General features: G+C 47.7%; 49 protein-coding genes and 1 riboswitch (2 of these 50 cut by a window edge). Of the genes, 34 read left to right on the plus strand and 15 right to left on the minus strand.

Annotated features, from left to right (window positions below; genetic code table 11):
• On the minus strand, positions 1–928 hold the 5' portion of the coding sequence (locus HF569_RS03620) for a class I SAM-dependent methyltransferase (RefSeq protein ID WP_168901355.1). The gene continues 275 nt to the left of window position 1, outside the view; the window shows 928 of its 1,203 coding nt (coding positions 1–928); its start codon is at positions 926–928; its stop codon lies off the left edge, out of view.
• Between the two features lie 209 nt (positions 929–1,137).
• Between HF569_RS03620 and HF569_RS03625 the strand changes: the two genes are divergently transcribed.
• From HF569_RS03625 to HF569_RS03700, 16 genes are all read left to right on the plus strand, one after another.
• On the plus strand, positions 1,138–2,031 hold the full coding sequence (locus HF569_RS03625) for a hypothetical protein (protein ID WP_168901356.1): 894 nt from the start codon (positions 1,138–1,140) through the stop codon (positions 2,029–2,031).
• Positions 2,032–2,588: 557 nt separating this feature from the next.
• Positions 2,589–3,752, plus strand: a complete 1,164-nt coding sequence (locus tag HF569_RS03630; protein WP_232842550.1) for an ROK family protein — start codon at positions 2,589–2,591, stop codon at positions 3,750–3,752.
• Positions 3,753–4,261: 509 nt separating this feature from the next.
• A complete protein-coding gene (locus HF569_RS03635; RefSeq protein ID WP_168849885.1) occupies positions 4,262–5,356 on the plus strand; it encodes an AI-2E family transporter in 1,095 nt (364 codons plus the stop codon).
• A gap of 169 nt (positions 5,357–5,525) precedes the next feature.
• Positions 5,526–6,218, plus strand: coding sequence for a 2,3-diphosphoglycerate-dependent phosphoglycerate mutase (locus HF569_RS03640; protein ID WP_168901358.1), 693 nt, complete (start codon positions 5,526–5,528; stop codon positions 6,216–6,218).
• Positions 6,219–6,335: 117 nt separating this feature from the next.
• Positions 6,336–6,587 carry a hypothetical protein gene (locus HF569_RS03645; protein WP_057732296.1) on the plus strand — a complete coding sequence of 84 codons (252 nt, stop codon included), beginning with the start codon at positions 6,336–6,338 and terminating at the stop codon, positions 6,585–6,587.
• Positions 6,571–6,843 carry a DUF3781 domain-containing protein gene (locus HF569_RS03650; protein WP_168901359.1) on the plus strand — a complete coding sequence of 91 codons (273 nt, stop codon included), beginning with the start codon at positions 6,571–6,573 and terminating at the stop codon, positions 6,841–6,843. The genes HF569_RS03645 and HF569_RS03650 overlap by 17 nt, the downstream gene beginning before the upstream one ends.
• 176 nt (positions 6,844–7,019) lie before the next feature.
• On the plus strand, positions 7,020–8,771 hold the full coding sequence (locus HF569_RS03655; protein WP_168901360.1) for a DUF4209 domain-containing protein: 1,752 nt from the start codon (positions 7,020–7,022) through the stop codon (positions 8,769–8,771).
• A 137-nt stretch (positions 8,772–8,908) separates the two neighbouring features.
• Positions 8,909–9,052, plus strand: a complete 144-nt coding sequence (locus HF569_RS03660; protein ID WP_232842551.1) for a hypothetical protein — start codon at positions 8,909–8,911, stop codon at positions 9,050–9,052.
• Positions 9,053–9,652: 600 nt separating this feature from the next.
• Positions 9,653–11,884 (plus strand): MucBP domain-containing protein, encoded by a 2,232-nt coding sequence (locus HF569_RS03665; protein WP_168901361.1) that lies wholly within the window; start codon positions 9,653–9,655, stop codon positions 11,882–11,884.
• A gap of 280 nt (positions 11,885–12,164) precedes the next feature.
• Positions 12,165–12,548 (plus strand): MerR family transcriptional regulator, encoded by a 384-nt coding sequence (locus HF569_RS03670; RefSeq protein WP_168901362.1) that lies wholly within the window; start codon positions 12,165–12,167, stop codon positions 12,546–12,548.
• Positions 12,545–13,498 (plus strand): NAD-dependent epimerase/dehydratase family protein, encoded by a 954-nt coding sequence (locus tag HF569_RS03675; RefSeq protein WP_168901363.1) that lies wholly within the window; start codon positions 12,545–12,547, stop codon positions 13,496–13,498. The genes HF569_RS03670 and HF569_RS03675 overlap by 4 nt, the downstream gene beginning before the upstream one ends.
• A gap of 310 nt (positions 13,499–13,808) precedes the next feature.
• A riboswitch (FMN riboswitch) is annotated at positions 13,809–13,944 on the plus strand.
• Between the two features lie 142 nt (positions 13,945–14,086).
• Complete coding sequence (gene ribD, locus HF569_RS03680) at positions 14,087–15,151, plus strand: bifunctional diaminohydroxyphosphoribosylaminopyrimidine deaminase/5-amino-6-(5-phosphoribosylamino)uracil reductase RibD (protein WP_232842552.1); 1,065 nt, start codon at positions 14,087–14,089, stop codon at positions 15,149–15,151.
• A 2-nt stretch (positions 15,152–15,153) separates the two neighbouring features.
• Positions 15,154–15,756, plus strand: a complete 603-nt coding sequence (locus tag HF569_RS03685; RefSeq protein ID WP_168901365.1) for a riboflavin synthase — start codon at positions 15,154–15,156, stop codon at positions 15,754–15,756.
• 1 nt (position 15,757) lies between these two features.
• A complete protein-coding gene (ribA, locus tag HF569_RS03690; protein ID WP_168901366.1) occupies positions 15,758–16,990 on the plus strand; it encodes a GTP cyclohydrolase II in 1,233 nt (410 codons plus the stop codon).
• Entirely contained in the window at positions 16,977–17,447 is a 471-nt protein-coding gene (ribH, locus tag HF569_RS03695; RefSeq protein ID WP_168901367.1) for a 6,7-dimethyl-8-ribityllumazine synthase, read from the plus strand. Before ribA ends, ribH begins: the two co-directional genes overlap by 14 nt.
• A gap of 438 nt (positions 17,448–17,885) precedes the next feature.
• A complete protein-coding gene (locus HF569_RS03700) occupies positions 17,886–18,764 on the plus strand; it encodes a DMT family transporter (protein WP_168901368.1) in 879 nt (292 codons plus the stop codon).
• Positions 18,765–19,000: 236 nt separating this feature from the next.
• On the opposite strand, the gene HF569_RS03705 is transcribed toward HF569_RS03700, so the two are convergent.
• Complete coding sequence (locus tag HF569_RS03705; protein WP_168901369.1) at positions 19,001–19,903, minus strand: LysR family transcriptional regulator; 903 nt, start codon at positions 19,901–19,903, stop codon at positions 19,001–19,003.
• A 292-nt stretch (positions 19,904–20,195) separates the two neighbouring features.
• Here HF569_RS03705 and HF569_RS03710 point away from each other — a divergent pair, with 292 nt between their 5' ends.
• The 3 genes from HF569_RS03710 to HF569_RS03720 all read left to right on the plus strand — a co-directional run bounded on the left by HF569_RS03710 (position 20,196) and on the right by HF569_RS03720 (position 22,821).
• Complete coding sequence (locus HF569_RS03710; RefSeq protein WP_168901370.1) at positions 20,196–21,287, plus strand: alcohol dehydrogenase family protein; 1,092 nt, start codon at positions 20,196–20,198, stop codon at positions 21,285–21,287.
• Positions 21,288–21,404: 117 nt separating this feature from the next.
• The gene (locus HF569_RS03715; RefSeq protein ID WP_168901371.1) at positions 21,405–22,451 is read left to right on the plus strand and encodes a proline racemase family protein; all 1,047 of its coding nucleotides are present in this window, start codon (positions 21,405–21,407) and stop codon (positions 22,449–22,451) included.
• 55 nt (positions 22,452–22,506) lie between these two features.
• On the plus strand, positions 22,507–22,821 hold the full coding sequence (locus HF569_RS03720; RefSeq protein WP_168901372.1) for an MFS transporter: 315 nt from the start codon (positions 22,507–22,509) through the stop codon (positions 22,819–22,821).
• Between the two features lie 291 nt (positions 22,822–23,112).
• Here the strand turns inward: HF569_RS03720 and HF569_RS03725 are convergent, their stop codons facing one another.
• The 5 genes from HF569_RS03725 to HF569_RS03745 all read right to left on the minus strand — a co-directional run bounded on the left by HF569_RS03725 (position 23,113) and on the right by HF569_RS03745 (position 29,230).
• Positions 23,113–24,153 (minus strand): zinc-binding dehydrogenase, encoded by a 1,041-nt coding sequence (locus HF569_RS03725; protein ID WP_168901373.1) that lies wholly within the window; start codon positions 24,151–24,153, stop codon positions 23,113–23,115.
• A gap of 169 nt (positions 24,154–24,322) precedes the next feature.
• Positions 24,323–25,639, minus strand: coding sequence for a TIGR03111 family XrtG-associated glycosyltransferase (locus tag HF569_RS03730; protein ID WP_168901374.1), 1,317 nt, complete (start codon positions 25,637–25,639; stop codon positions 24,323–24,325).
• Positions 25,636–26,262: an exosortase family protein XrtG gene (gene xrtG, locus HF569_RS03735; protein ID WP_168901375.1), complete on the minus strand. Its 627-nt coding sequence runs from the start codon at positions 26,260–26,262 to the stop codon at positions 25,636–25,638. The genes HF569_RS03730 and xrtG overlap by 4 nt, the downstream gene beginning before the upstream one ends.
• The gene (locus HF569_RS03740) at positions 26,262–27,494 is read right to left on the minus strand and encodes a Firmicu-CTERM sorting domain-containing protein (RefSeq protein WP_232842553.1); all 1,233 of its coding nucleotides are present in this window, start codon (positions 27,492–27,494) and stop codon (positions 26,262–26,264) included. The genes xrtG and HF569_RS03740 overlap by 1 nt, the downstream gene beginning before the upstream one ends.
• 134 nt (positions 27,495–27,628) lie before the next feature.
• Positions 27,629–29,230 carry a TIGR03766 family XrtG-associated glycosyltransferase gene (locus tag HF569_RS03745; protein ID WP_168901376.1) on the minus strand — a complete coding sequence of 534 codons (1,602 nt, stop codon included), beginning with the start codon at positions 29,228–29,230 and terminating at the stop codon, positions 27,629–27,631.
• 381 nt (positions 29,231–29,611) lie between these two features.
• Here HF569_RS03745 and HF569_RS03750 point away from each other — a divergent pair, with 381 nt between their 5' ends.
• Positions 29,612–30,775, plus strand: a complete 1,164-nt coding sequence (locus HF569_RS03750) for a DUF998 domain-containing protein (protein WP_168901377.1) — start codon at positions 29,612–29,614, stop codon at positions 30,773–30,775.
• A 40-nt stretch (positions 30,776–30,815) separates the two neighbouring features.
• On the opposite strand, the gene HF569_RS03755 is transcribed toward HF569_RS03750, so the two are convergent.
• The 4 genes from HF569_RS03755 to HF569_RS03770 form a co-directional block, all read right to left on the minus strand.
• Positions 30,816–31,352, minus strand: a complete 537-nt coding sequence (locus tag HF569_RS03755; RefSeq protein ID WP_168901378.1) for a hypothetical protein — start codon at positions 31,350–31,352, stop codon at positions 30,816–30,818.
• Between the two features lie 118 nt (positions 31,353–31,470).
• Positions 31,471–31,878 (minus strand): aggregation-promoting factor C-terminal-like domain-containing protein, encoded by a 408-nt coding sequence (locus tag HF569_RS03760; RefSeq protein WP_168901379.1) that lies wholly within the window; start codon positions 31,876–31,878, stop codon positions 31,471–31,473.
• 220 nt (positions 31,879–32,098) lie between these two features.
• The gene (locus HF569_RS03765; RefSeq protein ID WP_168901380.1) at positions 32,099–32,932 is read right to left on the minus strand and encodes an undecaprenyl-diphosphate phosphatase; all 834 of its coding nucleotides are present in this window, start codon (positions 32,930–32,932) and stop codon (positions 32,099–32,101) included.
• A gap of 219 nt (positions 32,933–33,151) precedes the next feature.
• Positions 33,152–34,063, minus strand: coding sequence for a hypothetical protein (locus HF569_RS03770; RefSeq protein WP_168901381.1), 912 nt, complete (start codon positions 34,061–34,063; stop codon positions 33,152–33,154).
• 249 nt (positions 34,064–34,312) lie between these two features.
• Here HF569_RS03770 and map point away from each other — a divergent pair, with 249 nt between their 5' ends.
• The 3 genes from map to HF569_RS03785 all read left to right on the plus strand — a co-directional run bounded on the left by map (position 34,313) and on the right by HF569_RS03785 (position 37,559).
• Entirely contained in the window at positions 34,313–35,101 is a 789-nt protein-coding gene (gene map / locus HF569_RS03775; RefSeq protein ID WP_168901382.1) for a type I methionyl aminopeptidase, read from the plus strand.
• A gap of 254 nt (positions 35,102–35,355) precedes the next feature.
• On the plus strand, positions 35,356–36,558 hold the full coding sequence (locus tag HF569_RS03780) for a multidrug effflux MFS transporter (protein WP_168901383.1): 1,203 nt from the start codon (positions 35,356–35,358) through the stop codon (positions 36,556–36,558).
• A gap of 254 nt (positions 36,559–36,812) precedes the next feature.
• Positions 36,813–37,559, plus strand: a complete 747-nt coding sequence (locus HF569_RS03785) for a matrixin family metalloprotease (protein ID WP_168901384.1) — start codon at positions 36,813–36,815, stop codon at positions 37,557–37,559.
• 121 nt (positions 37,560–37,680) lie between these two features.
• On the opposite strand, the gene HF569_RS03790 is transcribed toward HF569_RS03785, so the two are convergent.
• Positions 37,681–37,986 (minus strand): ArsR/SmtB family transcription factor, encoded by a 306-nt coding sequence (locus HF569_RS03790; RefSeq protein WP_168901414.1) that lies wholly within the window; start codon positions 37,984–37,986, stop codon positions 37,681–37,683.
• A 141-nt stretch (positions 37,987–38,127) separates the two neighbouring features.
• Here HF569_RS03790 and HF569_RS03795 point away from each other — a divergent pair, with 141 nt between their 5' ends.
• From HF569_RS03795 to uidA, 7 genes are all read left to right on the plus strand, one after another.
• The gene (locus HF569_RS03795; RefSeq protein WP_168901385.1) at positions 38,128–40,035 is read left to right on the plus strand and encodes a heavy metal translocating P-type ATPase; all 1,908 of its coding nucleotides are present in this window, start codon (positions 38,128–38,130) and stop codon (positions 40,033–40,035) included.
• Between the two features lie 268 nt (positions 40,036–40,303).
• The gene (locus HF569_RS03800; protein WP_168901386.1) at positions 40,304–41,761 is read left to right on the plus strand and encodes an NCS2 family permease; all 1,458 of its coding nucleotides are present in this window, start codon (positions 40,304–40,306) and stop codon (positions 41,759–41,761) included.
• Positions 41,762–41,832: 71 nt separating this feature from the next.
• Positions 41,833–42,417: a hypothetical protein gene (locus tag HF569_RS03805; protein WP_168901387.1), complete on the plus strand. Its 585-nt coding sequence runs from the start codon at positions 41,833–41,835 to the stop codon at positions 42,415–42,417.
• Positions 42,418–42,513: 96 nt separating this feature from the next.
• Entirely contained in the window at positions 42,514–42,702 is a 189-nt protein-coding gene (locus tag HF569_RS03810) for a hypothetical protein (protein WP_168901388.1), read from the plus strand.
• A 480-nt stretch (positions 42,703–43,182) separates the two neighbouring features.
• Complete coding sequence (locus HF569_RS03815) at positions 43,183–44,478, plus strand: MFS transporter (protein WP_168901389.1); 1,296 nt, start codon at positions 43,183–43,185, stop codon at positions 44,476–44,478.
• Between the two features lie 92 nt (positions 44,479–44,570).
• Positions 44,571–46,457: a DUF2264 domain-containing protein gene (locus HF569_RS03820; protein ID WP_168901390.1), complete on the plus strand. Its 1,887-nt coding sequence runs from the start codon at positions 44,571–44,573 to the stop codon at positions 46,455–46,457.
• Positions 46,458–46,481: 24 nt separating this feature from the next.
• Complete coding sequence (gene uidA, locus HF569_RS03825; protein ID WP_168901391.1) at positions 46,482–48,290, plus strand: beta-glucuronidase; 1,809 nt, start codon at positions 46,482–46,484, stop codon at positions 48,288–48,290.
• 702 nt (positions 48,291–48,992) lie between these two features.
• On the opposite strand, the gene HF569_RS03830 is transcribed toward uidA, so the two are convergent.
• Positions 48,993–49,988: a LacI family DNA-binding transcriptional regulator gene (locus HF569_RS03830; RefSeq protein WP_168901392.1), complete on the minus strand. Its 996-nt coding sequence runs from the start codon at positions 49,986–49,988 to the stop codon at positions 48,993–48,995.
• Between the two features lie 145 nt (positions 49,989–50,133).
• Here HF569_RS03830 and HF569_RS03835 point away from each other — a divergent pair, with 145 nt between their 5' ends.
• The 3 genes from HF569_RS03835 (at position 50,134) to HF569_RS03845 (ending at position 53,814) form a co-directional block, all read left to right on the plus strand.
• The gene (locus tag HF569_RS03835) at positions 50,134–52,665 is read left to right on the plus strand and encodes a glycoside hydrolase family 30 protein (protein ID WP_168901393.1); all 2,532 of its coding nucleotides are present in this window, start codon (positions 50,134–50,136) and stop codon (positions 52,663–52,665) included.
• 75 nt (positions 52,666–52,740) lie between these two features.
• On the plus strand, positions 52,741–53,238 hold the full coding sequence (locus HF569_RS03840) for an isochorismatase family protein (protein ID WP_168901394.1): 498 nt from the start codon (positions 52,741–52,743) through the stop codon (positions 53,236–53,238).
• Positions 53,239–53,334: 96 nt separating this feature from the next.
• Positions 53,335–53,814: a glutathione peroxidase gene (locus tag HF569_RS03845; protein ID WP_168901395.1), complete on the plus strand. Its 480-nt coding sequence runs from the start codon at positions 53,335–53,337 to the stop codon at positions 53,812–53,814.
• 520 nt (positions 53,815–54,334) lie between these two features.
• On the opposite strand, the gene HF569_RS03850 is transcribed toward HF569_RS03845, so the two are convergent.
• Both HF569_RS03850 and HF569_RS03855 read right to left on the minus strand, forming a co-directional pair.
• Entirely contained in the window at positions 54,335–55,165 is an 831-nt protein-coding gene (locus HF569_RS03850) for a DNA-binding domain-containing protein (protein ID WP_168901396.1), read from the minus strand.
• Positions 55,166–55,167: 2 nt separating this feature from the next.
• Positions 55,168–56,460, minus strand: a complete 1,293-nt coding sequence (locus HF569_RS03855; RefSeq protein ID WP_168901397.1) for a sensor histidine kinase — start codon at positions 56,458–56,460, stop codon at positions 55,168–55,170.
• 852 nt (positions 56,461–57,312) lie between these two features.
• Between HF569_RS03855 and argF the strand changes: the two genes are divergently transcribed.
• On the plus strand, positions 57,313–57,671 hold the 5' portion of the coding sequence (argF, locus tag HF569_RS03860) for an ornithine carbamoyltransferase (protein ID WP_168901398.1). 640 nt of this gene lie beyond the right edge of the window; 359 of the gene's 999 nt are visible here — the first part of the coding sequence; the start codon lies at positions 57,313–57,315; its stop codon lies off the right edge, out of view.

Raw genomic sequence — 57,671 nt, forward strand, 5'->3', positions numbered from 1 at the left:
CGATTTGTAAGCCGTTTTCGATGATGTGGGTCGTGTTTTCAATCAGACCAGGAACGTAGCCACCGGGGAAGATCCACTTGTTTAACCAACCATTGTTGGCGCCACCTTGTTGCCGGGTGATCCCGTGAATTAAGGCAACCCCATCGTTCATCAGGTACTTTTGAACGCAATCGAAGTATTGACCCAAGTTTTCTTGGCCCACGTGTTCAAACATTCCCACGGAGGTGATGTAATCCCACTGTTCGTTGCCGAGCTCACGGTAGTCTTCCAAGCGAACTTCGGCGACATCGGCTAAGCCTTCGTCTTGAATCCGTTGGTTGACGTAGTCGTATTGTTCTTGGCTTAAAGTAATTCCGGTCACGTGCAGGCCGTATTCTTTAGCAGCCGTCAACATCAGAGTACCCCAGCCACAACCGATGTCCAACAAGGTCTTACCGGGTTGTGGGTTGAGCTTCTTGATGATGTGGTGAACCTTGTTAACCTGTGCGGTGTACAAATCATCATCGGGTGATTCAAAGTAGGCACAGGAGTAAGTCATCGTGTCATCCAACCAGAGTTGATAGAAGTTATTTCCAATATCATAGTGGTTTTGAACGTCGGTCTTACTTTCTTTTTCAGTGTGTTTTTGCTTAGGCAGGAAGTGAATGAACTTCGAGTTGTGGAAGAAACTGTCGGCGTTTTCGTAAGCGGCCGTCAGTAAGTCCTCAATGCTGCCGTCAATCTCGATCTTGCCATCCATAATGGCTTCACCTAACGCGATGGACGCGTTACGGGAGATCTCTTTAACCGGGATGGCCTCGTGAATGGTGATGGTGACGTCAGGAGTGCCGGTCCCGTATACATCGCTGGTGCCGTCCCAGTAGTTAACGCGGACGGGGATGTTGAAGGTGTGGCTCAGGAACGTTTTGTAGAAAGTTTTTTCAAGCATGTCATGGGTCCTTTCCGGTTTCTTCAATACATCAGAAGAAACAAAATTACCATGCCATTATACGCCTATCACCCCCGAAAGCGTAAGGGGAAGCCTTGAATGTAAGCGCTTAATGTGTGCTTTCGCCGATTTGGTCCAGTAAAATCCACCGATTCGGAGAACAGGCATGGTATAATAAAGACATAATTAACCAGCGGAGGTCTTTCACTTTGAAAAAATGGGTATGGGTCGTGGCAACAATCGTTGTGGCACTGCTGATTGGCGGTTACGCGTATTCGAACCATCACGCAACTGCTAAAGAGTACCAAGCGGCAATGGCCAACGGGCGTACTGCCATTCAAGATAAACACTACACGCAAGCCGAGAGCTATTTCCAGAATGCCTTGAAGCGGCGCTTAAATGATAAGACAGCGCAACGCTACTTAACGCAAACGCAACGCTACGTAGCGGGTGAAAATGCACTGGAAGCTCGGCACTTTGCGACGGCGAAGACGCACTATGCCGCCGTTAAGAACACCGAGAATGGTTCCGCGGTGTTGGTCAAGCGCGCGAAGGATCGCTACAAGCAAGTGAAGGAGATCCAAGCCAACGTTAAACAATTTAAGGAAATTTTGAAGAAGGCGCAGGGTGAGAATCAGGCGTTGAATTATGGACAGTCGAATACCACCTTGGATGAGCTGTTCAATAACGAAAAGTTCCGTCAGATCTACTACAAGAACTTGTACGATCAAGCGTTGACCTTACGTAAGGCCAATAACGCCGGTCAGACGAATGAAACGAATGCGGCGGCGGATTCCTCGTCTTCCGCATCATCCACCAGCAGTAGTTCGGCGACGAATAGTTCGAGTGCGTCTTTGACTTCTTCCGAGAAGCAAGCCGCGAAGAACTATTCAGGGAGTAACGAGTACACGGTTACCCAGAGTCAAAAGGAGCTGGATGGTAAGACCATCACCGCCCAACAGATTGCGTCTGCACGAAAGACCATTGATGGTGCTGGCGGCAATGCGAGCGCGATGAGTGATCAAGATGTGCGGGTCGCCATGCAACAAGCCGCTAAGAAGAATGTTTCCTTGGCAAAATACACGAGTCAATATTTGAAATAAGCTAGCTAAGAGCGGTGCGGACGACAATGTCCGGGCCGTTTTTTAATTTGCGGATTAAATCATCCAAGCCTAGGTATTGTTCGGAAATTGCAAATCATGCTGAAATGGGAAAAAACATTGATGACCAAAAATTTTGTGGCTGATGGTCAATTTGGAAAGAAAACTTACCTTTTCCAACGGATGGGTTCCGAAATTTGACATGATGGTAAGTTAAGCGAACAAATAGTTTAAGAGGGTGTATAATATAATTAATTGGTCTACAAGTGTTTTAGTGGCCGCAAAGCTAGTGGTAGCAAGGAGTTACCGCCATTGAGACACGAAAAGTCCCCAAAAAATTCACAAGTCATTATTTACGCCAAATTGGTAAGCGTGTTTTACTATATATCTAGAATCAGAAATTCTACTAAGGGGGGTAGAGTAACGGCCCTTATCACAGACTAGGTGAGCACCAATCTTGGGGGATGGGGCGAGACCTAATACTGATTTGATTCCCAAATCACCACGAAGTCTTGACGAGGAGTCGTTACAAGAAAATTATGATTATCAACAAACATATCATGCGTACAACGAACGAGAAGCAAGTTCTTCAGCAGATTGTTAACGCTGGTCCGATTTCACGTAGTCAAATTTCCCGGAATCTTAGTTTAAATAAAGTGACGGTTTCTGATATCTACAGCCAGTTATTGCACGAAGGCCTGATCCGTGAGGTTGGTCATGGGGTCAGCACGCGTAATGGTGGTCGGAAACCAGTCATGGCATTGCTAAACGTGGGGTATGGCTATGTCGTCAGCATCAACATTTTACGTCAACGGTTCTCAATGATTACCAGTCGCTTAGATGGTCGGTCAGAAAATTATGCGAGTGTTTCTACGCGCGACGTGGATTTGACCACAGTGCTGGATATGATTGATGAGAAGATTGCGGCAACAGTGGCTGAGAATGACAACCGGCTATTAGGAATTGCATTTGGCCTGGATGGCACGATCTATGAGAATCAGATCTTAGGGGCCTCATTGAAGGGCTTTAAGAACTTTGATTTAGCCAAGTACTTTAGTGATAAATTCCAAGTTCCCGTGGTCTTGGAGAACTTGGCCAATGAATCGGCGATCTTCGAGCGGGACTTTGCGGGTGAAGGTCTGTATAAGAACCTGATTTCCGTAACGATTCGGGATCAGGTCTCCGCCGGGATTATCACCGAGGGTCACCTGTATCGCGGCCACAACGGTGAGGCTGGTAATATTGGAACCTGCCCACTGGCGGACCGTTATCAAGAAAAGAACGTCCAAACGGTTAACCAGTACGTCGCTGAAGGAACGGTACTGCAGCGGATCATGGCTTACCAAAAGCTTGATCGGGTGGACGTCAACCGTATTCGGCGGGATTACCTGGGACACCGGCCAGAACTGTTGTCGATTCTCGATGAGTTCTCCTACTATTTGGCAAAGGTTTTAGGTAATTTGTCCAATACTTTTGCGCCGGACGCGATTATCGTCAACGCGCCAATCCTCGAATTGTTACCAGAAATGATGGATAGCGTTAGAAAGTATGTCGATGACATGGCCATTCTGCGCAAGGCACCTCTGCTGTTGACGAAGAACGCGAAGGAAGCTTCCTTGAAGGGTGGCGCCTCAGCGATTATTCACAAGGCACTGGGCTTGGATGATTTACAATTAACGTTTAGTAATCAGCGGTCGGCAGTTTTAGAGGGCGTTGAATCTTAAAGAGAAGATGAAAGTCGTGTTGACTGGCATATCGCCAGTTGGCACGACTTTTTTTGAATAGGTAACGCGTGAGTTGTTGCTAGGCCCTGTCGAGAGTACTGCTTGCGGATGTTGAAAGCAGATTGCCGCTGTCTACGTAAGTGGTTGACGTTACCGTTTGTGCTTGAGGCATTCTGATTTGGCCGCGACTTGAGTTCTAGCAGAGTGTATAGCCGTGAGTGAGTCAACTTTGGGCTCAGCCGTGGGATTTTCCAAGTGTTTCTCTTGGAAAATGGCGTCTTTGAAACTCGCACCCCAGAGGTTCAAAGCGAGGCCAGAGACCGCCCCTAGGCTCTGGCCGTCCTCCCCACAGCGTTCCAGCCCAAAGTTGGCGAACGGTAAGGCGACGAGTCCGGTGAACTTAGTCTAGTTTAGTAGTGGTAAAGCGAACGCAGGTTAGGGAAGTAAACTGTTAGATAAACCGGGGGAATGCGGTATAATGAAAGCATGATGAAATGGAGGATTTATAATTGAGTTTATGGGAACGGTTTATCGCTAACGTTCGACTACGCCGTTTCACGGTGCTAGTTGTGCTGATCTTCATCCTGTGGCTGATTCGGGCCGAGATGAATATGATTTTACTCACATTTATTTTCACTTTCTTGATTTTACAGTTGGTCAAAGCAGTGCGTAAGGTGGTCAAGTTGCCACCGGCGTTGATTGTTTCGGCGGCCTATATTATTTTGATCGGGGCACTGTATTGGGCCATTACGACCTATTTACCGACGTTAATCACGTCGACGGTAAAGGGTGGGGAGACCCTCTTCAAGTTTTACCAGAGTCCCCAGACGGATAATAACGAGGTTATCCGGTGGATTTCGAATTACATCAAGAGTTCTGATATTGTCAACCAGCTTCAGAATGGCGCGAAAGTTGTGTTTAACTATGTTTCTACCATTGGGACGTTTGGCGTGACGCTGTTTATGTCGTTGATCCTGAGTTATTTCTTCACGATTGAGAGTAAGCAGATGGCGGCGTTCTCTAAGCATTTTCTGACGAGTACGTATGGCTGGCTTTTCCAGGATATTAACTTTTTCGCGACGAAATTTGTCAACACGTTCGGTGTGGTGCTGGAAGCCCAGTTCTTCATTGCGCTGTGTAATACGGTGATTACGACGATTGTGCTGGCGATTATGCAGATGCCACAGTTGCCGACGCTGGCCATCATGATCTTTATCCTGAGCCTGATTCCAGTGGCCGGTGTGATCGTCTCGATTGTGCCGCTGACCATTCTCGGATATTCGGTTGGAGGCGTGCGCTACATCGTCTACATTCTAGTGATGATTGTGGTGGTTCACGCACTGGAAGCTTATGTGTTGAATCCGAAATTCATGTCGAGCAGAACTGAATTGCCCATCTTTTACACGTTCGTGGTGTTGCTGGCCGGTGAACAATTATTTGGTGTCTGGGGCTTGATCGTGGGGGTACCGATCTTCACGTTCTTCCTGGATATCTTAGGCGTTCGGCCAGTGCATGGGCTGCATCCGCGGCCACAGGTCGACGTGCAGAAGATTCGTAAGTATCGCCGACAGCACGGAAAGAATCACGGTCACGACGAAAAATAAAAAGAGAAATGAAACGACCCACTACGGAAGATTGCCGTGGTGGGTTATTTGCTGGCTGAAATCTAATAAGTAAGCGGTGTCATGAAAAGAACGTCACAATAAAGCTGAAATTAGCCGCTAGATGGTGTAAAATAACAGGGTATTCTACCAAAGAAAGAGGTTATAAGTGATGGCAAAATTAGTATTGATTCGCCACGGCCAAAGTGAATGGAACTTAGCTAACAAGTTCACTGGTTGGGTTGACGTTGACTTGAGCGAAAAGGGTGTCGAAGAAGCCAAGGCAGCTGGTCAAAAGATCAAGGAATCTGGCATGAAGTTTGACTACGCCTACACGTCAGTCCTGAAGCGGGCAATCAAGACGTTACACTACGTTTTGGAAGAATCCGACCAACTTTGGATTCCAGAAACCAAGACTTGGCGTTTAAACGAACGTCACTACGGTGCTTTACAAGGTTTGAACAAGAAGGAAACCGCTGAAAAGTACGGCGATGACCAAGTCCACATCTGGCGTCGTTCTTACGATGTTTTGCCTCCACTTTTGGACGCAGACGCTGAAGGCTCAGCTGTTAAGGACCCACGTTACGCTAACTTGGACCCTAACATCGTACCCGGTGGTGAAAACTTGAAGGTTACCTTGGAACGGGTTATGCCATTCTGGGAAGACCAAATCGCACCTAAGTTGCTTGACGGTAAGAATGTTATCATTGCTGCCCACGGTAACTCATTACGTGCTTTAAGCAAATACATCGAACGGATCTCCGACGATGACATCATGAACCTCGAAATGGCAACCGGTGAACCAGTTGTCTACGATTTCGACGAAAAGTTAAACATGACCAACAAGACCAAGTTAGGTAAGTAATTACCTGATTGAGTCAGAGCCGCCTCGTTTGTGGGGGCGGCTTTTTCGTGGCCTGAAACTGACTGGCAGCATAGATAATTAGCAACTAAATCCTTTATAAGAGAAAAGAGATTGAATTTGGCAGACAAAGAAGTAACGCAACTTGAAAAGATGAAGATTATTGGCTTGTTCCGTAAAGAAGGTTTCACTGGCGAATATGACAGCTTCCAACGCGTCAGTGGCACCGATCGGGAATTCTTTGTGGTGATGAGCAATGAACAAGGCATCAAAGCACTATTCCGGGCTAGTTTGATGTTGAACGCCGTTGAGTTCCAGTATGTGCTGGATGATAAGCATACGTTTGTGACGGAGGATGCGGACGCTAGCTAGTTGGGAACTCCTAGACCAGATTAAAACGCAGGTCTGCTATACAGAACTGGTTTATCAGCGGGTGAATAAGAAGTTGGCTGTTGATCTGTCACAGGCTGAGGTAGAGGCATTAGTCATTGCCATGTTGGATGATGTCACCACTAGTATTGAGAAATTGGGAAAGAACTACTACGTGGCTAACTCAACGCGGCGAGTACAGTTAGCGATCAATTCGTTTAATTACCGGCTAATTACGGTGAACCTTGTAACTGAATAGAAGTGAAAATACTGCTAGCCATCTACTCGAAGGGACTAGCAGTATTTTTGTTAGAGTTGTGAAAGCTTCCCAAAGAATTAGTTTAAACTTTACTATATATTGTGCTCAATAGTAAAGTGAACTACAATAGGCGGCAAAATGCGAAGGTCTAATTTCATGATTAGAGAGGTGTAATGATGATGAAAGAGTATGATGAAAAATTGAGTCAAATTGAAGCGGATGAAGCAGGCGTATCTAATTTCAGTGAAAATATAAAACGGTTGAAGGATTGGGCTAAGGAAGAAGATAATCCAGAATTTGTTGAAAAATGTGACTATGAATTAAAAATTTTATCACTATCTGAACGGAGGCCATTGAGTGTAAACAGTAATCAAGCACTGTTAGTGGATTATGCTACAAATTTAGAATTAGATAGAAATGAAATTAGTGGAGAACAACTGGATTATTATAAAAAAAGGCTCGATGATACCAATGTTCCATTCTTAAGGTATTTATATGCCAACTTTTTATATGACTATGCAAAAAAAGGTTATGGGTTGAATAAATATAATGCTTCAAAATCACTTTTTAAGTGTATTAAAGTGTTGTTAGCAAATAGCGATGTATCTGCTCAAGAAGTAGAACTGCTACTTGGTAGGTATCTTCAGATTGCTATAAGAATGAAGAATCTAAATGAAGAAAAATGGTTGTTGTCGAAAATATGTCAAAGCATATATGAAGAAAGGATTAACGTTACTAAGCTAGTTATGTTTCTAGAAATCCTTTCAAAGGCTAAAGTACCTGTTCTAACATCAAGTGAACAGAATATGCGAATTGATACTGTAATAGAAAAGAAAATGTACAGTGAAAAAAATACAAAAAATTATCAAGGTTATAGAAATGCATGTAAAGCTAAATTACTTCTAATTAGGTTACGAAATCAGCTTGAAGAACTGCGAAATATACAAATTCTAATTGGTGATAGCTATGTTGACGAAGCCAATGAGGCAGAGCTAAACTCGGTGAAAGCTGCGAAGCTTGAATTGGCTATACAATATTTCAAAGAGATCGGTGAGCCTGGTAAAGTTTCGGAAAGTAAAGTGGCCCTAAAACTAGCATACAAAGAATATGATAAAGGTGGGGAAATTGCGACACTGCATGAAGATGTGAAATTTTCGACGGATGAACTAGAACAGATCGAAAAACAGGTGAAATTATTTACGGATTTAGAGATAAGTGACATGTTTAAAGCAATGGTTCTTAGCAAGATAATCATGCCAGACAAAGAGCAGATTATGAAGTCAGCTAAAGAGAATTTGAAAGATAATGTTCTGTTAAGCTTGATTCCGAAATCGGTAATTGGCTATGATAGAAAAATCGCGGTTTACACAACTGAAGAACAGCAGTTAGAGTATGAGTTTAATAAATATTATGAGATTAGCTTAAAACTTACTTCGCTAATATATTTGGATAGAATTTTTGAAGTAAAACAGGAAAATGGTGATTTCAACACAGAGTCTTGTATAGACTTTTTACGAGAAGGGCAACTGATTGATGCTAGGAATATCCCAATTATTGAAATTGGAATCAGCCGTTATTTTCAAAATGACTTTGTAAGTGCAATTCATATTTTAGCGCCACAGTTTGAATCGACATTAAGACGATTGTTTGAAAATGCTGGCTATCCAACTACGTCACTTGGAAGCCAACAGGTGCAAAACGAACAAACTTTCAATGCATTTTTAAATCGTTCAGATGTTAAGAAAGGTTTAGGAGAGAATGTTCATCAATTGATTAAATTTGTTATGGTTGACAAAATTGGTTTGAATTTAAGAAATAATATTGGGCATGGCTTAATGCCAATTGAGGCAATGGGTAAGGAAAATTGTTCGTTGATACTCTATCTTTTTTTAATCATATCTACGTATGGAATTAAGTATGCAAAATAAGAGTCGATCTTTATTAACATTAGTTAGGGCGAAACGTGGTTATCCAGGATGACATCGAATTGATTAATTTTACAATGACAATACGTATAGAGAAAAGAGATTGAATTTAGTCAGACAAAGAAGTAACACAGATTGAAATGATGAAGATTATTAGCTTGTTGCGTAAAGAAAGGTTCAAGGGGGAATACGGAACCTTCCAACGTGTCAGCGGCACCGATCGGAAATTCTTTGTGGTGATGAGCAATGAACAAGGCTTCAAGGCACTGTTCCGGTCGAGTTGATGTTGAACACCGTTGAGTTCCAGTATGTGTTGGATGATAAGCATACGTTTGTGATGGAACCAGCTGAATAAGGTCAGATTAAAAAAGCATAGTGGGTCTGTTCTAAATTGAACCCCCTGAGTTGGAGAAAGTCCAATTCAGGGGGGTCAATTCATTTTTTCATAAAACACAGCCTCCTTTACTATTAGCTAAAGAGTGAGGTTAGACTGAACGTCTTCAAAACTATTTTTCTGAAAATCAAGGCATTCATGGATGCGCGATTAGTTAGACCAACTATTTTTAAAAAGTTATACATCTTATACTGTGTAACACTTTCCTAAACTACTGATTTAATGATTCGTATGAAAACATTAAATCAATATGCTTCTCCAGAACACCGTAACAACGCCAATTATTCACAAATATGTATGATGCTATCCTGTAATAATTAAATATAAAAAGGCAAAAACATTTACGGGTATGGACTAGATTTTGGCTGGTTGATTAGCTATAATTGATCGTATAAAGGGCTTACATTGTTAGGCCCAACAATTATATGGCTGTTAAGTGGTAGACCATTCTTTGAATAGCAATAGCCGGTTTTGGAGGGGTGTTTTATTTATGTTTAATTCGATGAGTACCAAGGAACATTACAAGATGTACAAGAAGGGAAAAACATGGATTTTTGCTGGCATTGTGACAGCTTCCTTGGCTCTGAGCGTTGTCGGTGGTCAAACGGCTCATGCGGATACGGTGACGTCAGATTCTTCGGAAGAACAAGCGGTAACTTTGGACAAAGTGGCCACATCGGATAAACCGGTGGTATTAGGTGCATCGAAGACCAATGATTACGACGATAGCACTGAAAACAGTGTAGTTGCTCCAGATACAACCAAGCCGGTTGACAATAAGACCAATGATCACGGCGATAGCTCTGGAAACGATGTGATCGCTCCAGATACAACCAAGCCGGTTGATAATAAGACCAATGATCAAGACGATAGCTCTAAAAACGATGTGGTTGCTTCAGATACGGCCAAGCCAGTTGGCAGTAAGACCGATGAGACAGCACTGGTTGAAGATCCGGTAGGTGATACTGGCAAAAAAATCACCGGCGATTCAATTGATGATGGGTCCACAGAAGTAGCCAGTACCCCTAGTCGAAAGGGACTAGCTGCACCAACTGCCCGTGTGGCCGCGCCAGCAGCCCTAGCAATCAAGGCCGATGAATCGATTGATACTTGGATGCCCAACAAGGTGCTGCAAAGCTATGTGTTAGAAGTTTTTCAGGGTTCTTATAGCTATCAAAATCCGGATGTTGCGGCCTCGGGTAAAACATGGACAACTGCTGCGGATATTACGCAAAAGGACATGTTGCTGCTGAACTATTTATTCTTCAAGGGTACTTATATTGATGGTAAGCAGTCGTTCTCACTTAAAGGGTTGGAGTACGCAACCAACTTGACGCATCTGACCATTTCTAATCAGTTGAATTATGCTCCCTACATGATGAGAGGGGATATTACGGATGTGACACCATTACAAAGCTTGACGAAATTAACTCATTTAGAGGTCTTGGGTCAACGGTTGACAGATATTACGCCAATCGCGGGTCTGAAGAATGTGAAAACTCTTTCAATTGCGCAGGACTGTATCTCAGACTTCTCTTCGCTAAATGCCGCGCAGTATTCAGATTTGAGAATGCAAGGCCAATTCATTGAGAACAAGGTTATCTATATCCCTAAGACAGATAAATATGTCTTGGTTAGTCCTGTTAAAGCGCCACAAGGATTAACCTTTACATTGGCAGAGATTCCAAACGCAACTGGCCTTCCGATCACTGCACCATCACACCCTGAGTCCACCGTCCGTATTTTTTGGAATGGGGCTACCGATTATTCATTAGATGGCGACAAGATTTCTTTCACGGGGATTAAGGATCAAATTATGCCGGGGCAGACGGAAAATCCTTGGTCAAAGGATTATCCAAACTTGGTTCCGGAAGATTATACTTACTTTTTGGACGCTGTTTATACCACGACATTTAATGGCAACAAGATGACGGTTGTTCAAATGGTAACCCCATACATTAAGGCGGATAAGGCGGCCAACGTCACGGTAAAGTATGTTGATGAGAGTGGCAAACAGGTGGCCGATTCTGAAACTTTAACCGGGTTTATCGGCGAGGACTATACAGCGGTTGCCAAGACCGTCGATAATTTTGAGCTAACTAAGACGCCAGCCAATGCTACCGGAGTTTTCTCCGACACGGCTCAAACTGTGATCTTCGTCTACAAGAAGGTCGGCGGGACGGTCACACCGACGCCTAGTCAAACGGTGACGATGACGGTACATTACGAAACCTCTGATGGGACAAAAGTGGCACCAGACGTTGTGTTGAAGGGGCAAGCTGGAGATAGTTATACGTCGAGTCCTGTCACGGTTGATGGCTACGAATTAGTCACCACACCAACCAACGCCAACGGAACTTTTGGTAACGTGGATGGAACAATCACTTACATTTACACCAAGGTCGGTGGTGACGGTGATCTGGTTACTGATGATAATGGTGGCGATAAACCAAGTATCGACCAGCCCGATAAACCCACGACTAAACCGGATGGCGACAAGACCTTAACGACTGACCACGGTGGCCAAGCAGTCGAAGTCGCTGGCAACTTGAGTGTTAAACCAGTGGTCAATCACGCGGCCGACTTAACCAACACGGCCAATACCGATAAGACGACTCTGCCTCAAACGAATGAAGAAACGACTTCACCACTTTGGGGGTTAGTTGTTCTGGGATCGCTCCTCGGACTAGCTGGCCTTAAACGGCGAAAGCACAATAATTAAAAGGATATTTGATCGGGTCTGGTTCCATGGGGAATCGGACCCGTTTGTATTTAACCTGTTGAATTGAAAATGCTGTCAGGCCCAATAGGATGAGCTGACGGTATTTTTCGGTTCAGAGCATCAAGTACCATATCAAACGAATAACAGGAAATAAATGAATACGGCTAGATCAAGAGAGTTAACCATCCTTTTGACTACTCTTAAAAATCATTTGAATTTTCCCTTGCTATGGAGTGCACACCATAGGTTATGATGTAACCAGAAATGAGGGTGAATGTAAGTGAAAAGTAGTGATGTTGCTAAGAAATTTGATGTCTCGATTGATGCCCTTCGATACTGGGAAAAAGCAGGAATGATTCCCAAAGTTCCTCGAAACTCGCGCGGTTACCGCGATTACACGCAAAATGAAATTGAGTGGATTGATTTTGTAACTTGTATGCGTAGCTCAGGAGTTGGTATTTCAACGTTGGTTACGTACTATCAATTATTTAAAGATGGTGCCGAAACCAAGCAGCAGCGCCAACAGCTATTGGAAGGCCAACTGGTCGATATGGCACAGCGGATTAAGGATATGCAGAAAGCTTATGCCAGACTGGAAGAAAAATTGACGCACTACGATGACCATGTTGAAGGGGTCTTTACCAAACAGGAGGTTAAAAAATGAAAATTGTTGTTATTGGTGGTTACGGGCATATTGGCTCTTATCTAGTTCCTAAGTTGGTGAAATTGGGAAATGAGGTTATCGTCATCAGTCGGCATGAGCGCCAACCTTATGTGGACGACTGGGCTTGGCAAAGAGCGAAATTTGTCGGACTGGATAGAAATGATGCAGCAGCGTTCACGAAAAAGCTGATTGAATTGGATGCCGATGTTGTGATCGATTTAGTGAACTTCAAGTTTGAAAATACGCAGGAAATTGTAGCAGCCTTGAAAGAAACAAAACTTAGTCATTATCTGTTTTGTTCTTCCGTTTGGGCACATGGTCGGGCGCAAGTTTTACCAGTTGAGCCCAATGGCGTGAAAGCACCGTTGGACGATTACGGTAAGAACAAATATCAGAGTGAACGATACCTGAAAGAAGAGTATCGTCAGAATGGCTTCCCAGCAACGGTGATTATGCCGGGTCAAATTTCCGGTCCAGGTTGGGATATTATTAATCCAGAAGGCAATCAAAATAGCCAAGTCTTCCAAGATATTGCTGATGGCAAGCAGATTACACTGCCAAACTTTGGCATGGAGACCTTACATCATGTGCATGCCAGCGATGTGGCCCAACAGTTTGTGGATGCCGTTCAACATCGAAATCAGGCCTTAGGCGAAAGTTTCCATGCAGTGTCATCGAATTCAATTACGCTGTATGGTTATGCCCAGTTGATGTATCATTTCTTCCATCAAGAAGCGAAGATTGACTTTTTACCATGGCCTGATTGGGTTGCCAAACTAGATAGTCCGGTGGATAGTGATAAGACCTATTATCATATTGCCCGCAGCGGTCAGTATAGCATTGAGAATGCCCAGAAACTCATCGGGTATCACCCACAGTATTCGGTGGAAGAAACAATTGAGCTGAGTGTCCAAGGAGCTGTGAACCGTGGTGTTATTAGAGTAGATTAGAACCTTAGGCAGAGCCGGATGCAACACCACAATAAAAATCGACTTTTCAGGATGATATAAGTTCTGAAAGTCGATTTTATTGTGGTGTTCCGGTCTATTTTTCTACAAAGTTTGAATCAGCTTGCTGGATTTTTGTGGACATATCGGAAGGCGTTCATCTTCTCCTTGTTATTTAAATCTAGCATGAGCTGAAGACAGAGTTTCTGTCAGAACTGCATGGCTTACTGGTCTTCTTAAAAATAACAACTAATTTTTTGTAAGCTTGACAAATTAACAGTCTATCAGTAGACTTACTCATGAAAACTAAATACGATTTCTTCGGGGCAGGGTGAAATTCCCGATCGACGGTGACAGCCTTTAAGGCTGAAGTCCGTGACCCGCGTGTACGCGGCTGATCCAGTGTGAGTCTGGAACCGACTGTAAAGTCAGGATGGGAGAAGAAAAAAATTGCTGTGTTTCGGATGGAAACACTGAACAAGCCAATAGTGGCTGGTTTTAGTGTGCCTATTACGAAGTCTATTTAGCAAACTCAAAAACACCCGGTTATCGTTTCTTGATACCGGGTGTTTTTTTATGGAGGTGCCAAAATTGTCAAAGATTGACTATATGATGCTCGCTATCGAGCAAGCTAAACGGGGTGGGGTTGCGACCTATCAGAATCCCCAAGTTGGCGCCGTGTTGGTGAAAGATCACACGGTCATCGCCAGCGGGTACCACCATCATTTCGGCGGGGACCATGCGGAGGTTGACACGCTGAAAGATGTGCCACATGAAGTGTCAGCGGGGGCGACCCTGTACGTGACGCTGGAACCGTGTAGCCATTTTGGGAAGACGCCACCCTGCTCACACCTGATTGTTCGGGCGGGCATTCGTAAAGTGGTGATTGGCCAGCTGGATCCCAACCCGCTAGTTTCGGGCAAAGGGCGAGACTATTTACAAGCGCACGGGGTCACGGTCGAGGACCAAGCACGATCCGAAGCTAGCCAGCTAAATCCGCACTATAACTGGTTCTATCGGCAGCAGCGTCCCTGGGTTACCTTGAAATATGCGATGACCTTGGATGGCAAGATCAATGCCCATGCGAATCAGCGCAGTTTCATTTCCAACCAGGCGAGTTACCTCGATAGTCAGAATTTACGCGCGCATTTCCACGCGATCCTGATTGGCGAAAAGACGCTCACGACTGATGATCCGGCACTGACGGTACGGACGCAGGCGCTGACCTATCCGCCCGTCCGACTGGTCGTTTTGACCAATAGTCAGGTGGCGTTAAACACCCAGTTGACAGCGGCCAGCACGATTCAGACTTATCTGCTCTGTAAAAGTGCCAGTTCGGCGGACGCTGAGTTACGCTCACAAGCTAATTTGGACGTTCTGATTGATGATTGGACACCTGCCAAGATCGCCGAACTTTGCGTTGATCACGGTTGGCAATCGTTACTGGTAGAAGGCGGCAGCCACCTGCATGCGGCCTTCAGCCGTTCAGGCTTGGTCGATGAAATTGTGACGTATCTGGCGCCCACGGTATTCGGTGGCGACGCGCTGCCGGCCATCCACGATCACTTGGCGAGTTCACCACTCACTTTTGGATCGTTAAAGGTAACGCCATTAGCGGACAACATTAAGATTCAAGCACGTAGAAAGGAGTCCTAGTCATGTTTACGGGGATTATTCAGACACAAGGCCGGGTACAACATGTCACGCATCGCGGCGAAACATTGACGCTACAGATCAACGCGCCCCAACTGATAACGCCGACCTTTAAAATCGGCGATAGTGTGGCAGTTAATGGGGTCTGCCTGACCGCCACGCAGCTGACCACGACGACTTTTACAGTGGACGTCATGCCTGAGAGTGTGCGCAGAACTAACCTGGGCAGTTTAAAACCAGACCAAGCCGTCAATTTAGAACGGCCCTTGCAAGCTAATGGCTATGTGGATGGACACTTTGTCCTGGGACACATCGACTACCAGGGACGGTTAGTCAAGCAACAAGTCGATCAGAATGCCATGCGTCTCTGGTTTAGCCTAGCGCAGCCGTATCAGGCTCAGCTCGTGGAGAAAGGATCTGTCGCGGTGGATGGTGTCAGCTTGACCGTTGTTCAAGTCACAGCGGATACCTTTGAGGTGGATCTGATCCCACACACGCAGCAACAGACAACGCTAAGTCACTTAAAAGTTGATGATCCGGTCAACATTGAGACGGATATTTTAGGGAAATACCTGGCTCGTCAGCGCAGTCTTGAAAGGACGCGATAAGATGTCAATTGAAAGTAAAATCGAAACGGCCCTTGCCACGCTCAAACAGGGGGGACTCATCATTGTTGCCGACGATGAAAGTCGCGAAGCGGAAGGCGACATGGTGGGCTTGGCAGCTAAAGTGACGACTAAGACGGTCAACCGGATGATTACTTCGGCCCGCGGACTGCTTTGCCTGCCAGTAGATCAGACCATTGCCCAGCGACTGGACTTCCACCCGATGACGGCCAGTCACGATGCATTTGATACAGCTTTTACCGTTTCACTGGATCATCGGGAGACGAGTACCGGCATCTCCGCCGTTGATCGGGCCACAACCATTAGAAATGTGGCGAACAGCGAGAGTCAGGCGGCGGACTTTTACCATCCGGGGCACGTCTTTCCGCTGATTGCGCGTCCCGGTGGGGTTCTGGAGCGCCGAGGCCACACGGAGGCGGCCGTTGACCTTGCCAAATTAGCTGGTGTTAGTCCGGCCGCCTACATTTGTGAAGTGGTTAAGAAGAACGGAAAAATGGCGCGACGTAAGCAACTCAAGGCGTTGGCAGAAGGCTTACAAATGCCGATGATCACGGTGGAAGATATTGCCGCTTATCGCATTCGGCACACGGCGCCAGCGATGACCCAGCTCACACCGGTCAGTTTGCCAACGTCCCGCGGTAGCTTCAAGCTGACGGGGATGCAGTTCCCCGGTGACCAGCAATTGCAGCTGGCCCTCACTCAGGGGGATATTTCGAATGGAGAACCCGTCTTATTACGGCTACAGTCCGAATGCCTAACCGGTGAGGTCTTCGGGTCATTGCGTTGTGACTGCGGACCGCAGCTGCATGCGGCCATGACTAAAATTGACCAAGCGCAACGCGGCGTCCTACTTTATCTACGCCAAGAGGGCCGCGGCATTGGTCTCGCCAATAAATTACGGGCTTACCATCTGCAAGAGCAGGGCGTCGACACGTATGACGCGAACGTTCAGTTAGGCTTACAGCCGGATGCCCGCCAGTACGATCGCGCGGCGATGATGCTGCACCAACTGGGGATTACCCAAGTTCGCTTGATGACGAATAATCCAGATAAGATCGACCAGTTGGCTGAATATGGCATTGAGGTCGTCGAACGAGTACCGCTAGAGATTCCGGCTAATGCCCACGATCAGGGCTATTTGCAGACTAAACGAGATAAGTTTCATCATCAATTAACCTTAGCACCCGAAATGGAGGAAACACATGACAACTTTTAATGGAAATTACGATGGTAAGGGCTTAAAGATTGGGATAGTGGTCGCTCGCTTCAACGATTTCTTAACGTCGCGATTGGTGACTGGCGCCCAGGACATGCTGCTTCAGCACGGTGTCCGCGCCGATGATATTGACATCGTCTGGGTACCGGGTGCCTTTGAGATTCCCTTAATGGCACAAAAGCTGGCGAAATCAGGGCGCTATGACGGGCTGATCACCTTAGGCGCCGTCATTCGTGGCGAAACGGCCCACTTCGACTATATTTGTAGTGGTGTCACCCAAGGAGTCGCCCAAGTCGAACTGGAAACCGGAGTACCCACGATGTTTGGTGTGCTGACGACTGAAAACTTAGATCAGGCCATCAACCGGGCCGGCGTGAAATCCGGCAATAAAGGTGCAGACTGTGCCTTGGGCGTTTTAGAAATGGTGAGTTTGAATACACAACTCGATCAAATCTGATGGCTTGTTAATGCGTGTAAGCCGGATTGAGGCGTAAATGTTGATTGGGATTTGGTTGAAGTGACCCTTATTTGAAGAAAAGATGTCATCGAACGCTAGGTAAGGTTCGGTGACGTTCTTTGATTATAATGTGCTATAAATTGATGAATTAGCTCATATCATGAAATTGCTTATAAGAATTTAATGCTCTGACACTAGTGATACATGGGCTTGATGTGATCAATTGCCGCCTAAGCTAAATGACCACGTAGCGTTAAGCTAGAGCTGGGTTGATACGCGTTAAGGAACTGTGTTACGATTTACAAGATTATTTAAAAGGAGATGAGCAGTATGATCTACGCACCTTTATGTGAATGTGATGTTCCTACAACCCGCTAGTCAGCGGCGTTGTTTCCGCTGACGATTTCAGTATTTGAAAATCTAATGCGGAGGAAAATAATGAAGAATAAAAAATGGTTAGGTCCCTTGTTGCTCAGTTTGTCGGCTAGTATCTGGGGTGGCATGTTTGTGGTGGTTAAAATTGTCGTTCAGTATATCCCACCGGTAGAACTCGTTTGGTTGCGGTATTTGGTGGCCGTCGTGGTGCTGTTACTGGTTTCTTGGCTTAGAAAAGAGCGATGGTCGATTCACAAGTCGGATTTGGGACTGATCTTCTTGATTGGCCTCATCGGCAATACGATTTCAATCGTTGCTCAAGAAACTGGGACGTGGCTATCAACAGCGCAAACGGGCTCGGTCATCACCTCAGCTACGCCAACGTTTATGATCTTATTCGCTTGGTGGTTGTTACGAGAAAAGCTGACGAAGGTCAAGATAATCTCAGTCGTCATGGCAACGGTTGGTGTCATCTGTATTGTGGGGATTCATTTAACGGGCCGCCACGTCCTACTGGGGGTCTTGTCGCTGGTATTAGCGGCACTAACCTGGGCGTTAATGTCGGTTTTGATCAAGAAATTAGCGGGCAACTACAGTACGCTGCAAGTAACCATCATGTCGACATTGGTTGCGATCGGGTGTTTATCGCCCATCATGGTAGTCAACCGGCAAGTTCTATTGGGAATTGATTTCTTGAATCCAGTGGTCATGGCTTGTCTGGGATATTTGGGGATCGTTTCAACGGCTTTAGCCTTCGTGATGTGGAATCAGGGCCTAAAGCTAGTCAGTGCTGGTAGTTCAGGAATCTTTTTCCTATTACAACCGATTGTAGGTACCTTGTTGGGCTGGCTGTTCTTAAATGAAGGTCTGACTTGGGGATTCTTATTGGGGACCATCCTAATCATTGGCAGCGTGTGGGTTGCGATACGCTTCGATGATTGATCATTTGCCAGTTTTTTTGAGTATGCATCGTTCTATCGCAGTTAATTTGCGGTTAAGGCAATGTGAACTGATAGTCGGAAGTTAACAGCGTCTGCGTGAGAATGAAGTGTAGCGCGGTGGCTTCTAAAAGAGTTGAAAAATTGTAAAAGTAAATTCCTAAAATATATCGTCAAATAGCCAGCAGAGTGGGTAAATCTATCCACTCTGCTGGCTATTTTAGATTTAAGTAATGACTTTTAAAATGGCGTGTCGTTATCTGATACAGCGTCTGAGTTGTAAATGCTAGAACGAACGGCATCCTTTACGCAATCAATTAATTTTTTACGTAAGTCGGTCGCAATCGGTTTATTGTGATTCCACGTGCAACCAATTTTTAGAGTGAAGGGGCAACTGAGCCGATCTTCTGGAATAATTTGATAGTCATCAGTGATTGAAGACTGTGGTAGTAAAGCGACTGCTAAACCGGCTTTAGCACAGGCAGCAACGTTGTCCATCATGGTGCTGGTAAAGGTGACTTGGAAGTCCTGTTGACTTTTCCGAAGTGAGTATAGCGAATAGTCATTGATCACACAGTTGTCAGAAAAAAGGGCAACAGGAAGGCGGTCATAAGCGTCAAGGTCAAAATACTTTGAACAGACCCAGTGTAGGGGTTCCTCCCATAATTCGATGTCATCAGGAAATTGGGATTCCATGGCCGCAATTGAGAAATTGACCGTTCCCTCTTCAATTTGGGAGCGAAGTACGCGGCTTCGTGAGCAGACCGTTGAGATTGTATAGTCTGGTAGATGCTGCATCAATCGCGGATATATTTCTTGGGTATAAAATGCAGCGTAATCAGTGGGAACGCCAATGACCAATTTACCTACCCAGTCGTCTGATTTGAGTTTAGCCAACGTAGTGTCATTTAAATTAAGGAGTTGATTAGCGTAGGTAAGCAGTGTTTGGCCTTGTTTAGTTAAGGTTAGGGCATCTTTATTCCGAATGAATAAGGTTGCGCCGACATGATGTTCTAATTTTTTTATCTGGGTACTTACCGCTGAGTGAGACAGATAGACGATGTCAGAGGTTGTGGTTAGCTTCCCAGTCTTTGCGGCGACGACGAATGTATGTAAATAATCAAGATTTAGATAATCAGCCAATGCAAGGGCCTCCTTGAATAGAACTGTAAGCGGTTACGTAGTCATTAAGTATAACATTTTGATAGTCAATTCACGAGCAAATTGTAAATTATCGGTACTTCAATGTCTGTTTAAGCCAGTGGGGATCGTATATTCAAAAATATTGAATGCTACATCCTAATTATCTTGATTGATTATTCACAAAGTGTCGGCAATAATGAAACTGTGATAACAGATGAATTCATCCAGCAAAGCGGTAAAGTGCATCCGGAAAAGCATTTTATTATTTTATCTTATCAGGAGGTTTTCTATTATGACAGCAATTCCAGAGAAAATGAATGGTGTACAATTAAAAGGCTTTGGTGGTTTCGACCAATTGGACTACCGAACTGATATTCAAGTGCCAACCCCTAAAAAAGGTGAAGTGTTGATCAAAATCGGTGCGGCTGCCGTTAATAACACGGATATTAATACCCGAATTGGTTGGTATTCTAAGAATGTTGAGAGTGGAACTAATCAAGGTGGCGCAACTGGATTCAAAGACGTCAACAAAGATGGTTCTTGGCTGGGTAAGGCGCTAGAATTTCCTCGCATTCAAGGTGCGGATGGGTGTGGCACCATTGTCGCAGTTGGCGAAGGGGTTGATTCGGCTCGAATTGGTGAACGGGTTTTGGTTCGAAGTGTTCAAGCGGAACCTAATACTGAGAATGCATTTGATTGTATCACTTGGGGATCTGAATGCGACGGCGCCTTCGCGGAGTATGCGACTGCCTTAAGTGACGAGACGTTTGCTGTTGACTCGAATTTGTCAGATAGCGAATTGGCGACCTTCCCTTGCTCGTATGGAACCGCTAATAACTTGGTTTGGCGGGTTGGTGTTAAGGCCGGCGATACCGTGTTAGTTACTGGCGCATCCGGTGGTGTTGGCTCGGCTTTGGTTCAATTAGCTAAGGTCCGGGGAGCGAAGGTCATTGGGGTTGTCGATCCTGGTCAAGAAGAACGGGTTAAAGGATACGGCGCTGATCAGATCCTACATCGTGGTGATAATTTCTTGGAAGCGTTAGGCGAAATGTCAGTTGACGTTGTTTTAGATATGGTTGCTGGTGAGTCCTGGCCACAATTACCTAAGTTGTTGAAAAAGGGTGGTAAGTACGGTGTTTGCGGCGCAATTGGTGGTCCAGTTGTTAAGCTTGATATTCGGGATGTCTATTTGAAAGATTTGAGCTTGTTTGGCACAACCTATCAGTCCAAAGAATCATTCGAAGAATTAATTAAGTATATCGAAGACGGTAAGATTAAACCGGTTGTCGCTAAGGAATTTGAATTGAAGGACATTGTTAAGGCGCAGGAAGCATTTCTTTCGAAGAAGTACATCGGAAAAATTGTCTTAAATGTCGCTGACTAAAGCGATGATATAGTGGCGAGAAAAGTAAGCTAATTTCCAATAGCATCTTGAAAGTAGCAAAACACAGGATTAATCGAATAAGCGACGAAACTAGTGCTTTGAAAGGACATGGACAATATGGCTTTTAAAAGAATGTTTGATGCAGTAGAGTTTCACGAAGGTGAACCGATGCGGGTTATCACGAGTGGCGTTCCTTCTATTCCAGGTAATTCAGTTTATGAGATGGAAGAATGGCTGTCTAAAAATGATGATCAGGTTCGGAAACTAATGTTGCGCGAGCCCCGGGGAATCCCGGCAACGTGCGCTAATTTAATCGTACCAGCGAAGGATCCACGAGCAGTAGCGGGTTATATTATTATGGAACAAACGGAGTACCCGATGATGAGTGGGGGCAATACGATTGCGGTAGCCACAGCCTTGCTAGAAACAGGGTTGGTGCCAATGACCGAGCCAGTCAGTGAATTTAACTTGGAAGCTCCCGCTGGTCTAATTCATATTAAGGCCGATTGTGATCACGGGAAAGTGACCAATGTGACCTTTAAGAATGTCCCAGCTTTTCCGGTCTATTTGGATAAGGAAATTGAGGTTCCACATTTGGGCAAGGTGACTGTCGATATTGCTTGGGGTGGCATGTTCTACACGTGTATCGATGCGACGCAGTTTGGGTTACATTTAACGCCCGAAAATGGTGGTGAAATTGCTAAGATTTCATCGCTAGTCACCACAGCTGCTAAGGAACAATTGCCAGTTGCTCACCCTGATTATCCCGGAGTTGGAATTACCTTGTCGATGATGCATGAACCATCCGATGATCCCGACGTTTATATGAAGTCGGCAAACTGGTATCCATCCGGCAAAGTTGATTTTGATAAGCCAGAAACCTGGAAAGGCGCCTTAGATCGTGGAGTCTGTGGTACTGGGACATGTGCCCTAATGGCGATTGAGCATGCGAAGGGTCGGCTGAAATTAAATGAACCCTTTGTTAATGAAGGATTGCTGGGAATTCGATTTGAAGGTCGGGCAATTGAGGATACGGAGCTTCATGGACAAAAGGCGATTGTACCAACAATCTCAGGCCACGGCTGGATCTATGGTTACAGCAAGTGGGTCTTAGACGAAGATGATCCCTTTACTGAAGGCTTTAAGATCGGTGACATTTGGTAGTAATGATGGGTGGAGCAACGCAGTCTGTTAATTTCAGGTTAGGAAGTGACCGCTCTTGGAACTTTCAGAAATTAAACCGGCACGTAAGTGGTTGATGATTGTATTATTGGCTTTCTTTGGCCGAGCAATTGCAAACGTTCCTTACTTGCGGGAAGTGTATTATGATCAAGTTATTCAGGCGCTGCATATTACTAATACTCAGTTAGGACTACTGTCAAGTGCCGTTGGAATTGCGAGTTTGGTTGGTTACTTTTTTGGTGGCTTTTTGGCTGACCGTATCAGTTCAAAGAAAATGATTATCGCCTCTGGTATTTGTGGTGGTGCCTTTACGTTGTGGTACATGACGTTTCCATACAGTTTTAGTCAATGATAATTGATAGTCACTGTGTAGCCGTGAGTGAGTCAATTTTGGGCTCAGCCGTGGGATTTGCCAAGTGTTCTTTCTTGGCAAATGGCGTCTTTGAGACGTGATCTGCGGCTCAAAGCGAGGCCTAAGACCGCTCTGTGGCTTAGGCCGTCCACCCACAGCGTTACAGCCCAAAATTGGCGAACGGTAAGGCGATTGGGTTCAACTATGCTATCTATTTTTCAGTTTGATTAGACCAAAAAGCCAGTTAAGACCGTGGTGCTGGTCTTAGCTGGCTTGATGATTAGCTTGAAATTACTGGATAACGACCAATGACTTGATGGCTTTACGGTCAGTCATGGCTTGGTAAGCGTCATTAATGTTAGCCAACGTGAATTGTTGGTTGAAGACCTTACCTGGGTGAATGTCACCGTCTAAGACGGCCTTCAACAGAACTTGCTTGTCGTAGGTAGTCACAGAAGCAGGGCCTCCGGCAATGATGGTGTTGGTGTAGAAGGACGTGGTCATGTCCATCTTAGGTTCATGCGGCAGACCAACCCGGCCGACGATAGCCCCTGGACGAGCAACCTTCATGGCCGTATCGTTGGACAATTCAGTCCCGACACATTCCAAGACCGCATCGGCACCGGCATCATTAGTCAGGGCCTTAACCTTGGCAACGGCTTCGTCACCCCGTTCGGAAACGATATCTGTCGCCCCAAACTCTAAGGCTAACTTTTGCCGATCTGCGTGCCGGCTCATCGCGATAATCCGCTTGGCACCGCGCATTTGGGCGGCAATGACACCACACAGACCTACGGCACCATCGCCGACAACCACGACCGTATCACCGGTCTTGACGTTGGCCACGCGAGCGGCGTGGTAACCCGTAGCCATGACATCTGCTAAACTCAACAATGAATTCAACATAGCATCGCTGTAATCTTCGGGTTGACCAGGGATCTTGACCAAGGCCCATTCGCCGTGTTGGAAACGAATGTACTCGGATTGTACGCCATTACTGAAATTATCCGTGTGATTTTGGCAAACGCCGTCAAAACCGGCACGGCAAGCAGCACAGTGACCGCAACCGTGAGTGAATGGGGCGATGACAAAGTCGCCAGGCTTAACCGTGGTGATGTCTGATCCAACTTCTTCAACGATTCCGATCGCTTCATGACCGGAGTTTTCTGAGTGAGCCGCCTTGTCTTCTAGACCGCGGTAAGCCCACAAGTCGGAGCCACAGACACAAGTCCGGACAACGTGGATGATCACATCGTCACTGGCTTGAATCGTGGGTTTTTGAATATCTTCAACTTCGACTTTTCCGGGTTCCATAAAAATGGTAGATTTCATTGTTTGGCCTCCTAGGCTTTAATATTGAAATTTTAGGGGTTTACTTGATGTTTGTAAAGTTGGTGCGATGACAAAATCAGCACCTGCAGTTTAGTCTAGTCCTGCGAGTGCTGATTTGTCTAATACTTATGAAGTATTGTTGCTTATGCCTGGTGGGTATGACGCCGGTTTATTTCTTTTTACGACCGAAGTCAGACTTAAAAACGGCGAAGAGCTTTTTAAATTCGTCACCGATGGGCAAGGAATTCCAGCTAGACGAAAGGGTCATACTGTTGAGAATCCCAACTAAACGAATCCAGGCACAGATAAAGTTATAGAAGGGAAACGTTATCGCGACCCACAGTTGCTTGCGGTAAAACTTCCGTTCGTCGGGAAAGTCCTGCAGGAGTTGCAGCACACAAAGGTAGTTGAGCAGTTCCACGAGGATATAAAGTAAGTAGATGACCACGTAGGACATCCCCATCATAATCGGCGAGTACCGGAAGAAGAGCAGCACGATACTGGCGAATAACCAGATCATGCGGGGAAACAAGAAGGTGTGGTCAATCAGCAGTCGGCGGACCATGAAGTTACGGAAGAAGTCTTTGACGGTGAGGTCGTGGGCGTATTGATGAATAACCTCAACCTCACCACGTTGCCAGCGCTGGCGTTGCGTGTACAGCTTGGAGAAATTCTCGATGGGGTCGATGTAGAAAATGGCGTTGTCACATAGGCCAACTTTACGTTTTAAGCGGTCACGGATTTGAAAAGTCATGTCGGTATCTTCACCAATGGTACTGATATCGTAAAGAAACGTGTTGAAGATGGCTTCCTTACGAAAGGCGGAAAAGGCACCGGACATCGTGAATAGCTCGTTGTTTTGCGTTTCAATGGTGCGTCCGGACAGAAAGGCCTGGGCGTACTCGAAATATTCATTGCGTTGCAGTAAGGTGCTGTGTTTAGCGAGTAGTTTGCGCTGGGTCAAGATCGTACCGGTCATTGCGGCCATTTCAAAGTCATTTTCAAATTTTAAAATCATATTCATGAGCGCGTGTTTTTCAAGGACACCATCACTATCGATATTAATAATGTACGTCCCGATCGCACTGTAGAGCGCTGTGTTCAACGCTTCAGCTTTCCCTTGATCAGTGTGAATCAGACTCAAATTGAGGTCGCTGAAGGTTTCCTGCGCATGGGTAAAGACGGTAAAACTATCGTCAGTACTGTGATTATCGGCTAAAATGACTTGGATATCGCGAATCGGGTAGGTAGAGTCGTGAATTGATTCGATACAAGCGAAGAGGGTATCCTCAGAATTATAGACGGGAACGATGATCGAAATCATGGGCATCTTGGCCGGCATCGTTAGGACCGGCCGGTGGTGGTTCCGAATCATAATTTTGATGCTAGAAATAAACGAGGGGATAATCTCGACTAGGATGGGGATTAACGCCCAGGTGAGCCAGAATCCCATCTTAAAGAGTGTGAGGTTAAGCCAGTAACTCATGATGTCTTTCCTCCCCTGAGTTTAGCTTTCCAGCGGTTAACGAACGCGTGGAAATTGTTAAATAGACTGTGTGAAATCTGCGAATAGGTGAAAACGTTGTAATAGAGAGTGATGACGAGCACGTAGAATAACATCCGACCTAGCATGGAGTGGGCCAAGAAGAAGGCAGAACCGCCGTAATAGTGACAAATCACGATGACGAGTCCCAGCCGTAGGACGTTGGCCAGATAGATCCATAGCACGCCCAGCAGACCAAAGAAGGCCCGTTCTTTACGATTGAAAATGGGAAAGAACGCAACTAGACTAGCGAAGGCGGTTGTCTCAATGATCCCGGAACATTCATAGTCGATGCTCATCGTTAGGGGGCCGGTGGGGTTATTGATACTGACCAAGCCGTAGTGATTCATGATCGTACACATACCGGTCGTTTCCCCAATCCAGCGGACACCGTTGATGACGGCGTGGGTGAAGAACCAAACCCAGTAGGGATCACTGAGGCCAATTAGAATGAAAAAGAGCCCAGCAGTCCCCACGATGAAGTGGAAGGCCGGCAAGTGAGCTCGATTTAAAGCCGATAAAAGGTATAACCAGACGAGGGTCCCAATGATTAAGTAGATATTCATTAACGGGACCGCCGCTTAAATTTAAAGCCGGATAACTTGATCGCACCCGCAATCGCGATGATGAAGCCGGCACTCGCCAAGATGATGGGACCGGTACTCCCACCGGAAGCTTCAATCGTGCCATCCCAGAGGTTGGGATTGGCTAACGTGATCGTCTGACCGCTGGTATTAGAGATGCCGCCCAAGGATGAGAAGGGAACCGCACATTCCATGATGTAGCTGGATCCCTTGACAGTGGTGCCATCACCCATCTTTTGGTCGAGCGTGTGCCGCGCAACGTAGGCTTGACCGATCAGGTTGTTGTTGACGCCGTCTGAACTGTAAATGTTCAGGGGAACCCCCTGCTTTTGGTCTAGGTCAAGTTGAACGGTACTGTGGTTATTAAAGCTCAGGTAGAACACCTTCCCCCCAACCTTGAGTTGGTAACCATCCGGTTGAAAGTTGGTATAGCCGCCGGATAATTTGGGACTCATCAGGATGTAGAAATAAATATTGTTTTGATCGGTCAAGAGAGAGGCGTATTTGATGTTATCGTCATCGTTGCTAATCTTCATGGCGTGCTTGGTTTTGTCGGCCCAGTCGTCGAAATTACCGTCAATCGTGATGCCGAGGTTACCCTCTTGATTGTTATGGTTGGTCGATGTCGACAGGTCGCTACTAGAAGCGGCGGCGTCACTGGAGCTGTCAGCCGGTTCTGGCTGGGAAGTGACGTCGCTTCCGTCTAGGACGCCGGTCGCTGGATTGGTGATGACGGCTGCCGCGACGGTTTGGCTCCCTAAACTAGAATTACTGAAGTTGACGGAATCAGTGGGCGTTATGCCCAGCGCCGCGAATGACAAGTGGAGCGTCAACGTTTGAATGAGGCCAATGGTGGTCAGTGAGCCAGTACCGACTGTGCCCAGAGTCTGCCAAGAGCCAAACGCTTGCTGAGCCGTTGCGGTGACTTGGGTGCCGTTGACTTTTAATGTAATCAGGAAAGGTTGTCCATTAATAGTGAACATATAATTGGTTAGGGGTAGTGGCTGATTCGTATTGCCGCTGTCAACGTAGAGGTTGACGCCAGTAGAATCAGTGGTCATTCCCACATTATTCATGTTGTAATAGCCAACCTGAGTTTTGGTCACACCATCCCAGCTGGTAGCACTAGAAGATGTGGCCGCGTGTCCCACCGTCCCTAAACTCAGGAAGAAGATGAGAGCGCTAATTAAAATAAGACTGCGGTTAATTTTCATGTGAATTACCTCGATACCTGGGAAGCCAATAGTGACAAAAACAAACTAGATAAGGACTCTTACCGCCAGTATAGTATAGGAACGTGCATAAAGTAAAGGCGATTAATTAGTGTGTCGCGATAGAGTTTGAATAGTTATTTACTTTCAAGTGGTTTCTTCGTGCTCGTGGGGTCGGAGGATGATGACTTGTCAGGGCGAGAAGCGGCCCCCATCCAACCGAACCAGTGCTTGAATTCTTGGGTGGCAGCGGTGAATCCTAGTGTCGCCAGTAGTAAGAAGACCGGTAGAAATTGGATGAGGTAACGGGTCCGGCCACCTTCAAAGCCAAGTAAGAAGAGGAATCCACCCAAGATGGCTAGGCGTAGCACTTGCAGGACTTTTCGATTGTCACGCCAGGCAAAGAGAATGAGCCCTAATCCCAGTACCCACCAGATTTGGGTCATGAAGCGAAAGTCACCTAAATTATTTCCATAAAGATAGATGAACTCTTGAATGGTTCGGCGAATGCCGGGCTTCTTGGTCGGTGGTGGATTACCGACCAGAGCATCGTCTTGCATGGCCCACCCGAAGGAACTGTCGGCGGTGTTGTAGCGATGCTTCATGAAGAGAAACTTAAGGTAGCCGGTGGGCCCCATTTTCTTTAAACGTTTCTTGATGGAGTTTTCGGAATAGGCGATGCGTTTCTTCTTACTCATCGTGGATACCATTACCAGGGAGTCGTGGGCGTTATAACCACCGTGACCAGACAGTCCCATATTGATAAAGTGAACCATTGGTTTAGCCCGGAAACTATAAATTCTAATGAGCGTTTGATTTTTAACGATCTGCTGTTCAACGTGGTAGCTGCCGGCAGTGCTGCCAACGAAGAAGATGGCGAGCAACATAATCCACCACCACTGGTGTTTGCGGGGATACAGAAGCAAGTGGATCACTTCAATAATGGCGATCGCAATCACCGGAATTAGGCTAGAGGGCTTGATGAAGTAGGCGGCTACGGCAAAGATACCGAAGAGCAGCGCCGTAATTCCTTTGAGTAATTTGGGCGCAGTGGAGTACGCGGTAACGCAATAGCAAAGTAAATAGGCCGACACAAAGGGCAACGCCCACGTATCCGTATAGGGAACCAGAATGGAAGGAAAACAGACCAGCCAGAGGGCATGGATGTACAGGCCAGTGGGCACCCGATCTTTATTAATTGCAGCGATGCTTAGTATATTTAAGACCGCTGAAAGGTCCACTAAAAACGTCGTCACAATATCAAAAAAGAGCCAGGATGTCTGGTGGAATTGTTGCGCGACCCAGTGCTGGATTAGTAAGAGATCGAGGTTATTGGGGTTCACGCTGAAATAGCCAATGTTAGCGATAGTATTGGGATTGCGAATAGCGTTGTGAACAGCACTGGTATCGAAGCCGATGGCCGGATGAATAAACGTAATCAAGAAGGCTTGGACAAAGATAGCCAGTAAAAAACAGTAGGTGGCGGTGTGCCAGCGCTGCTCTATAAACACTCGGTGAGCCAGATGCTGGGCACCGGGGCTGATGTAGAGCGTCAGACCAATGGCAAAAGCAATGATTAAGATCACCGTGGTGACGATGGTGGTTCCGATCCCGTTAATGTGATTGTCGCCTAGAATCAGATTGGGTGATGTCAGGGCGAAGATAAAGGCTAGGGTAAATAAAAAGTAGAAGAATAGCTTGATTGAGCGGGTCGTAAAATTGTAGAGTTTTTGACGCATCGCGATTCCCCTCATTAGATAAAAGATATGGTTAAAAATTGACGAATACTTGACTACATTCTACGCCCTTTGGAAAGTTAGTGACAGATATAATGGTAAAACAGCTCATTTAATGGTCGTATTAATAGTATAGTCAAAATTTGAAAGCTGAGATACCTACCTTATTCCAGTAAGGGCAGGTGATCGTACTGTGGCTGCTGAGGATTTTTACCTGCTGTGGGGATGCTTCAGATTGGCGGAGTACCAGTCTTCTCGCTTGATTTTAAGCCACGAACAAGCCGTGTCTCCCAAATTGTCCACGGGACTTTAAGAAACCTCATTAAATCCTTCTCAGGTTTGCTATAATGGGTGGGAATGGTTTACGGAACTGTGGAGGAAGACATGGAAAAGAAAGACTTTAATTTAAAAATTCCGGCAAGCATCGGTGAGCAGCTGAAGCTAGATGATGGCACGCCGGTAAAACTAGTGGTTAAGCGCGATCGCTTGGTCGTAGAGTTTGCGGAATCTCGCCGGCGGATTTTTCAGAATCGAATCATGTGGTGGCCGGTGATTGCGGCGTTTATTGTGAGCATTGCCTATTACCTGTTTTATCGCTGGCAGGACGTGCGTTACCTGAAATTATCCGGCGATGAGTCACTGGCGACGGGGCTGATCGTGACGGGAGTGGTCATGGGCACGTTGCTCTTTGCCATCTTTTTTATTCGTGATCGGAATAATCCACAAAATCACTTTACCAAGAATATCTATTGGCGAAACTTTCCCGTGATCGTGCTGTCGTTTGCGTTGATCCTGGCGCTGGTCTTGGTCGGGAGCATGTGGCTACTAGGGGTGTTATTCAACGGTGCGGGCTTTGATCGAATCACGGCCAGTATGATCATTTTTGTATTTGGTGTCTTCGTCAATCTTGCAATGATTTACTTTGCGCAGGCCGTTGATGCTGGCGTGTTGTCGACGGTCCTAACGCTGGTGATTATCAGTGGCGTGGTGATCTCAATGGCCGTCAATAATGAACGTTACTGGTGGCAACACAACCTGAGCTTTTTGGGAACGCGAAACGCGTCCAGCGGGTGGCAGTTCAACGCCACGCTGATCTTTTCGGCGTTACTGATGATTGCACTGATTGACTACTTGTTCGTGAGTCTTCAAGAATACTATCCAGGATCTCGACGGCTCATCTTATTACGGGTGTTGCTGACGTTGACCGCGATTAACCTGGGATTGGTGGGCGTCTTTCCCAATAATATTTCGTCACATTACCTACATGATCAGGTGGCGAGTTTTCTCATTTATTGTGTGTTGGCATTAATCATTGGCGTGCGTTGGTTGTTGCCCCAAATTACGAAAGAATTTTTGTATCTATCATACGGTGTGGGGGCAGCCTTAGCCGTGGCCGAAGTGCTCTTTCGCGGAATCGGCTACCTGTCATTGACGGCCTTTGAAATGTTGGCCTTTGTGATGGCGTTTGGCTGGCTACTGATGCTTTTGGATCGGATTGAATCCCTGATTAACGTGGGGACTGAAAGTATGATCTCATCAGATGAATAGCGTGTCCTAAAAGATGTCTGGGCTTGTCCGGACATTTTTTTTAATGCGTCACGATGGTCATTTTTTGTGGCATCCGCCGGACCTTAGCGGCAGCGTGATCCGCATTGATTTGCCGGACGATTTCAGCTAGTGAGGCGGTCTTGGTCTGATCCTTGCGAAATGAGTGGACAATCATACTGTCGTATAGGACGTGCTGCTGATCGGTTAGACGGAACCAGTTGGGAGCGAGATTCTTGGCGCTGTCCTGGATATGTTGATCCGGCCAGACCAGGTACTTGGTTTGGCCCTTATGCGGATAGCTTTCGACTTGCCAGCCTAGGCTAAAGTCAGAGACTTCTTGCCACCGTTGAAGTTGAGAATGCTTGATCGCAAAGTAGATGATGGCGCTGTAAGCCAACTTACGATTGTGTTGCAGTGCGTTCACGGTAAGCTTAGGACTCACGTTGTGCCGCTTGACTTTGGTTGAGGAAGGACGAGCAGGCTGTGGCTGGGCGGAGTTGGTCGTTCCGTGAAGAAGGGTAAAGCCGCCGCCCAATAAAAGAATCACTAGTCCCAACCAGATGATGATCTTCTTCATAAAGCGTCATTCCCTTGTCAAATAGAATAGAAAAAGACGGTTAAACACAACGTGGGTTTAACCGCCTTAATGGTAAGTGCTGATATTGTTAGAATTGTAATTGCGGAATATCGCTGGTTTAGTACCAGTGATGACTTTGCCAGAACCGCTTGGCCTTGGTCCATGACCCGTAACGACCGTTAACGTAACGGTTAGCAGTCTTTTCTTGGTTTGCAGGGGAGTAGTCACCGTGCAAGTAAGACTTCAGAAGTTGGTAACGACCGTAACATCTACCGTTACGAGCAGTGTAGTTATAACCGGATTCGTGCTTAGCGATCCACTTCTTAGCTGCTTTTTGTTTCTTAGAAAGACCGGCGTTAATCTTAGCGATCTTCTTAGCCTGACTAGCAGACACGCGAGAAGAAGCCTGGGCAGTAGTTGTCTGTTCAGGAACAAGGCTTGACGTCACATCGGTCACCATGCCGAAGGAAAAGCCAAATAAAAGTAAAAGTGAAGCAAATTTAATTGTAAGTTTTGATTTCGACATTTTTTAAATCTATCCAATCTGTTTTCTTAATACTTAACAGCATACCCGAGAATTGTTGCAGTTTAGTTACTGTGTAGTTAAAAGGCCGTCACATTTGATTGCAGAATGTTGCAATCATGATTATCCAGCGCTTTCATACGTATAACTGACCACATGATCCCGGTTTTGGATAGGGATTACGAAGAAATTAGCATTGATAGTTGATTAGTACAACTGAAAATTATCCGTGGTTGGTTAGACTAAAATAAGCAATCACAACGACCCCGAGGACGATGCGATACCAACCGAAAAATTTGAAGTCATTGTGGCGAATGTAGTTCAGGAGAAACTTAATCGCGAGGTAGGCGACGATAAAGGATACGAGAACACCCGTGAGCAGAACCAGCGTTTGACTGAAGGTAAAGCCGTTGCCATGTAAGAAATATTTGGCAATCTTAAGCAGCGAAGCGCCGAACATCGTCGGAATGGCCAAGAAAAAGGAAAATTCTGTGGCAACAAAGCGGGAGGTGCCAATCAGGATTGCCCCTAAGATGGTCGCGCCAGAGCGGGAGGTTCCGGGGACGAGTGACAAGATTTGAAAGAGCCCAATCAGGATAGCGACGCGGTAGGACAGTTGATTAAGATTGGTGAACTGGGCCGTCGTGCGCCGATTGTACGTTTCGATCACGATGAATAAGAGACCATAAATGATGAGGGTACTGGCAATGACCTGCCAGCTGGTGAGGTGGGCGTCCATCCAGTCATTGAGCGGTAGCCCCACGATGACTGAAGGAAGTACAGCTAGAATAACTTTAGCCCAGAGAGTCCACGTTTGCTGGCGTTCTAAGCGATCCTTGCGTGGGGCCCAGGGATTGAGCTTGTTAAAGTAGAGAACTACAACGGCCAAGATGGCGCCCAGCTGAATGACGACCATAAACATATTGATGAAAGCGGTCGACTCGTTGAGTTTAATAAATTCATCGGCTAAGTATAGGTGCCCGGTAGAACTGATGGGGAGAAACTCTGTAATCCCCTCGATGATGCCCAAGATGGCTGCTTTTAAAATATCTAACACGTCAAGACTCCCCCGTATGTCATAATTTACATGGTGCGGTAAAATCAATCATACGGGAGTCCTGTAAAGTCGGTATATGATTTGCGTAAAAAATGCGTAAAGAAGGTGAGCGGACATCCACGGCCGGCGTGAAAAAGGACCTGAGATAAAAATCTCAGGCCCTTTCGACGTATCAGACGGACGTAGCGGAATTACTGTCCCACTCGATATGAAGGTTGATTAGTTATTTTCCGAAGCGACGCCGGTTAAGGTCATGACTTTACGGTAGATAAAGACCGATCCTAGGAAGAAGCAAGCGGCGAGGCTCGCAGCAATCGGGAGCGTATGGAACATGTTCGCCGGTAAGACCAAGGCAAGGAGCGGAAAGGCATACGCCGCCGGGAGTTTAATGTGGAGAAGTTGAAGCAGGATAAAGACTAGCGGTAATGTAATTGCCGTTGCGAGTAGCCAAGAAGCCACGACCAGGTGAACGAGGACGCCGATAGTAGCGGCACCACTCAACGCAATGATGTGTTGCAGCGCCGTTTTACCGCTGTAGCTAGGCTGCTGGGAGGCTTCGAAGAAGACGACCAGGACTGGTGGAATCCCCGCCATTTGCGGGAAGCCCGCTAGCCAAACCGCACCGATCCAGATCGCAGCGGCCAATACGAAGCCCAGCATGTGTTGGTAGTGGAGCGGTTTGCCAGCCGGCTGACCCTTGTAATGACCCTGCAAGAGGACACCGATCATGAGGGTTAACGTAAAGGCGAAGATGGCGAGAATAAAGGACCAGTGCGTGGCGTTAATAATGATAGGTAAAAGGCCAGTGGCAAATGAAGGCGCCAGTGTTGACCGGAGAATGTTTAAAAGTAGGAGAATCAGGAGTAAGGTGATGCCGACTTTTTCGGGATAGCTTATAGGCAGCTGATTGACCCCGAAGCCAATCACCGCAGTTCCTGAAGGCGCGAGAAAGATTTTGATGGGTTGACTAACCCAAGTGGGATTATGGTAAATCCACATTCCCGCGGTCAGGGCGCCGATTTCAGGAAGAATAATTTCATAATCGTGGCGCCAAGTAGCGATGCCGACCATCGTTAAGATGAGGGCGAACCCAATCAGATAGTCGCGGACATCACGTTTTGTAAGGGACATTAGAGGTAACCTCCTTGTAGAATTTTGTAGTGAGTCGAATGTGACACAGCAAAAAAGATTGTAACACGTTTCATTAAAATATTCAGGTATGAAAAATCAGTGTAAACGTCACCATTGCAATGATAAGGACAGATTACGTTTTGGTGTCATTATTCAGACGTCGCCAAGGGGAATTTTGAGTTGAAGCGACGGGGTAGTACGGTATACTGAAAAGGAAGATACGATTATTAACCACCATCAGGAGGCAACATGATAGCATTAAAATCAACGCGAGAAATTCAAGGGATGCAAGCGGCTGGAGATATTTTGGCTGGCCTCTTTCATGCCTTGGAAGATTATCTCAAACCAGGGATCACGACCTGGGATATCGATCACTTTTCTTATCAATATATTGTCGACCACGACGCGACGCCCGGTGAATTGAATTTCGAAGGCTATAAATACTCGACTTGTATTAGTGTTAATGATGTCATCTGCCACGGCTGTCCTAGTAAGGACGTCTTGATCAAGACGGGTGACTTGATCAAAGTGGACACCGTCATTGATTATCATGGGTACTTGAGCGATGCCTGTCACGCCTTCGTGGTGGGCCAGGCGTCTGCGGAAGTTCAGAAATTAATGGATGTGACGTTGAAGTCACTGTACCTGGGAATTGACCAGGCCGTAGTGGGCAACCGGATTGGGGATATTGGTTTCGCCATTCAAAATTACGCGGAGACGCAGATGGGCTATGGCGTTGTTCGTGATTACATCGGCCATGGCATTGGGCCAACCATGCATGAAGACCCCGATGTTCCCCATTACGGAACGGCAGGCCACGGAACGCGGCTGAAAGCGGGGATGACGATCACCATCGAACCGATGATTAACGTCGGCAGCTGGGAATGTAGTGCACCGGCTGAGGATGGTTGGACGATATCGACCGTTGATGGCAGTCTGAGCTGTCAGTATGAGCATACGATTGTGGTAACGACGGACGGGCCAAAGATTTTGACCTCCTTCGATCATGACTTAGATGCGAAATATTTATTGAAGTAACCGCAAAAGCAGATGCGAAGTCGCATCTGCTTTTTTAGATCGAAATCGCAAGCTATTAAAGATTTGCGCGGGTTTTATGGGCGAGTCGGTTGAGGTGATAGCGCTGATCTTGACAAGCGCCCACTTTTCCCGTACGCTAAGACAACATTTAACGAAAGGGGTGACAACCCATGAGTCTCTCAGTATTAATGGCGTGTGTCCCCGCAAACGGACAAGGACGTTTTTCCTCAAAGTAAATTCTAAGGAGAAAAATGATGAAAAACGTCCGTCAATCAGTGCCATCCATTGGCCTGATGATTGTACTCGTTGGCTTTCCACAGATCAGCGAGTCTATTTTTACCCCGGTGTTGCCACAACTACGCCGGGCCTTTGCCGTGAGTGCCAGTCAGGCACAACTGACAATGAGCACTTACTTTGTTGCCTTCGCCGTGGGGGTTCTCTTGTGGGGACAGCTCGCCGATAAATGGGGGCGGCGACCAGCGATGTTGGTCGGTATCGCCGTTTATCTATTAGGTAACATTGGGTTATATTTCACCACCCACTTTGCCGCGCTACTGGGCTGGCGTCTCGTTCAGGCGTTAGGTGCCAGTGCGGGCTCAGTCGTTACGCAGACCATGATGCGTGAAAGTTTTACCGGCGTGACTGGCGCGAAGGTCTTTGCCAAAGTCAGCGCTGCCATGGCCTTAGCGCCGGCTTTAGGGCCACTAATTGGTGGTGTCATGCAGACTTATTTTGGCTACCGAAGTGTCTTTGCAACGTTGGTGACGATGGCCGTCGTCATTGGTTTAGCCGCACTGAGTCGCTTGCCGGAGACCCAGCAAGTAGCAGAACACCCTCAGCAGATTCGCCAAGGACGGGTCGTCCGGCGGTTGTTGACCGATCCGGTGGTCTGGGGGTATGGCTGGTTAATTGGTGGGATCAATGGGATTTTATTTAGCTATTATGCCGAAGCGCCATTTATTTTTATCACGCATTTTGGCTACTCAGCCGTCCAATATGGCTGGCTAGGAATGGTGTTAGCGGCCGCCAGTCTCTTAGGGGCGTTGCTGGTTAATCGGTTACTAAACGTTTGGTCGCCAGAACAAGTGGCGCTGGGCGGCTTAGTCTTCGGCACGCTGGCTGGTGGTGGCTTGCTAATTGCCGCTTACTGGCAACAAGCCACGCTGATGGTGATCGGCATTTTCCTGACATTTCTAGGACTGAACATCACATTGCCCAACGCCTTGAATCGGGCGTTAGTGGGGTATGAAGCCGTGATGGGCAGCGCTAGTGGTTGGTTCAGCCTGGGCTACTACCTGATTGTAAGTGGGCTGACCTTCGGGATGAGCTTGCTCCACAATTCGGCGATTCAAACGCTCCCCTGGTACATGCTGGCGTTGAGCGCAGGGATGCTGCTAGTTTTTGTTAGTCTGATCAGGCGCCGTTCCCGCTCACTGGCGGTAGAAGAAGACGCTTAAATGAAGAGGCACGGCAACTTCACGCTGAATAGCGGAGGTTACCGTGCCTTTATGAAGTCAGGTAAAATGGACGCGTAAAGGTCAAAACGTTTAAGCGATCGGCATTTGTATCGTAGGCGTAATTACGGTATGATTTGAAAAAAGATGAGACTGATACGAGTGATGAGTCAAGCAAGGTGAAAGTTACAGATGAGGTGGCCGCGGAGATAGCGGAAGCCTGGTGGTAGGTGGGGAATCAAGAAAGGAAGAACAGTTTGAAAGTCGTTAGACGCATACTGGCGGTGGCCGTCCTGGTTGCGGTGGCGGGCGTGCTGACTGGTTGGGGGCCATTCGCGCCGGTAAACGGTCGGTTAGTTGCGATTAAACGTGCCGTGACACGAGTCGTTGAACCCGCGCAATCGCGGGCTGCCGCACAACCCAAGGCTCAGCACGAGAAGTCCCAGCAAGTGACTAAGCTGCAGACGAAATCCAAGGTGCATAAACACAAGCAGTCAAAAAAGAAAAAGCCGCATACGCCAGTTGCACCGATCGTAGCCGGATTGAAGTTGAACAGAACGTATCATTACCATTTCAAGGCTACAGTGCCGCCAGAGGGACGGCAGGCGTTTACCCAAGCGATTGCAGTTTATAATCATACGGGCATGGTTCACCTAGTAGCGGGGCGCGCGAAGCACCACCAAAATAAACTGACGCTGGGCGTCTATCGGAAAAGTGTCGCCAGTGACCAGCCGAACGTTGAGCTAGGACGCGGTGGCCCGGGAATTACGCAGACGTTTAATTTACAAGGGGTACACACGAGAAATACGGCGACGGCTAGCCTAAATGTGGCCTACGAACGGGGATACGGCGAATCGGTGGCAATCCATGAGTTGGGGCATGCGCTAGGTTTAGACCATAGCGGGAATCGCCATTCAGTGATGTATCCGTTAGACCAGGGGCACCTCGAACTGTCGCAGGCAGATCTGCGTGGATTGAAGCGGATTTACCAGCATCATCGGTAATGAGAAAATACTAGTCGTGGAAAATAAATATAAAGAGACAAAAAGAAAGCACCGTAAAACTTGGTTTGTTTTACAGTGCTTTCTTTTTTGATCGTCAGTGCTTAGCTGCACAGATGATTGCTTATTCTTGCACGTGGGCCTTAACGAGTTCGAAGATTTCAAAGATATGTTCATCGGCAAGCGTATATTTGATGAACTTGCCGTCGCGATTGCCAATGACCAGGCCGGCCTGTCGAAGTGTCTTGAGTTGATGTGAGATGGCGGATTGGGAGACGTCCATCACCGCGGTAATTTCACTGACGGTTCGGCTATTTTGGTAGAGCAACGACAGAATCTGATATCGCGTGGCGTCGCCGAAGGTTTTAAACAGGGCGACGCTTTTTTGAATTTCCGTAGTTGTTGGGAGCTGATTATTTTGCTTTTCCATATTCATCACCATGGCTTTCATTTTACCATAAAAGGACGGGGCAAGTTTGTCCACTTTAGCAGTTGACACCGGCAGTGGATATGGTATGATGAAGCCATACATATGAGCGAGTATTCATATAAAAATTAGGAGGCGAGGATGATGCGGGAGTATTTAAAGTTAGCCGAGACAAAACGTAATCTAGCCATGATTCTAGGGAGCATGTTACTGCTGGCAATCGCTACTTTTTCACCGTTTGTGAAAGCGGTTACAATTGGGCTATACCTATTGGCTTACCTTCTAGTTGGAGGGCCGATCTTAGTCGAAGCTGTCCGGGATCTCTTTACTGGCAAGCTGTTCGGCGAGGCTTTCTTGATGACGGTAGCTACGGTGGGCGCATTAGCGATTCAGCAATATCCTGAGGCGGTGGCCGTCATGCTGTTTTATCGAATTGGCGAATTCTTTCAAGATTCGGCCGTCAGCAAGTCTAAACGCTCGATTACAGATCTCCTGAAGATTCGGCCGGACTATGCCAACTTAGTGGTGAATGGGCATACGCAACAAATCACGCCGGACCAAGTTCAGGTAGGTGATACGCTGATTGTGCGGCCCGGGGAAAAGGTGCCGGCCGATGGCGTGATCACGAGCGGTGAGACCTATCTGGATACGAAGGCGCTAACGGGTGAAACCAAGCCAGCGTTGGTGACCCTGGGGGATCAAGCCCTGAGTGGTACCATCGTTAGCAATGGCGTGATTGAAATCCGCGTTGAAAAGGCCTACGCCGATTCTACGGTGGCGAAGATCTTGGAACTCGTCCAAGATGCGACCTCCCAGAAGACCAAGACGGAGAACTTTATTACGAAATTTGCCCGGGTCTACACGCCAGTCGTTGTTGGGATGGCGGCGTTGTTAGCAATTGTTCCGCCCCTGTTCTTCGGGTTATCGTTCAATGACTGGTTGTACCGGGCCTTAATCTTCTTGGTTATTTCTTGTCCTTGTGCTTTGGTGATTTCCGTTCCGTTGAGCTACTTTGGTGGTATCGGAGCGGCTTCACGGTCCGGTGTCTTGATCAAAGGCAGTAACTATTTGGAAGCCTTAAATCAGGTCAAGGTGATCGCTTTTGATAAAACGGGAACGTTAACCCGAGGTGAGTTCGCCGTAGTTAATGTTTTGCCAGTCAGCCTGAGTAAGGCGGCGTTGGTTAAATTGGCGGCCACTGCGGAAGTGGCCTCGCCGCATCCGATTGCCAAATCCATCGTGGCGTTGGCTGGACTTAGTACTGATGATCAGCAAGCCGCAGAAGAACTGGTGGGCTTGGGAGTTAAGGCGCTGCATGCGGAACAACCGTTGTACGTCGGTAATGCCAAACTCATGCGTCAGGTGGGCGTTGCGGTTGAGTTGCCGGCTAGCACGACCGGCACCATGGTTTACGTGGCGTTAGCCGATCACTATCAAGGGGCGATTGAAGTCGCGGATGCTATCAAGGACACCACCGTCGAGGCATTGGCTGCGCTCAAGCAAGCGGGCATTCACCAGACAGTGATGTTGACCGGCGATAATCGGCAAGTGGGTCAGGCCGTGGGGCAACAGATCAAGATTGATGCCGTCAAAGCCGAACTCTTACCACAAGATAAAGTCGCCGAAATGCGGCAATTAAAGGCGCACTTGGCTCCGAAAGAAAAGTTGGCCTTTGTTGGGGATGGCCTCAACGATACGCCAGTGCTGGCCAGCGCCGATGTGGGCATTGCTATGGGGGCCTTGGGCTCCGACGCGGCCATCGAATCGGCCGATATCGTGTTGATGAATGATGATCCACTGGCTATTCCGCGTACCATTGAGATTGCCAAGCGGACGAAGCAGATTGTGTGGGAAAATATCATCTTTGCCCTGGGGATTAAAATCCTCTTCCTAACCCTCGCAGCCTTTGGCGTAACGACTATGTGGTGGGCGGTGTTCTCCGATGTTGGAGTGACGCTGATTGCCGTCTTAAATACGCTGCGGCTCCTCTTAATTGGCCGACAAGACCGGCCACAAAAGGTCCAGAAGACCTTAGCCAAGGTCAGTGGCTAGTTTTACTGACTATCTGAATTTAACTTACTCTCCCATAAGACTGTGTGTTGCGGTCTTATGGGATTTTTTGGTGCGGCGAAATGGTAGAACGGGTGAAGGAAGTTGCGGTGGTGTTGTTGCCCCGCAACTGCTAAAACAAAGAGTAGTCAAGTTCGTGTATCGTATATTTTTCTTGGCTTATTTTGGTGATTCTGGTATAGTGTTCCGTATAGAAGCTAATATTATTTGATATTATATTTTTAATATTCGTATTTAGGAGGAACCCATCGTGGATAAGTTTTTTAAACTTAAAGAGTCAGGAACCACCGTTGGTACCGAAATTGGTGCTGGGATCACGACTTTTTTTGCCATGTCTTATATTCTTTTTGTTAATCCACAGATTTTAGGTCAATCGGGAATGCCACAACAGGCTGTTTTCTTGGCAACGATCATCGCCTCGATTGCCGGGACATTGGTCATGGGATTGTTTGCAAATGTACCGTATGCCTTGGCTCCGGGAATGGGGCTGAATGCCTTCTTCACGTATACCGTTGTGATGGGACTAGGGTTTACCTGGCAACAAGCCTTAGCCCTGGTGTTCTTCTGTGGCATCATTAACATCATTATCACCGCCACTAAGATTCGGAAGATGCTGATTTCGGCTATTCCGATCAACTTACAGTTAGCCATCAGTGGGGGGATCGGTGCGTTCATTGCTTACGTGGGCTTGAAGAATGGTAATTTCTTACAGTTCACGAGTAACGCCAGCAGTTTATTGACGGTCAATGGCAAGGCCTTTGACCCAGCGCAGGAAACATTTAAACACGGGATTGGTTCCGTGGTGACTAACGGGAGCATTACGCCAGCGCTGGCAGTCTTCAATTCACCATCACTGATTCTCGCCGTGATTGGGCTGGTGGTAACGGTGATCTTTAAGGTACGCAAGGTGCCCGGGGCGTTACTGATCGGAATCTTGACGACTACCGTTATTGGAATCCCAATGGGCGTGACCAACCTGCACTTGGTGAGTGATTATTCCATTGGCGCGTCCTTCCATCAATTGGGCACGACTTTCTTGGCGGCCTTCTCTGCTGAGGGGATGGGCTCACTGTTCGCTGAACACAACCGGGTTATTCTGGTGCTGATGACGATCTTGTCATTCAGCTTGTCGGACACGTTTGACTCGCTGGGAACCTTCATTGGAACCGGCCGTCAGACGGGTATCTTCTCGGGTAAACGCGAACTGGAATTGGAAGCTCAGCCAGGGTTTAAATCTAAACTAGACAAGGCCCTCTTTGCCGATTCAATTGCAACTGGGGTGGGTTCGATCTTTGGGACATCTAACCTGACAACTTACGTCGAAAGTTCAGCCGGGATTGGTGCTGGTGGTCGGACGGGGTTGACCAGTGTCGTGGTCGCGGGGATGTTTCTCTTGAGCTCGCTGGCTTCACCACTGCTGTCGATTATTCCTGCGGCAGCAATTGCGCCATCATTGATTCTGGTGGGGATCATGATGATGAGTGCTTTCAGTCAGATTCCGTGGCATGATTTTGGGGAGGCAATCCCCGCCTTCATGACGTCATTTATCATGGCGTTTGCCTATAACATTACTTATGGGATTGCGGCTGGCTTCATCTTCTACTGCCTGGTCAAGGCGGTAGAGGGCAAGGCCAAGGAGGTCCACGGCTTGATCTGGATCGTGTCGGCGCTGTTCGTGATTAATTTTGCTGTGATGGCATTTGTCTAAATAGTCTAAATAAGCATTAGGTTGGCAGTGAGGCCCTCCTAATGCTTTTCTTACATAAGGGAGCGATGATAATGGATGAAGTAGAAGAAGAAAATGTTAAGGCAACCGTCAGTCTTAATTTGGCAGACCAGTTTTTTTCGGCAACGGGATCGGAAGCATTTGTTGAGCGTACCATGAAGGAGGCCTTAGCAACGTTAAAAGCTGTTGCTCAGAATGGGGCAACACTGAATGAAAAGCCAGGAGACACGTCATTAGAATCGAGCGTGGGGGATCTGCCTGATGAACCAGAAATGACAGAAGTTGAAGGCCTTGATAAGTACATTCAGGTGGGGATCTTCAGCTACAATAGTGAAGAAGAAAGATATGAGATTAGTAAGCTTGTCCCCGGAGAGACGAAGGCGCAGCGGATGACTAACATTGGACTCCTGCTATGTTATGTGAATGGCGGGGCGGTAACCAGTGATGACATTAAAGAGCAAGCGTTAAGACAGGGCACTTTTGACAAAAAACAGATGACGCAACGATTTGCTAAGGATACGCGCCAATTTGTCAAAGCCAAGGGTGCAGTGGACGATGATTGGTCCGTGTCTTTGACAGTCCAAGGTAAAAGGAATGTCCAAGTGTTGTTAGATCAAATGTTAACTGCGGCCATTTAAAAATAACGGTCATAAAGATCTTTGTAAGACGTGAGAGCAGGGCCCCTTCTCCAAGGGTGCTATCCTGTGGACAACCTGAATCGGGAGGAATTGTCGATGCACAAACAATACGAGACGTTAGCCTATTCCATGCCGCTGAAGCTCAAGCGACAAACGGGCAACCTGTGGGACAAGACGGTTAATCTGATGGCGGATGTAGACTTGGAAACGGGAGAAGTGAAGTTGTTGGTGCCCCCAGCAGACTTGAAGAAGCTACGCAAAGATGCAGAGAAGACCAATCATTAGGCTAGCAAAACGCTAAAATCGTATTCTTTAGCTTGGTTCGTCCTGCCCATGGAGAAGTTGGCGAATAGCCGAGCGATGGCGATTAGTCGCACGATCTGCGGTTAACGAAGTCGTAAATTGTACGGGAAAATTGCCGCAATGGATAAGTATGAAATGGGGGTCTGGGATTGAAGTCTCAGTCTCTCTTTTTGCGCATCCACTGAACCTAGACGAAATGTACATTCCAATTTTTGGTAGCGGATAATGGCGGAGTGGATTGTTTTATTATATTTAGTAAACACAAGCAAATAAAAGCTGTATTTTACTAAATAAAGCCTATACTTTACAAAATGAAAGCGTTATAATCTGCTTGTAAGCGCTTTACTAATTAGATAAGTTCGTTGTTTTTACATGCTCCCGGTGGTAGCTGATGGCCGGGACTAAAAATTACGTTTAAAAGAAAGCCCTTACAAATCCATACATACTTAGGAGTGAGAACTAATGTCGAAAGAAGATCAGACGGATAAGAATGCTGTCAAGGCTGGCGTCGGGGTCGTGACCAACGCCAAGGTTAAAGACGAAGAACAACCTAAACTTCCTTGGATGGTTTCGTCCGCTATGTTTCTAGCGCCATTATGCTGGTACGGGCCGATTGGCTCTACTCGAAGTGTTTTAATTCCGCAATTATTCGCACAACTGGACCCCGTACATAAAGTTTGGGCCGTTGGGATTCTGGCTACGGTGGCTTCCATTACCGGAGCCGTCGCCAACTTACTATTTGGGGCATTTTCCGATGTGACCCGGACGCGGTTTGGGAAGCGGAAGCCTTACATTGTTTTAGGAACGATTGCTATTGCGCTTTCGTTGATTGTCATTGCCAATGTCAAATCAGTCATGGCAATTATCTTTATCTGGATTGTCGCGGCCGCGGCTGAAAATGCCATTGCGGCGGCGATATACCCGCAAATATCGGACCGCGTGGCGCCGAAATGGCGGGGCACCGTCTCCACGTTCTACGGAGTTGGATTTACCATTGCCCAGCAAGGGTTTGCGCTGTTAGCGGCTCAATTCTTGGGGAACGTTAAGATGGGGATTTACTTCATGGCGGCTAGCACCGTTGTGTTGGCGATCATCCACTTGCTGCTGATCCAAGAAAAAGGCAACTTGGATGAACCTAAGGTAGCCTTGAACAAGGAAACCCTGAAGAAGTACTTCTTCTTCCCAACCCACGATGCACGGGACTTCTACCTGGCTTTGACGGGTAAGTTCTTCATGGTGGTGGGGTCAACCATCGTTACTACGTTCTTACTCTTCTTATTTACGGATTACATTGGTCAAGGAACGAGTGAAGCTGGGAAATCAATTTCGATTTTCTCAACAATTATGTTAGTGATTGGGGTCATCTTTGCCTTAGTCGGTGGGCCATTGGCCGATAAGTTAAACCGGGTTAAGGCACCAGTGGTGATTGCGACGTTTGCTTTAGGCTTTGCCGCATTATTCCCATTATTTGTCCAGAAGCCTTGGGCAATGTTCGTTTACGCCGTGATTGCCGCCTTTGGGAATGGGCTGTACAACTCTGTTGATGGCGCCTTGAACATGGATGTTTTGCCATCATCTGATACGGCCGGGAAAGACTTAGGTTTAATCAACCTGGCCAACACGTTAGGCCAGATGCTAGGGGCCATGGTGGCCTCCGCGATCGTTGCGGCCTTTGGTTACGGCGCAATCTTCATCTTTGCCATTGCGATGGAACTGATTGGTGGGATTGCGATTGCCATGATCAAACGGGTTCGGTAGAGCTTGATCGAACGGTGATTAATGAAAGTAGACTCTATGTCAGTCGTGGCGTAGAGCCTTTTTCAGAAGATGAGTAAAAAGGAGGACTTCCCTTGAAACGACAGTTATTCAACGAACAGATTAAAGCCAATCCGCTGCGAAGTAAGGCGGACGTGAAAGCAGCGCTGTTGGATATTTTGACACCAGCCATGGCGGTGCTGAGCCAACAAAAGCGGCGGGGCCGTTTTCGGATGAGCGACAGTGGCGCGGTTTATTTACAAGATAAGACTGAGATTGAAGGCTTCATGCGGCTACTGTGGGGTCTGGGACCGTTCTTCAGTAATGAAGAGAACGTTAAGGCCTACCCAGAGTGGTTTGAAATGACGACGCAGGGAATTTTAGCCGGGGTCGATCCAGAGTCTGTCAGCTATTGGGGCGGAGACCTGGGCGATTACGATCAGCTCTTTGTGGAGATGGGGGCGTTGACGGCCTTCCTCTATGAGACCAAGCCAAACTTCTGGGACAGCTTGTCGACGCGCCAGCAGAAGCAAGTGATTGACTGGATGGACCAGGTGAATGGCAAGGTCGTCCCGAAGACTAATTGGCTGTTCTTCCGCGCGATGGTCAACAAGTTTATCACCGACACCGGGTATGCGGATCACTCACAATTGGTGGCCGATGACTATGCCATTACCAACACCCATTACTTAGACCACGGCTGGTCCTATGATGGTTATCAGAATCAAATTGATAACTACATTCCCTTTGCCTACCAGTTCTTTACGTTATTAACTGTTGGATTGACCGATTGGCAGGGGGATGAAGCCACGCTACTGAGACAGCGCGCTAAGGCCTTTGTTCCTAGCTATGCCAATTGGTTTGCAGCGGATGGCGCTGCGTTGCCGTATGGGCGGAGCCTGGATTATCGGTTTGCTCAGGCGGCGTTCTGGGCGGTAGCGGCCTACGCGCACGTTGACTTACCAACGCCCTACACGCTCGGCGATGTGAAGCATCTGCTGTTAAATAATCTGCGGTGGTGGTTCCAACAAAATATTTTCACCACCGATGGCTTGATTCCCATCGGCTATGCTTACCCGAATATGGTCTTTGCGGAAGGGTACAACGGGCCGGCGTCAGCGTACTGGGCCCTCAAGACGTTCATTTTCTACGCGCTTCCCGACGATGATCCATTCTGGACGACCAAGGAAAGCGAAGACTTTAAGTTTGCAGCGGTGAAGAAGCAACCAGAGCCACGGATGTTAGTGGTTCACAGTCGTACGGGACAAGAGGTACAAGCCTTTACGGCCGGCCAGCACTCCCATGAGCACGCGGCTGGTGCGGCCAAGTATGAGAAATACGTCTACTCCTCTTCCTTTGGGTTCAGTACACCTAAGGGCTCGGTTTTACTCAAACAAGGGGCGTTTGACAATACGTTAGCCGTCTCCGAGTCGGATAATTTCTGGCGCACGGCGTTCAAGTATACCGATTATCAGATTCACGATGAGTACGTCTACTCCGACTGGCAACCTTGGGCCGATGTCGAGATTAAAAACTACGTGATTCCAGCCATGCCTTGGCACGTACGGATTCACCAAATTGAGACAAAACGCGAGCTGCACGTGGCTGAAGGAAGCTTTGCGGGGCCAGATAGTGGTGATCCCCGTGAACATGCGGTTGCGGTTAAGGCGAAGAACGCGGTCTTTTATCAGACCCGCGTGGGGATTACCGGACTGGTTGGTCTATCCGATGATTTGAAAGTCGAGCTGTCCGTGCCAGAGCCGAACACCAATATTTACTTCCCCAAGACGAAGATTCCTTTACAGACTGGTGTTTTGAAGCCGGGTAAACATACGCTGGTTTCCCTGTATCTGGGGGATCGGGAACTGGAAAGTTTGGATGACAACGGGCAGATTGCCATTCCTACCGTAGCGTTGGTGGGCAACCGCGTTGAAATTACTATGAACGGCCAGACCACTAAGGTTACCTTGACTGAGTTTTAGAAAAGTTTGGAGGACACAGACATTATGGAGCAGGAATTATTATATCCGGTAACGAATAAATGCCGGTTTGATCGGGCCCTGGATGGGTTATGGGAATTTAAATTCGATCGGGCGAGTCAGGGGGTGGCCCGGCATTGGCAAGAAAAGCTCCCGGAACCAATTGACATGCCCGTCCCGGCTAGCTTCAATGATTTCTTTACCGATAAGGATTCACGTGAATTTACGGGTGACTTTTGGTATGCCAAGCAGGTTTTCATCCCTAGCTCGCTGCGCGGACAACGGATTGGTCTGCGGTTCGGTGCCGCAACGCATCGGGCAACGGTCTACGTGAATGGACAAGAGATCCGGCAGCATGAAGGTGGTTTCTTGCCGTTTCTAGTGGACCTGACGTCGGTGGTAAAGTTTGACGAATTGAACTACGTTGCCGTGAAAATGAACAATGAGCTTCATCGCGATGCGTTGCCGGCTGGCGACACCGCGGTGCTAAAGAATGGAAAGAAAATGGCGAAACCATTCTTTGACTTTTACAATTACTCGGGGCTCAACCGCAGCGTACATTTGATTGCGACGCCGCAAAATCACGTGGTGGATTACACCGCCACCTCTACGCTAAAGGATGATGTGGCTACGGTGCACTATACCGTGACCACCAGTCAGGCTGCGGCTAGCGTTAGCGTGACGCTCAGTGATGAGCAGGGGCAAGTGGTAGCCACTGGCAATGGACGAGCCGGCGACCTAGTCGTTCAGCAGCCATTGCTGTGGAATGTCCGCGATGCTCACCTGTACACGCTGACCATTAAGCTGACGGCAAATGATCAACTCATTGATGAGTACAGCGATCAGATTGGGATTCGGACGATTATCATTGCTGGTCATCAGATTCTAGTCAATAATCAGCCCGTTTACCTCAAGGGATTCGGCCGCCACGAGGATAGTATTTACGCTGGCCGGGCGTTCGACCTGAACGTTGAGAAGCGTGACTTTGAATTAATGAAATGGATGGGTGCTAATTCATTTAGAACGTCCCACTACCCATACGATGAAGAAGTTTACCGTTTCGCTGATCGCGAGGGCTTCTTGATCATTGACGAAGTGCCAGCTGTGGGCTTCAAGATGGCGGCGGCCAGCTTCTTAGGTGGGCTGGATCAGTCCTTCTTTGACGGTGATTGGACGACGGAATTGTATAAGAAACATCTGGATCAGATCACGGATATGATTCATCGCGATAAGAACCATCCGAGTGTGTTGGCGTGGAGTCTCTTGAATGAACCGGATACGTCTAGCCAATCGGCAGTGCCGTACTTTGAAAAGTTGTTCGCGGATACTAAGGCGTTGGACCCAGAGCGGCGGCCACGAACCTTCACGCTGAACGAGGACGATACGTTTGATACGTCGTACTGCAAGCAATTCCCAGACTTTTATCTGTTGAATCGGTATCCCGGCTGGTATCACAAGTGGGGCTATGAAATTTCCGATGGTGAGGCCGGCTTGCGTGAGGAACTCGACAAGTGGGCGGCTTCAGACATTGACAAGCCAGTTGTCTTCTCCGAATATGGTGCTGACACCGAGCCGGGGCTGCATAAATTGCCTTCAGTGATGTGGAGTGAAGAGTATCAGATTGAACTGCTCCAAATGTTTAACCGGGTCTTTGACGACTACGACTTCATCCGAGGTGAGCAACCGTGGAACTTGGCCGATTTTCAAACGGTCGAAGGCAACATGCGGGTTAACGGCAATAAGAAGGGCCTCTTTACGCGAGACCGGCAACCCAAGAGCGCGGCGTTCTACCTGCGTAAGCGCTGGTTAGGGATTGATCATAACTTTAAGAACTAGGGTCGGTTCCAACGATCCCCAGTTACGAAGCGCCAGGTTTAAGGCGTTCCGGTTACGCAGGGATGGCTGTCGCTTGATTCCTAGCTGAACAATAAAGACCCGCAGTGAAACCAATGAGGAAACCTTGGCTTTACTGCGGGTCTTGTAGTTAACACTTGAGATCTTAAAAGAACAGATTATATTCAAATTGATAGGTTGCCTATTACCGTCACCTGCGGCTGCCAACGATTCCGGCTGCTGTGGGGACCGCCTGCGGCCTAAGAAGCGGTCCTCCGGCTCGGTTGGAAGCCTGACCAAGACCGTCAGTCTCCCAACACGTCCCACGCTGTAAACCGAGTGAGAAACCTCGGGCAACAGCGTCGACACAGCTGCCTCCATCATTGGCTTCCTCCGGTTAAGTGGGTGATTTGCCAAGTAGCGTAGGTTAAGGTGAACAGATCACCATTATTAGCCGTGAGTGAGTCAACTTTGGGCTCAGCCGTGGGATTTACCAAGTGTTTACTTGGTAAATGGCGTCTTTGAGACGTGTTTTTCGGCTCAAAGCGAGGTCAGAGACCGTTCTGTGGCTCTGGCCGTCCTCCCCACAGCGATCCAGCCCAAAGTTGGCGAACGGTAAGGCGATGGACGCCCCAGTCTAGCTGGTTTGGCAGCCGCAGGTGGCAGTAATTATCAAAATTGGCAAAGAATTGATTATTGCCAGCGTTACAGGCTACTGTCGCGCTTGATGATGCGGGTGCTGATGACGACGGATTCGGGGATCTTGTTGGGATTCTTGATCTGCTCTTGTAAGAGATCGAAGGCCCGTTCACCCATGATTTCCGTGTAGACGTGAACCGTCGTGAGCGCAGGGTAAGCGTATTTGGCAATCGCCACGTCGTTAAAACTGATGATGTTGACGCGATCGGGAACTTGAATCTCGTGTTGTTTCAGTGCCTTGAGGGCTCCAATGGCCATGGAATCACTCCCGATGATGAAGGCGTGGGGCAGATTGTCCTGCAGCGTCGTGATGGCGTGCTCCATCAAAAGGTAGCCGGAGTCGGGGCCATAACTACCAGTGAAGAGGTAATCCGGGTTGAAGAGATTTTCCTGCGCCATGCGGTTGCGGTAGGTGGTAGCCCGGGGATCGTAGACGGCGTTGTGTTCCGTCAGGGTTTCTTCCTGACCGGCGATGAGGCCAATGTCTGTGATACCCTCAGCCAGATAGTGATTAATAATCCAGTTGATCGGCGTTAGAAAATCACTCTGGACACTGTCGAAGCCGTAGAGTAGATAATTTTCTCCTATGAACACCAAGGGCTTATGGTAGTCGGCCAGCCGGTGAATCTCGGATTCGTCGTATTTACCCACGGCAATGATCCCCGAATAATCAGCGAGGGCGATGTGGTCGATGTGATTAAAGGAAATAGTATCGACGGAGACACCGCCGCTCAGGGCGCGGGTCTCGATGCCGTACTGAATTTGATAATAGTATAGATCATTCAATTCTTCTTGATCGGAGTGCCATTGGACCACAGCGATTTTTGTCCCAGATTGTTTAGCCTTCTTGGGTTTCTTCTTGTACTGAAGCTTTTCGGCGACTTCCAGGACTTTACGCCGGGTGTCTTCGCTGACAGCTAGCGTGGCGTCGTAGTTTAAAATGCGGGAGACGGTGGAAGCCGATACCCCAGCATTTTTAGCCACGTCTTTAATGGTTGTCATGGATAGCCCTCCTTTGGTTAGAATGGTGGAATAAGTCAATTGATACCAGTGTCTATATTATAGCCGTAAAAATTGAAGAAACGTTTATTAATAGTGAAACTTCTTATTTTCTTCATGGTTTGTAGATGGGAGTGTGCCAGCGATTATGAATACAACACAAGTTAACATTGACGGGGATCTATTGGAAACAACCGCACAAGATGCCAACACGTTTAAAGGGTTTGGTTATCTAAGTTGTAATAATTCCTCGCGTTTATTATTAGATTATAAAGCAGAACAGCCAGCTAGTTATCAGCAAATCCTCCAGATTTTATTTGGTGGGCGCCACCCGCTGATGACGATGGTTAAGGTTGAATTGGGAGACGATGCGAATACGTCATCCGGCACAGAGCCGACCACAAAACGGTCTGCGGATGAGCCCGCCAACGTTTTGCGGGGGGCTGGCTACCAGTTGATCGCCGACGTGAAGAAAATCAATCCGCAGGTGAAAACCAGTTTATTGCGGTGGGGTGAGCCAGGGTACTTGCGGCCCCTTTGGCAGGCTGTGAAGGGGGCCGATCCAGACCATGATGTAAGCGAGGCGGCCTTCGAGCCCATGTATCAACTGTATAAGCAGACCATTGTGGCGGCGTACCAGCAATTTGGGTATTTGTTCGATTACGTTGATCCGGATCGCAATGAGACGAAACACCCGATGTACCGGTGGATTAAATGGTTTGCGGACCGCTTGCGGCATGATACGGACTTCCCGGCGGATTTTCCTGTGACGCGCTACCAACAGATAAAGTTGGTGGCCGCTGATCAAAATTATGAAACGGATTTTGGCGATGGCCTCCTCAAAGATCCAGAACTGCTCAAGCAGGTTGCAGCGGCGGGCTATCATTACAATACCGATGATGGTCCCCACAATCAATACAAACGCTTAGCGGATGAGCAGCACCACGAGGTCTGGTACAGCGAGGGCATTGCTCCCATGACGTTTGGCAAATACCGCGTGCGGGCAAGCTCCGGGGATGGTATCGGCGGAAAGCAAAGTGGTTTGGATGTCGCCAACCGATTGATTAAGAGCTACGTGAACTCTCGGCGGACCTTTTATATTTTTCAGCCAGCGGTCTCCGCTTACTATCCCGGGGTGAACTACAGCCACAAGGAATTGATTACAGCTAGCCACCCCTGGTCTGGGTACTTCGAAGTGGATAATGTCGGGTTACAGATCATGAAGCACTTTACTGATTTTGCCCAGGCAGGTTGGCACGAGACGCAGCCTTGGCGGTATTTGCCGAGCGCCTGTGGGAGTCAGGTTGGTGGAACTGAGAATTTGACGAGTCACACCGCCGCGCCGAGCTTCTTGACGTTGATGGCTCCGGATAGGCAGAACTTCTCCACGATCTTCGTGAATGACAGCGCGGAACCCCGGCTGTATAAGCTAAGCCTCAGCCATTTACCAGCGATGGGCAAGCCGATCACCGTTTGGGAAAGCCGGGGACCAGAATCAGGGCAATCCTACGATAGTGGGCTAAAACAACCGCGGGAGACGTTAGTGGCGCAGGCGGGTCACCTCCAGGTTATGGTGCGGGCCCATTCGATTGTGACGGCGACGACGCTGGATCTCGTTAATGATCCCGAGGTGGTTTACCACCGGCAAGTTGCGCCCGTAACGAATGATCTGTTGGACGTTGCGGACAGTCAGGATATCTATTACCAAGATGACTTCGGCTATGCGGCTCAATATCAGGCTAAGCGTGGTGGCACGCCGCGCTATACGACGGATCAGGGGGGCGCATTTGAAGTCACGGTTCGCCAAGGACAAGGCGTCTTGCGCCAACAAATTACGGAAGCCGAGCGCGCGTTGGATTGGGAATACTCGTTTGCCCCGAATCTGACCCTGGGGGATGACCGTTGGCACAATTACACGGTAGCGGTGACCGTGACCTTCGATCAGCAAACGCAGCAAAATTCGCCGACTGGCAATTACTTCGGTATCGGTTTGTATCAGGTTACGGACGTTAAGGGCCGCCTGGAGAGTGCGCCCTACGTCTTTAAACTAGCAACGGATGGGAGTTGTCAGCTGATTCGGGAAGATCGGGTGGTTGGCTTAGCCTACGTGGATAACCTGGATCTCGCGCAACCCCAGCATCTAAACTTTGGCGTGCAGGACAATCGCCTGACTGCGACCGTCAATGGGCAGACGGTGTTGACGTACGTTGATACGGCCAATCCGCACTATAGCGGTCGGGTTAAATTAGGGACGGGATATTATCACACGGAGATTTCACAGATCGTGGTTAGAAAAAATCATGCGGTGGATAGCGTGCAGTATCAGCGGGTCGATGACCTTGACGAGCGCCTGACGTATCGTGGTCCTTGGCAACACGTCTGTGGTCTGGGCAATACGATTTGGAATCGCACCCTGTCGACGGGACCAGCTGGTGACGATACGCAAGTGGCTTTTGATTTCACGGGAACTGGGTTTGCCCTGTATGGCCAGCAGCCAACGACCAGTCGACTAACCGTCAAAGTGGATGGACAGGTGTTAGTGGCCAACTACGCCCCGCAACCGGCAGCGGATAAAGCTGAAAACGCGATCTTCACGGGACTATCAGCGGTTAAACATCACGTCACCATTGGCGTTACAGCTGGAAGCTATACACTAGATGCCGTGGGCTTTTATCGGTAAAAAACGTTGTGGATGGTGCCGCTTTGAATGAAGTGCTACACTCAAAACAACTAAGGACTGAAAGGGTGACGATCAATGCCACAGGCAGATGTATTGTTGGTGATTGACGCTCAGAATGGCTTGAACCGAGCCGCGGGGTATAGCGCGTTAATCGACCGAATCAACGAACGACTCGATCTGTATCATGATGAGGAACGACCCGTTATTTTCATGCAGCACACGGATGAGGAGTTGCCGTATGGGAGCGATGCTTGGCGGCTGGATACGCGGCTACATCGACAGATGACAGACACTGTGATCTTGAAGTACCATACGGACGTCTTTTATGAAACGGGCTTGGTCGATCGCTTACAGCACATGACCATTGGCAGCATTGAAATTTGTGGCTTGCAGACGGAGTATTGTGTGGATACCGCCATTCGCGTTGGGCATGACCAGGGATTTGATATGATGACAATTTCTGGGATGAGCACGACGTTTGATACCCCTGAGCTGCCCGCTGCGGTCATTCGTCGCCACCACGAGGGGATTTGGGACGGTAGTTTTGCGACGGTTTATCAACCGTTCGAATAAATGTCTTTTAAAACTAGCTAGTGTATAATTTAATTATGCACTAGCTAGTTTTTTGGCCTCAGTGAGCGGCAGTGATAACTGAAAGGAAGCTCAGAAATGACAACGATTTATGACTTTAAGGAAACGGAAATGAATGGGCAACACATTGATTTTAATGATTATCGCGGCAAGGTGCTCCTGATCGTAAATACGGCAAGCAAGTGTGGTCTGGCCCCCCAGCTCGAAGGCCTTGAGGCGTTGTATCAAAAATACCATGGGCAGGGATTAGAAATTTTGGGACTACCCTCCAATCAATTTCACCAAGAGCTGGATTCGGATGAGGCGACCAGTGATTTTTGCCAACTACACTATGGCGTGACCTTTCCGATGACCAAACGTATCTGGGTCAACGGTGCGCAGGAAGACCCGTTATACAGCTATTTGAAGGCTACGGCGGGCCATGGCCGCATCAAGTGGAATTTCACTAAGTTCTTGCTTGGTCGAGATGGCCAACTGATTGACCGCTATGCACCAGTGGCGAAGCCGGCAGCCTTGGAGACGCCCATTGTTCAGGCGTTAGCGGCAGCCGTTGATTAGCTTGACTACGTAAAAACGTTGATGACCGTGCAAAATGGTCGTCAACGTTTTTTATTTTAAGCCTGCCGCCTTGCCGTTCGTCAACTTTGAGCTGGAACGCTGTGGGGAGAACGGCTCGAGCCAAAAGATCACGTCTCAAAGGCGCCATTTCCCAAGAGAATCACTTGGAAAATCCCACGGCTTCAAATTTGACTCGCTCACGACTACGTTGAAGTTTGGCAACGACTATTGGTTAATTGATGATCCGTCAGTTGTTTGAGCCATTTTTGATTCAACGACTGTCTTAACCGAAGGAGGGCAGAGGTGGAGCCAGCTGTGTCGACGGTGTTAGCCGATTCTCGGCTTACAGCGTGGGACGTGTTGGGAGACCGGTGAACTGCCGGGCTTCCAACCGAGCCGGAGGACCGCTTCTCAGGCCGCAGGTGGTCCCCACAGCAGGCGGAATCTCTGCCAGCCGCAGGTGACTGGTTTAAGCTATTTTGTAGTCACTTCTTACAACTGGGAATTCTAGGAGCTCGCATCAAACCTCCTGTACCAAGCCGTCGAAGAAGCGTTTGAGGGACGTTTTTCCGCGGGTACTGCGTTCGCCTTCCAAGTAGAGCATTTCACTACGCACATTTTTATATTCGTAAAGGGTGTTGGCGTACTCCACCACAATTTCATCGCCCATATCGTCTAAGCACAAGTGCGCCAGGTTAGTGAGCCCCGTCTTGATAGCCCGGCGTACGCGTTGAAAGACGATCTTTTTCTCGCGGTCGTCAATGTGGTAGGCGGCATTGAAGTCGATTTCGCGGAAGCTGAGCTGATGGTCGATCATGATCTGGGTAATGGCTAGGATGTCGGCGGAACCAGCTTCAGAAGTGATACCCAGAAAACGGAGGATTGATAGGATTTTTTCTTTTTGTTCTTGGTGGGGATCGACCGTTGGTGTTGGCGTAATGCCGCCGCCAATGAGAGATTGAATATCGTTTAGCTTGGTGGCCATTTGGACACTTTGAGCGACTTTTTCCACGACAGTTTTGACTTCAATCAGGTTAATCGGCTTATCAATGAAAAATTCAATCCCAGCCTGGTAGGCTTCGGCACGTAGATCGGCGTCCTTGACTTGGGAGATCATGATGAACCGTAATTCGGGGTGGAGAGCTTTCATTTTCCCGACGAGTTCAGTCCCGGACATGCCGGGCATGAGGAGATCCACCAGGACAATGTCAACGTCGAGGCGCATCATATCTGCCATGGCCTGCGGTGCGGCTGCGGCGGTTCCCACAACGCTGTTAGCAGAATCTTGTTCCAGAATTCGCCGGAGCATCATAGGAATTGCGGGGTCGTCATCAACAATGTAGAAATTCATGGTTAAGCCTCCTGTGTAAGTCGTTGTTTGCTGAGGGTAATGTCAAAGTTGGTACCTTTACTTGGGATTGAAGATACACTGATGGTCCCGTCGAACTGTTCTTCAACAATGATTTTAACGTGGGAGAGTCCAATGCCACGGTACACGTTGCCGGTGACTTCATCAAACTTAGTGCTAAAGCCCGGCTGGAAAATCATGGCCTGCGTTTCCGCGTCCATCCCACTGCCGTTATCGCTCACGGTGATGATGATATTGTCGCCGGCATCGGCTACGGTGATCCGGATATAGCCTTGGGATTGATCGAGCAGGGCGTCCGCACTATTGAAGATGAGATTGGAAAGGATGGAGACCACGTAGTAGTGATTGGGCACCACTAAATCTACGTGACTATGCGTGTCGATCACGATACCCCGTTGATTTTCTTTCAGGGCTGCACGAATGTAACGCGTGGTTACTTTGAGAATATCGGCCAGCTGCATGGGGGTCGTCTGATCGTTGCCGAAATAACTCCCCAAGCCACAGATGACATTTTGATAGTCCTTCTTAATCTCATGGACATCCCGAGCAATGGTCAACGCCATCTCCTGTTTAGCGGGAGCAGCCTTGGCATCTTGCAGATGTTTATTCAAAAGGTAAGCATTCTTCATCACGTTTTCAATCTCCGTAATACTTTTTTGCATGAAGTAAACTTCGCTTTTGACAACGGAAGCGACCCAGATGAAATGATAATATTGCTGTTCATGGTGTTCGTCACGAATCAGAAGTGTGAAATGATGATAGAGAAAGGCCAGGCCACAACTCACGAGACTTCGGAGCAGTGCGGTGACGAACAACAGTTGAAATAGTCGGTAGTGGTAATTAGTGAAACCAGTTAAAATGCTGACTTCGACTAGATTAGCGAGGTAATCACAAATGATGATGGTGAGGAGAAACGAACTGTTATTTCGCTGACCCTTGCGCCAATACAAGATGTAATAGAGCAGACCGTAACAGAAATAAAAGGCCATATCGGCAATTACATAGCGGACATTATCGATGCGGCTCACGTCGTTGCTGACGAAAAGCAAGATACCCCGAAAAATTGGCGACGCTAACGCAATGGCACTGGTGATGTAGATGGGATTTAAGTCGGCGTTGAAGTATAGAAAGATCGGCAGCAGCAGGACGGAGAGGGTCAGAATAAAGCCGGGGGTATAAGCGGTGATATTGATCTGCGAAGCTAAGGCAATACAGGCTGCAGCAATTAAAATGCGGCGGTAACGTTCACGACTGATGAAGCGGGATTGTTTCAGCATGGTTGAAAGAACTCCTAACTTAATGAGTGAATGGACGGAATAACTATGTAGACAAAATATTATCAGTTGCAATAATCGGTGGGCCTTCGCCCAGAATTCTTAGAACGATAAATCCAGAGGTTAAGCGAACAAAATTCGTTATCAAAGCTTGATTTTGTGAGAATATTAGCCTGAAAGTAGGCCGAATCAGTCACCTGCGGCTGGTAAAGATTTCGCCTGCTATGGGGACCGCCTGCGGCCTGAGGAGCGGTCCTCCGGCTCGGTTTGAAACCTGATCAGGACCGTCAGTTTCCAAACGCGTCCCACGCTGTAATCCGAGAATCGGCTAACACCGTTGTCACAGCTGGCTCCATCTCTGCCCTCCTCCGGTTAAGATAGTCGTTGAACATCAAGCTATCTCAAACTGTTGGGGTATCAGCAGTTATCCCATAGTAATTGACGACATCTATACAGCCGATAGTGAGCCAAATTTGAGCTCAGCCGTGGGATTTACCAAATGGTTCTTTTGGTAAATGGCGTCTTTGAGACGTGATCTTTCGGCTCAAAGCGAGGTTCGAGACCGTTCTGTGGCTCGAGCCGTCCTACCCACAGCGTTCCAGCTCAAAGCTTGGCGAACGGCAAGGCGGCCATCTGAACCACGTTGTCTACTTTCAAGTATCGACGCGTGAAATGCCGTGCCGTATAGAATAAATCATTCTGTTAACCTTCAGACGATAAACGCCGATGTATAAGGGATTGTGACGCCTAGTTACCGATTTTGTAAAAAAATTTATAAACGGAATGAAGTCCGGTGAAGTTCTACGAAACCGATTACATATACTGACATTGTAAATAACAAAGGAGGAATTAACAATGTACAATTTGCGGAATCGGAGTTTTCTCACTTTATTGGACTACACCCCTAAAGAAATGGGTTTCCTGTTGCAACTGGCTGAAGATTTGAAGAATGCTAAGTACGCGGGGACTGAACAGCAAAAGTTAAAGGGTAAGAATATCGCCTTGATTTTTGAAAAGAATTCGACGCGGACCCGTTGTGCATTTGAAGTTGGCGCTTACGATCAAGGTGCCCACGTCACTTACCTCGGCCCTTCCGGCACCCAGATGGGTAAGAAGGAATCTGCGAAGGACACAGCTCGCGTATTGGGCGGAATGTTTGATGGAATTGAGTACCGGGGCTTCTCCCAACGGACAGTGGAAACGCTGGCGAAGTA

Source organism: Levilactobacillus tujiorum, assembly GCF_012641185.1.
GTDB classification, from domain to species: Bacteria; Bacillota; Bacilli; order Lactobacillales; family Lactobacillaceae; genus Levilactobacillus; species Levilactobacillus tujiorum.

Coding starts and splice junctions, on each gene's coding strand:
- HF569_RS03630 (WP_232842550.1), top strand. CDS start 2,589: ATGCGTACAACGAACGAGAAGCAAGTTCTTCAGCAGATTGTTAACGCT.
- HF569_RS03640 (WP_168901358.1), top strand. CDS start 5,526: ATGGCAAAATTAGTATTGATTCGCCACGGCCAAAGTGAATGGAACTTA.
- HF569_RS03650 (WP_168901359.1), top strand. CDS start 6,571: ATGCGGACGCTAGCTAGTTGGGAACTCCTAGACCAGATTAAAACGCAG.
- HF569_RS03655 (WP_168901360.1), top strand. CDS start 7,020: ATGATGAAAGAGTATGATGAAAAATTGAGTCAAATTGAAGCGGATGAA.
- HF569_RS03660 (WP_232842551.1), top strand. CDS start 8,909: ATGATGAAGATTATTAGCTTGTTGCGTAAAGAAAGGTTCAAGGGGGAA.
- HF569_RS03665 (WP_168901361.1), top strand. CDS start 9,653: ATGTTTAATTCGATGAGTACCAAGGAACATTACAAGATGTACAAGAAG.
- HF569_RS03675 (WP_168901363.1), top strand. CDS start 12,545: ATGAAAATTGTTGTTATTGGTGGTTACGGGCATATTGGCTCTTATCTA.
- HF569_RS03685 (WP_168901365.1), top strand. CDS start 15,154: ATGTTTACGGGGATTATTCAGACACAAGGCCGGGTACAACATGTCACG.
- ribA (WP_168901366.1), top strand. CDS start 15,758: ATGTCAATTGAAAGTAAAATCGAAACGGCCCTTGCCACGCTCAAACAG.
- ribH (WP_168901367.1), top strand. CDS start 16,977: ATGACAACTTTTAATGGAAATTACGATGGTAAGGGCTTAAAGATTGGG.
- HF569_RS03700 (WP_168901368.1), top strand. CDS start 17,886: ATGAAGAATAAAAAATGGTTAGGTCCCTTGTTGCTCAGTTTGTCGGCT.
- HF569_RS03710 (WP_168901370.1), top strand. CDS start 20,196: ATGACAGCAATTCCAGAGAAAATGAATGGTGTACAATTAAAAGGCTTT.
- HF569_RS03715 (WP_168901371.1), top strand. CDS start 21,405: ATGGCTTTTAAAAGAATGTTTGATGCAGTAGAGTTTCACGAAGGTGAA.
- HF569_RS03725 (WP_168901373.1), bottom strand. CDS start 24,153: ATGAAATCTACCATTTTTATGGAACCCGGAAAAGTCGAAGTTGAAGAT.
- HF569_RS03730 (WP_168901374.1), bottom strand. CDS start 25,639: ATGAGTTACTGGCTTAACCTCACACTCTTTAAGATGGGATTCTGGCTC.
- xrtG (WP_168901375.1), bottom strand. CDS start 26,262: ATGAATATCTACTTAATCATTGGGACCCTCGTCTGGTTATACCTTTTA.
- HF569_RS03740 (WP_232842553.1), bottom strand. CDS start 27,494: ATGAAAATTAACCGCAGTCTTATTTTAATTAGCGCTCTCATCTTCTTC.
- HF569_RS03745 (WP_168901376.1), bottom strand. CDS start 29,230: ATGCGTCAAAAACTCTACAATTTTACGACCCGCTCAATCAAGCTATTC.
- HF569_RS03750 (WP_168901377.1), top strand. CDS start 29,612: ATGGAAAAGAAAGACTTTAATTTAAAAATTCCGGCAAGCATCGGTGAG.
- HF569_RS03755 (WP_168901378.1), bottom strand. CDS start 31,352: ATGAAGAAGATCATCATCTGGTTGGGACTAGTGATTCTTTTATTGGGC.
- HF569_RS03760 (WP_168901379.1), bottom strand. CDS start 31,878: ATGTCGAAATCAAAACTTACAATTAAATTTGCTTCACTTTTACTTTTA.
- HF569_RS03770 (WP_168901381.1), bottom strand. CDS start 34,063: ATGTCCCTTACAAAACGTGATGTCCGCGACTATCTGATTGGGTTCGCC.
- map (WP_168901382.1), top strand. CDS start 34,313: ATGATAGCATTAAAATCAACGCGAGAAATTCAAGGGATGCAAGCGGCT.
- HF569_RS03780 (WP_168901383.1), top strand. CDS start 35,356: ATGAAAAACGTCCGTCAATCAGTGCCATCCATTGGCCTGATGATTGTA.
- HF569_RS03790 (WP_168901414.1), bottom strand. CDS start 37,986: ATGGAAAAGCAAAATAATCAGCTCCCAACAACTACGGAAATTCAAAAA.
- HF569_RS03795 (WP_168901385.1), top strand. CDS start 38,128: ATGCGGGAGTATTTAAAGTTAGCCGAGACAAAACGTAATCTAGCCATG.
- HF569_RS03805 (WP_168901387.1), top strand. CDS start 41,833: ATGGATGAAGTAGAAGAAGAAAATGTTAAGGCAACCGTCAGTCTTAAT.
- HF569_RS03810 (WP_168901388.1), top strand. CDS start 42,514: ATGCACAAACAATACGAGACGTTAGCCTATTCCATGCCGCTGAAGCTC.
- HF569_RS03815 (WP_168901389.1), top strand. CDS start 43,183: ATGTCGAAAGAAGATCAGACGGATAAGAATGCTGTCAAGGCTGGCGTC.
- uidA (WP_168901391.1), top strand. CDS start 46,482: ATGGAGCAGGAATTATTATATCCGGTAACGAATAAATGCCGGTTTGAT.
- HF569_RS03830 (WP_168901392.1), bottom strand. CDS start 49,988: ATGACAACCATTAAAGACGTGGCTAAAAATGCTGGGGTATCGGCTTCC.
- HF569_RS03835 (WP_168901393.1), top strand. CDS start 50,134: ATGAATACAACACAAGTTAACATTGACGGGGATCTATTGGAAACAACC.
- HF569_RS03840 (WP_168901394.1), top strand. CDS start 52,741: ATGCCACAGGCAGATGTATTGTTGGTGATTGACGCTCAGAATGGCTTG.
- HF569_RS03845 (WP_168901395.1), top strand. CDS start 53,335: ATGACAACGATTTATGACTTTAAGGAAACGGAAATGAATGGGCAACAC.
- HF569_RS03850 (WP_168901396.1), bottom strand. CDS start 55,165: ATGAATTTCTACATTGTTGATGACGACCCCGCAATTCCTATGATGCTC.
- HF569_RS03855 (WP_168901397.1), bottom strand. CDS start 56,460: ATGCTGAAACAATCCCGCTTCATCAGTCGTGAACGTTACCGCCGCATT.